The sequence below is a fragment of the Nonomuraea sp. NPDC051941 genome, from assembly GCF_044593615.1.
On sequence record NZ_JBIUCF010000021.1, the window covers coordinates 113,125 to 168,645 of the forward strand.

57 protein-coding genes (2 of these 57 cut by a window edge) are annotated in these 55,521 nt (G+C 71.4%); 37 read left to right on the forward strand and 20 right to left on the reverse strand.

What is annotated here, in order from left to right; all coding sequences use genetic code 11:
• A protein-coding gene (locus ACIHFD_RS32250) for an extracellular solute-binding protein (RefSeq protein ID WP_397370079.1) crosses the window boundary here: on the reverse strand, positions 1-520 show its 5' portion. 848 nt of this gene lie to the left of the window's left edge; 520 of the gene's 1,368 nt are visible here — the first part of the coding sequence; the start codon lies at positions 518-520; its stop codon lies off the left edge, out of view.
• 195 nt (positions 521-715) lie between these two features.
• Here ACIHFD_RS32250 and prcB point away from each other — a divergent pair, with 195 nt between their 5' ends.
• The 9 genes from prcB (at position 716) to ACIHFD_RS32295 (ending at position 8,643) form a co-directional block, all read left to right on the forward strand.
• Positions 716-1,564: a proteasome subunit beta gene (gene prcB, locus ACIHFD_RS32255; protein WP_397370080.1), complete on the forward strand. Its 849-nt coding sequence runs from the start codon at positions 716-718 to the stop codon at positions 1,562-1,564.
• Positions 1,565-1,585: 21 nt separating this feature from the next.
• Entirely contained in the window at positions 1,586-2,380 is a 795-nt protein-coding gene (prcA, locus tag ACIHFD_RS32260; protein WP_397370081.1) for a proteasome subunit alpha, read from the forward strand.
• A gap of 661 nt (positions 2,381-3,041) precedes the next feature.
• Positions 3,042-3,578, forward strand: a complete 537-nt coding sequence (locus ACIHFD_RS32265) for a hypothetical protein (RefSeq protein WP_397370082.1) — start codon at positions 3,042-3,044, stop codon at positions 3,576-3,578.
• Positions 3,579-3,730: 152 nt separating this feature from the next.
• A complete protein-coding gene (gene pafA, locus ACIHFD_RS32270; protein ID WP_185076838.1) occupies positions 3,731-5,089 on the forward strand; it encodes a Pup--protein ligase in 1,359 nt (452 codons plus the stop codon).
• 74 nt (positions 5,090-5,163) lie between these two features.
• A complete protein-coding gene (locus ACIHFD_RS32275; protein WP_397370083.1) occupies positions 5,164-6,105 on the forward strand; it encodes an FKBP-type peptidyl-prolyl cis-trans isomerase in 942 nt (313 codons plus the stop codon).
• A gap of 99 nt (positions 6,106-6,204) precedes the next feature.
• The gene (locus ACIHFD_RS32280) at positions 6,205-7,104 is read left to right on the forward strand and encodes an FKBP-type peptidyl-prolyl cis-trans isomerase (RefSeq protein WP_397370084.1); all 900 of its coding nucleotides are present in this window, start codon (positions 6,205-6,207) and stop codon (positions 7,102-7,104) included.
• A 15-nt stretch (positions 7,105-7,119) separates the two neighbouring features.
• Entirely contained in the window at positions 7,120-7,476 is a 357-nt protein-coding gene (locus ACIHFD_RS32285) for a hypothetical protein (protein ID WP_397370085.1), read from the forward strand.
• 9 nt (positions 7,477-7,485) lie between these two features.
• On the forward strand, positions 7,486-8,130 hold the full coding sequence (locus ACIHFD_RS32290; RefSeq protein WP_363969728.1) for a helix-turn-helix domain-containing protein: 645 nt from the start codon (positions 7,486-7,488) through the stop codon (positions 8,128-8,130).
• Between the two features lie 33 nt (positions 8,131-8,163).
• Complete coding sequence (locus ACIHFD_RS32295) at positions 8,164-8,643, forward strand: DUF3291 domain-containing protein (RefSeq protein WP_397370086.1); 480 nt, start codon at positions 8,164-8,166, stop codon at positions 8,641-8,643.
• Here ACIHFD_RS32295 and ACIHFD_RS32300 read toward each other — a convergent pair.
• A complete protein-coding gene (locus tag ACIHFD_RS32300) occupies positions 8,589-9,656 on the reverse strand; it encodes a DUF3866 family protein (RefSeq protein WP_355200868.1) in 1,068 nt (355 codons plus the stop codon). The genes ACIHFD_RS32295 and ACIHFD_RS32300 overlap by 55 nt on opposite strands.
• A 38-nt stretch (positions 9,657-9,694) precedes the next feature.
• Between ACIHFD_RS32300 and ACIHFD_RS32305 the strand changes: the two genes are divergently transcribed.
• The 7 genes from ACIHFD_RS32305 (at position 9,695) to ACIHFD_RS32335 (ending at position 16,870) form a co-directional block, all read left to right on the forward strand.
• The gene (locus tag ACIHFD_RS32305; protein ID WP_397370087.1) at positions 9,695-10,669 is read left to right on the forward strand and encodes a helix-turn-helix transcriptional regulator; all 975 of its coding nucleotides are present in this window, start codon (positions 9,695-9,697) and stop codon (positions 10,667-10,669) included.
• A gap of 13 nt (positions 10,670-10,682) precedes the next feature.
• Entirely contained in the window at positions 10,683-11,660 is a 978-nt protein-coding gene (locus ACIHFD_RS32310; RefSeq protein WP_363969720.1) for a WYL domain-containing protein, read from the forward strand.
• The gene (locus tag ACIHFD_RS32315; protein WP_350735430.1) at positions 11,657-11,857 is read left to right on the forward strand and encodes a hypothetical protein; all 201 of its coding nucleotides are present in this window, start codon (positions 11,657-11,659) and stop codon (positions 11,855-11,857) included. The genes ACIHFD_RS32310 and ACIHFD_RS32315 overlap by 4 nt, the downstream gene beginning before the upstream one ends.
• A 29-nt stretch (positions 11,858-11,886) precedes the next feature.
• The gene (gene tatA / locus ACIHFD_RS32320; protein WP_397370088.1) at positions 11,887-12,222 is read left to right on the forward strand and encodes a Sec-independent protein translocase subunit TatA; all 336 of its coding nucleotides are present in this window, start codon (positions 11,887-11,889) and stop codon (positions 12,220-12,222) included.
• Between the two features lie 31 nt (positions 12,223-12,253).
• Positions 12,254-13,144 (forward strand): twin-arginine translocase subunit TatC, encoded by an 891-nt coding sequence (gene tatC, locus ACIHFD_RS32325; protein WP_397370089.1) that lies wholly within the window; start codon positions 12,254-12,256, stop codon positions 13,142-13,144.
• 16 nt (positions 13,145-13,160) lie between these two features.
• Positions 13,161-14,048 (forward strand): diacylglycerol/lipid kinase family protein, encoded by an 888-nt coding sequence (locus ACIHFD_RS32330; protein ID WP_397370090.1) that lies wholly within the window; start codon positions 13,161-13,163, stop codon positions 14,046-14,048.
• Between the two features lie 98 nt (positions 14,049-14,146).
• Complete coding sequence (locus tag ACIHFD_RS32335) at positions 14,147-16,870, forward strand: DEAD/DEAH box helicase (protein WP_397370091.1); 2,724 nt, start codon at positions 14,147-14,149, stop codon at positions 16,868-16,870.
• A gap of 57 nt (positions 16,871-16,927) precedes the next feature.
• Here the strand turns inward: ACIHFD_RS32335 and ACIHFD_RS32340 are convergent, their stop codons facing one another.
• Positions 16,928-17,113: a hypothetical protein gene (locus ACIHFD_RS32340; RefSeq protein WP_397370092.1), complete on the reverse strand. Its 186-nt coding sequence runs from the start codon at positions 17,111-17,113 to the stop codon at positions 16,928-16,930.
• A gap of 519 nt (positions 17,114-17,632) precedes the next feature.
• Here ACIHFD_RS32340 and ACIHFD_RS32345 point away from each other — a divergent pair.
• The 3 genes from ACIHFD_RS32345 (at position 17,633) to ACIHFD_RS32355 (ending at position 20,453) form a co-directional block, all read left to right on the forward strand.
• A complete protein-coding gene (locus ACIHFD_RS32345) occupies positions 17,633-19,303 on the forward strand; it encodes an ABC transporter ATP-binding protein (protein ID WP_397370093.1) in 1,671 nt (556 codons plus the stop codon).
• A gap of 216 nt (positions 19,304-19,519) precedes the next feature.
• Entirely contained in the window at positions 19,520-20,089 is a 570-nt protein-coding gene (locus ACIHFD_RS32350; RefSeq protein ID WP_397370094.1) for a TetR/AcrR family transcriptional regulator, read from the forward strand.
• Between the two features lie 193 nt (positions 20,090-20,282).
• A complete protein-coding gene (locus tag ACIHFD_RS32355; RefSeq protein ID WP_350731913.1) occupies positions 20,283-20,453 on the forward strand; it encodes a hypothetical protein in 171 nt (56 codons plus the stop codon).
• 60 nt (positions 20,454-20,513) lie between these two features.
• Here ACIHFD_RS32355 and ACIHFD_RS32360 read toward each other — a convergent pair whose 3' ends face one another.
• The 3 genes from ACIHFD_RS32360 to ACIHFD_RS32370 form a co-directional block, all read right to left on the reverse strand.
• Positions 20,514-21,932: an RNB domain-containing ribonuclease gene (locus ACIHFD_RS32360; protein WP_397370095.1), complete on the reverse strand. Its 1,419-nt coding sequence runs from the start codon at positions 21,930-21,932 to the stop codon at positions 20,514-20,516.
• 27 nt (positions 21,933-21,959) lie between these two features.
• Positions 21,960-22,283 (reverse strand): STAS domain-containing protein, encoded by a 324-nt coding sequence (locus ACIHFD_RS32365; protein ID WP_397370096.1) that lies wholly within the window; start codon positions 22,281-22,283, stop codon positions 21,960-21,962.
• Between the two features lie 214 nt (positions 22,284-22,497).
• The gene (locus tag ACIHFD_RS32370; protein WP_397370097.1) at positions 22,498-23,082 is read right to left on the reverse strand and encodes a TetR family transcriptional regulator; all 585 of its coding nucleotides are present in this window, start codon (positions 23,080-23,082) and stop codon (positions 22,498-22,500) included.
• Between the two features lie 140 nt (positions 23,083-23,222).
• Here ACIHFD_RS32370 and ACIHFD_RS32375 point away from each other — a divergent pair, with 140 nt between their 5' ends.
• The 4 genes from ACIHFD_RS32375 to ACIHFD_RS32390 all read left to right on the forward strand — a co-directional run bounded on the left by ACIHFD_RS32375 (position 23,223) and on the right by ACIHFD_RS32390 (position 28,704).
• Positions 23,223-23,930 carry a hypothetical protein gene (locus ACIHFD_RS32375; protein WP_364256669.1) on the forward strand — a complete coding sequence of 236 codons (708 nt, stop codon included), beginning with the start codon at positions 23,223-23,225 and terminating at the stop codon, positions 23,928-23,930.
• Positions 23,931-24,152: 222 nt separating this feature from the next.
• Positions 24,153-25,595 (forward strand): RICIN domain-containing protein, encoded by a 1,443-nt coding sequence (locus ACIHFD_RS32380; protein WP_397370098.1) that lies wholly within the window; start codon positions 24,153-24,155, stop codon positions 25,593-25,595.
• A 118-nt stretch (positions 25,596-25,713) separates the two neighbouring features.
• A complete protein-coding gene (locus ACIHFD_RS32385) occupies positions 25,714-27,786 on the forward strand; it encodes an alpha-galactosidase (protein WP_397370100.1) in 2,073 nt (690 codons plus the stop codon).
• A 99-nt stretch (positions 27,787-27,885) separates the two neighbouring features.
• Positions 27,886-28,704, forward strand: a complete 819-nt coding sequence (locus tag ACIHFD_RS32390) for an ACT domain-containing protein (RefSeq protein ID WP_397370101.1) — start codon at positions 27,886-27,888, stop codon at positions 28,702-28,704.
• Positions 28,705-28,780: 76 nt separating this feature from the next.
• Here the strand turns inward: ACIHFD_RS32390 and ACIHFD_RS32395 are convergent, their stop codons facing one another.
• The 9 genes from ACIHFD_RS32395 to ACIHFD_RS32435 form a co-directional block, all read right to left on the reverse strand.
• On the reverse strand, positions 28,781-30,106 hold the full coding sequence (locus ACIHFD_RS32395; protein WP_397370102.1) for an aminopeptidase P family protein: 1,326 nt from the start codon (positions 30,104-30,106) through the stop codon (positions 28,781-28,783).
• On the reverse strand, positions 30,099-31,385 hold the full coding sequence (locus ACIHFD_RS32400) for an alpha/beta fold hydrolase (RefSeq protein WP_350731927.1): 1,287 nt from the start codon (positions 31,383-31,385) through the stop codon (positions 30,099-30,101). The genes ACIHFD_RS32395 and ACIHFD_RS32400 overlap by 8 nt, the downstream gene beginning before the upstream one ends.
• Positions 31,382-32,194, reverse strand: coding sequence for an ATP-binding cassette domain-containing protein (locus tag ACIHFD_RS32405; RefSeq protein ID WP_397370103.1), 813 nt, complete (start codon positions 32,192-32,194; stop codon positions 31,382-31,384). The genes ACIHFD_RS32400 and ACIHFD_RS32405 overlap by 4 nt, the downstream gene beginning before the upstream one ends.
• Positions 32,191-33,003: an ABC transporter ATP-binding protein gene (locus tag ACIHFD_RS32410; RefSeq protein ID WP_397370104.1), complete on the reverse strand. Its 813-nt coding sequence runs from the start codon at positions 33,001-33,003 to the stop codon at positions 32,191-32,193. The genes ACIHFD_RS32405 and ACIHFD_RS32410 overlap by 4 nt, the downstream gene beginning before the upstream one ends.
• On the reverse strand, positions 33,000-33,998 hold the full coding sequence (locus ACIHFD_RS32415) for an ABC transporter permease (RefSeq protein ID WP_397370105.1): 999 nt from the start codon (positions 33,996-33,998) through the stop codon (positions 33,000-33,002). The genes ACIHFD_RS32410 and ACIHFD_RS32415 overlap by 4 nt, the downstream gene beginning before the upstream one ends.
• Complete coding sequence (locus tag ACIHFD_RS32420; protein WP_397370106.1) at positions 33,995-34,909, reverse strand: ABC transporter permease; 915 nt, start codon at positions 34,907-34,909, stop codon at positions 33,995-33,997. The genes ACIHFD_RS32415 and ACIHFD_RS32420 overlap by 4 nt, the downstream gene beginning before the upstream one ends.
• Positions 34,910-36,613, reverse strand: a complete 1,704-nt coding sequence (locus ACIHFD_RS32425) for an ABC transporter substrate-binding protein (protein WP_397370107.1) — start codon at positions 36,611-36,613, stop codon at positions 34,910-34,912.
• On the reverse strand, positions 36,610-38,523 hold the full coding sequence (locus tag ACIHFD_RS32430; RefSeq protein WP_397370108.1) for a glycoside hydrolase family 127 protein: 1,914 nt from the start codon (positions 38,521-38,523) through the stop codon (positions 36,610-36,612). Before ACIHFD_RS32430 ends, ACIHFD_RS32425 begins: the two co-directional genes overlap by 4 nt.
• 137 nt (positions 38,524-38,660) lie before the next feature.
• Positions 38,661-39,038, reverse strand: a complete 378-nt coding sequence (locus tag ACIHFD_RS32435; RefSeq protein ID WP_397370109.1) for a hypothetical protein — start codon at positions 39,036-39,038, stop codon at positions 38,661-38,663.
• A 124-nt stretch (positions 39,039-39,162) separates the two neighbouring features.
• On the opposite strand from ACIHFD_RS32435, the gene ACIHFD_RS32440 reads away from it, so the two are divergent.
• The 4 genes from ACIHFD_RS32440 to ACIHFD_RS32455 all read left to right on the forward strand — a co-directional run bounded on the left by ACIHFD_RS32440 (position 39,163) and on the right by ACIHFD_RS32455 (position 42,313).
• Entirely contained in the window at positions 39,163-39,948 is a 786-nt protein-coding gene (locus tag ACIHFD_RS32440) for a hypothetical protein (protein ID WP_397370110.1), read from the forward strand.
• Between the two features lie 96 nt (positions 39,949-40,044).
• Positions 40,045-40,575: a hypothetical protein gene (locus tag ACIHFD_RS32445; RefSeq protein WP_397370111.1), complete on the forward strand. Its 531-nt coding sequence runs from the start codon at positions 40,045-40,047 to the stop codon at positions 40,573-40,575.
• A gap of 31 nt (positions 40,576-40,606) precedes the next feature.
• On the forward strand, positions 40,607-41,596 hold the full coding sequence (locus ACIHFD_RS32450; RefSeq protein ID WP_397370112.1) for an aldo/keto reductase: 990 nt from the start codon (positions 40,607-40,609) through the stop codon (positions 41,594-41,596).
• A 69-nt stretch (positions 41,597-41,665) separates the two neighbouring features.
• The gene (locus ACIHFD_RS32455) at positions 41,666-42,313 is read left to right on the forward strand and encodes a DedA family protein (RefSeq protein ID WP_350731945.1); all 648 of its coding nucleotides are present in this window, start codon (positions 41,666-41,668) and stop codon (positions 42,311-42,313) included.
• Here the strand turns inward: ACIHFD_RS32455 and ACIHFD_RS32460 are convergent.
• Positions 42,257-42,997: a GntR family transcriptional regulator gene (locus tag ACIHFD_RS32460; RefSeq protein ID WP_397370113.1), complete on the reverse strand. Its 741-nt coding sequence runs from the start codon at positions 42,995-42,997 to the stop codon at positions 42,257-42,259. The two genes, ACIHFD_RS32455 and ACIHFD_RS32460, sit on opposite strands and share 57 nt — an antisense overlap.
• Before the next feature lie 103 nt (positions 42,998-43,100).
• On the opposite strand from ACIHFD_RS32460, the gene ACIHFD_RS32465 reads away from it, so the two are divergent.
• Positions 43,101-43,874 (forward strand): inositol monophosphatase family protein, encoded by a 774-nt coding sequence (locus tag ACIHFD_RS32465; RefSeq protein WP_350731948.1) that lies wholly within the window; start codon positions 43,101-43,103, stop codon positions 43,872-43,874.
• A 5-nt stretch (positions 43,875-43,879) separates the two neighbouring features.
• Here ACIHFD_RS32465 and ACIHFD_RS32470 read toward each other — a convergent pair whose 3' ends face one another.
• The 3 genes from ACIHFD_RS32470 to ACIHFD_RS32480 all read right to left on the reverse strand — a co-directional run bounded on the left by ACIHFD_RS32470 (position 43,880) and on the right by ACIHFD_RS32480 (position 46,119).
• The gene (locus ACIHFD_RS32470) at positions 43,880-44,584 is read right to left on the reverse strand and encodes an HAD family hydrolase (RefSeq protein WP_397370114.1); all 705 of its coding nucleotides are present in this window, start codon (positions 44,582-44,584) and stop codon (positions 43,880-43,882) included.
• Positions 44,585-44,615: 31 nt separating this feature from the next.
• The gene (locus ACIHFD_RS32475) at positions 44,616-45,341 is read right to left on the reverse strand and encodes a hypothetical protein (protein ID WP_397370115.1); all 726 of its coding nucleotides are present in this window, start codon (positions 45,339-45,341) and stop codon (positions 44,616-44,618) included.
• Between the two features lie 124 nt (positions 45,342-45,465).
• On the reverse strand, positions 45,466-46,119 hold the full coding sequence (locus ACIHFD_RS32480) for a GntR family transcriptional regulator (RefSeq protein WP_397370116.1): 654 nt from the start codon (positions 46,117-46,119) through the stop codon (positions 45,466-45,468).
• 54 nt (positions 46,120-46,173) lie between these two features.
• Between ACIHFD_RS32480 and ACIHFD_RS32485 the strand changes: the two genes are divergently transcribed.
• Positions 46,174-47,361, forward strand: coding sequence for a CaiB/BaiF CoA transferase family protein (locus ACIHFD_RS32485; protein WP_397370117.1), 1,188 nt, complete (start codon positions 46,174-46,176; stop codon positions 47,359-47,361).
• On the forward strand, positions 47,358-48,182 hold the full coding sequence (locus ACIHFD_RS32490) for an HpcH/HpaI aldolase/citrate lyase family protein (protein WP_397370118.1): 825 nt from the start codon (positions 47,358-47,360) through the stop codon (positions 48,180-48,182). The genes ACIHFD_RS32485 and ACIHFD_RS32490 overlap by 4 nt, the downstream gene beginning before the upstream one ends.
• Here the strand turns inward: ACIHFD_RS32490 and ACIHFD_RS32495 are convergent.
• The gene (locus ACIHFD_RS32495; protein ID WP_397370119.1) at positions 48,179-48,817 is read right to left on the reverse strand and encodes a TetR/AcrR family transcriptional regulator; all 639 of its coding nucleotides are present in this window, start codon (positions 48,815-48,817) and stop codon (positions 48,179-48,181) included. The two genes, ACIHFD_RS32490 and ACIHFD_RS32495, sit on opposite strands and share 4 nt — an antisense overlap.
• Positions 48,818-48,935: 118 nt before the next feature.
• On the opposite strand from ACIHFD_RS32495, the gene ACIHFD_RS32500 reads away from it, so the two are divergent.
• The 7 genes from ACIHFD_RS32500 to ACIHFD_RS32530 all read left to right on the forward strand — a co-directional run.
• Complete coding sequence (locus tag ACIHFD_RS32500) at positions 48,936-49,919, forward strand: sugar ABC transporter substrate-binding protein (RefSeq protein WP_397370120.1); 984 nt, start codon at positions 48,936-48,938, stop codon at positions 49,917-49,919.
• Entirely contained in the window at positions 49,916-50,947 is a 1,032-nt protein-coding gene (locus ACIHFD_RS32505) for an ABC transporter permease (protein ID WP_397370121.1), read from the forward strand. The genes ACIHFD_RS32500 and ACIHFD_RS32505 overlap by 4 nt, the downstream gene beginning before the upstream one ends.
• The gene (locus tag ACIHFD_RS32510; RefSeq protein WP_397370122.1) at positions 50,944-51,699 is read left to right on the forward strand and encodes an ATP-binding cassette domain-containing protein; all 756 of its coding nucleotides are present in this window, start codon (positions 50,944-50,946) and stop codon (positions 51,697-51,699) included. The genes ACIHFD_RS32505 and ACIHFD_RS32510 overlap by 4 nt, the downstream gene beginning before the upstream one ends.
• A 101-nt stretch (positions 51,700-51,800) precedes the next feature.
• On the forward strand, positions 51,801-52,757 hold the full coding sequence (locus tag ACIHFD_RS32515) for an alpha/beta hydrolase (protein WP_397370166.1): 957 nt from the start codon (positions 51,801-51,803) through the stop codon (positions 52,755-52,757).
• Positions 52,758-52,926: 169 nt separating this feature from the next.
• On the forward strand, positions 52,927-54,234 hold the full coding sequence (locus ACIHFD_RS32520) for an MFS transporter (protein ID WP_355200918.1): 1,308 nt from the start codon (positions 52,927-52,929) through the stop codon (positions 54,232-54,234).
• The gene (locus ACIHFD_RS32525) at positions 54,231-55,151 is read left to right on the forward strand and encodes a hypothetical protein (RefSeq protein ID WP_397370123.1); all 921 of its coding nucleotides are present in this window, start codon (positions 54,231-54,233) and stop codon (positions 55,149-55,151) included. The genes ACIHFD_RS32520 and ACIHFD_RS32525 overlap by 4 nt, the downstream gene beginning before the upstream one ends.
• A gap of 32 nt (positions 55,152-55,183) precedes the next feature.
• Positions 55,184-55,521, forward strand: the 5' portion of a protein-coding gene (locus ACIHFD_RS32530; protein ID WP_397370124.1) for a DUF917 domain-containing protein. The gene runs 709 nt beyond the window's last position; 338 of the gene's 1,047 nt are visible here — the first part of the coding sequence; it begins with the start codon at positions 55,184-55,186; its stop codon lies off the right edge, out of view.

The following is a 55,521-nucleotide window of genomic DNA, read 5'->3' on the forward strand; positions in this document are numbered from 1 at the left end:
GCAGGCCGGCCTTGGCGAACAGGGTCTTGTTGTAGAACAGGACGCGGCCGTCGGTGCCCTGCGGCAGGCCGTACTTCTTGCCGTCGAAGATGCCCAGGCTCTGCACGGCCTGCGGGATCTGCGACCAGCCCTCCCACTGTTCGACGGTGGCGCCGCCGACCTCCGGCAGCGGTTTGATGTAGCCGGCCTGGGCGAACTCGCCGACCCAGATGCCGTCGATGTCGATCACGTCGGCGCCGGTCCTGGACTTGAGGTCGAGCGCGATCTTCGTCTTGTACTGCTCGTCGTCGACGCCGCTGGGCTGGAAGAGGACCTTGACGTCGCGGTGCGTCCTCTCGAACTCGGGGATCACCCACCGCTTGATCCAGTCGGCGGACTCGGAGTTCTTGCCGCCGGAGATGGAGTTGGCGGCGATGGTCAGGGAGACGCTGCCTGTGCCGGAGTCCGCGCCGGTGCCGCAGGACGTGAGGGCGAGGGCGGCCAGGGTGGCGATCACCGCAGTTCGGCTGGGGAATCGCATGTCGGCCTCCTGTTCAGGACGTGCAGACATACCGACAGTCGCACGGCCGCCGGGAGCCGTAAAGAAACGATCTGAACACGGAACGGGGCGGCGTGTGATCACGCGGGTTCGCCGTGAGCTGATCGTGGGAAGTGCAGACAACAACCCAACATGAGTAGGGTCGCCCTAGGAACACTGACGTTTGGAGGGAGTCGCGTGGCATCGCACAGGGATCTGCCCGCCGGCTTGGTCAACCAGCTTTTCCGCAACACCGGAAGTTCCTCGTTCACGGAGTTTGTCAGCTCGTATGCGCCTGATTTGCTGCCGCAGCGGAATGAGGTGCTGGCCACCCCGATCGGCGACCAGGTCCCGCACGCGACGACGATCGTGGCCGCCACCTTCGCCGGTGGCGTGATCATGGCGGGCGACCGGCGGGCGACGTCGGGCAACATCATCTCCCAGCGCGATGTGGAGAAGGTCTTCCGCGCCGACGACTACTCGTGCATGGGCATCGCGGGCACGGCCAGCACCGGCATCGAGTTCGCCCGGCTGTTCCGGGTGGAGCTGGAGCACTACGAGAAGCTCGAGGGCCGCACGATGTCGGTGGCGGGCAAGGCCAACCGGCTGGCCACCATGATCAGGGGCAACCTTCCGATGGCGATGCAGGGGCTGGTGGTGGTGCCGCTGTTCGCCGCGTACGACCCCGACAAGGACGAGGGGCGGATCTTCAGCTACGACGTCGCGGGCGGGCCGTATGAGCGGGAGAGGTTCGACGCGATCGGCTCCGGCTCGATCTTCGCGCGCGGGTCGTTGAAGAAGCTCTACCGCGACGGCTCGTCGGCCGACGACATGGTGATGACGCTCATCCAGGCCCTCTACGACGCCGCCGACGACGACTCGGCGACCGGTGGGCCCGACGTCACCAGGAAGATCTGGCCGATCGTGTCGGTGATCGACGGCGACGGCTTCCGCAGGCTGAGCGAGGAGCAGGTCTCCGACTACGTGGAGCAGATGCTCGAAGCCCGCCTGATCTCGCCTGACGGCCCCATCGCCCCGCTGCGCTAGAAAGGACCACCGCACGTGTCCATGCCTTTTGGATATGCGTCCCCTGAGCAGATCATGCGGGACAAGGCCGACTACGCGCGCAAGGGCATCGCGCGGGGCCGCTCCGTCGTCGTTCTGCAGTATGTAGATGGCATCCTGTTCGTCGCGCCCAACCCGTCGCGGGCACTGCACAAGATCAGCGAGATCTACGACCGCATCGGGTTCGCGGCCGTGGGCCGCTACAACGAGTTCGAGGAGCTGCGGCTCGGCGGCATCCGCTATGCCGACATCAACGGCTACACCTACGACCGCTCCGACGTGACCGGGCGCGGCCTGGCCAACCTGTACGCCTCCAACCTGGGCCGCATCTTCACCGAGTCGATCAAGTCGCTGGAGGTGGAGGTCGTGGTCGCCGAGGTCGGCGAGACCAAGGACGGCGACGCGATCTACCGGCTCACCTTCGACGGGTCGGTCTTCGACGAGCACGGCTTCGCGGCCATGGGCGGCCAGGCGGACGCGGTGTCCACCCGGCTCAAGGAGCGTTACCGCGAGTCGATGTCGCTTGCCGACGCGCTGGAGGTGGCGCTGACGGCGCTCACCGAGCCTGGTGGCGAGCGGCCGCCGGTGGCGCAGCTCGAGGTGGCGGTCCTCGACCGCAACCGGGAGCACCGCAAGTTCCTGCGGCTCACGGGCGCCCGCCTGGAGCGCCTCCTGGCCCAGACCACCACCCCGCCCCCGGCCGCCACCCCGCCGCCCGCGGCCAAGCCCTCGTCCGAGGAGACCCCGCCTCCCACGGGGCCTGAGGGCGACGTGGACGACGGCTCGTCGCCGCTGTAGCCGTCCACTCTTCTCACACCCGCCAGGGGCCGCTACGGCAGCCCCTGGCGGGTTTTTCGTTGGCTCGGTACGGGTGTGGCGGTTTCCGGGCCTGGTACGGGTGCCACGGTTTCCCGGGCCCGGTACGGGGCGGCGGCGATTACTCCGGGGCACAGCCGTCATTTCGGCAACTCGCGGCGCGGGCCTGGACGGTGCCTCGGCGGCTCGTCGGACGCCGCGCCCGTCGCCCGAAGGGGTGCGGGCGGTCGCGCGACACGGCAGCGGGCGTGTGGCGGTCGGCGGCGGTGGACGGACGACGGGCCCGGTGAGTGCGAGGGCGCGTTGAGGTGGGTGGCGGGGAGCCTGGCGGGTGGCGTGGCGGGCGGGTGGCGTGAGGGGAAGGCGGCGGGGCGCGGTCAGATGGCCCTGCGGTGGCCATGGTGTGCGCCCATTTGTGGCGGGGCGAGGGTGGTGAGGGTGTGAGCCGGTGTATGGGCAGCGGTCCGTTGGGTTCTGTGTGCGGGGGGAGCTGTGAGTGGTGAGGGTGGTTGAGGGGGTGGAGGGGTCGTTGAGGTGGTGTGGGGTGGTGGGGAAGGCGGTATGGGGGGGTGTGACTTGTATCACTGGGGTTGAGGCGAACTTCGGGGGGTGATATCGGGTCTCAGAATCCGTGAACACTCCCATGCGTGGCCTCCTGGCGGCCGGTGCCGCTGTGGTCGTGGCGCTGAGCTCCGGCGTGGCCGCTCACGCCGCCTCCGCGGTGGCCGGCGCGTCCTCCGGGTACGCCGCCGCGTTCCCCAACTTCAAGGCGCCCAAGCCTTTCGGCACGACCCTCCAGTCCGACCCGAAGCACGACTTCACCAAGGGCATCCACTCCCGTCATGACGGCATCCTGCGCGGCCGGATCACCCTGATCCGCGGTGACGTGGCCGAGTACCAGCCGATCAAGTGGAAGAAGGGCACCGAGACCGAGGGTTACTTCGTGGGCCCGCCCGAGGGCGACGTCATGGCGTACGCCTCGCCCGTCGCCAAGGACGTGGTCTATCTGTCGGCGTTCGGCTGCGGGAAGTCGGAGGGCGGCATGACGATCAACCGGGACACCGGGCTGGGCGACAAGCGCTGCTCCAGGTCGGTGCTGATGAAGCGGGAGGGGAAACCCGCGCTCATCACCGTCTACAAGGGGAAGATCGTCCAGGTTCAGGAGATCTGGACGCCCTGACACGAGAGCCCTGGAAACGCGGGAAAAAGGACCCGCGCCCCGTGGGGGCGGGCGCGGGACAAAGGGTATAAAAGAGGGATCGCAGAGGGCCGGGTGGGAAAACACCTGGAAGATCTCTCCCGCTCGCGGATCCATGGGCATAGTGTGAGGTGATGGATCGTCGCATCTTCGGGCTGGAGAACGAGTACGGTGTGACCTGCACGTTCAGGGGACAGCGCAGGCTGTCGCCCGACGAGGTCGCGCGCTACCTGTTCCGGCGGGTCGTGTCCTGGGGCCGATCGAGCAACGTCTTCCTCCGCAACGGCGCGCGTCTCTACCTCGACGTGGGCAGCCATCCTGAATACGCAACACCCGAGTGTGACAACGTCATCGAGCTCGTCACGCACGACAAGGCGGGTGAGCGCATCCTCGAGGGCCTGCTGGTCGACGCCGAGAAACGGCTTCGCGAAGAGGGCATCGCGGGTGATATCTATCTGTTCAAGAACAACACGGACTCGGCCGGCAACTCCTACGGCTGCCACGAGAACTACCTGGTCGGCAGGCACGGGGAGTTCGGGCGGCTGGCGGACGTGCTGATTCCGTTCCTGGTGACGCGGCAGATCATCTGCGGGGCCGGCAAGGTCCTGCAGACGCCGCGTGGCGCCGTCTATTGCGTCTCGCAGCGGGCCGAGCACATCTGGGAGGGCGTCTCCAGCGCCACGACCCGGTCCCGGCCCATCATCAACACCCGGGACGAGCCGCACGCCGACGCCGAGCGGTTCCGCCGCCTGCACGTCATCGTCGGCGACTCCAACATGAGCGAGACCACGATGCTGCTCAAGGTCGGCGCCACCGACCTGGTGCTGCGCATGATCGAGTCGGGCACGGTGATGCGGGACCTGTCGCTGGAGAACCCGATCAGGGCCATCCGCGAGGTCTCCCACGACATGACCGGCCGCCGCAGGGTGCGCCTGGCCAACGGCCGGGAGGCCTCCAGCCTGGAGATCCAGCAGGAATACCTGTCCAAGGCGAAGGACTTCGTCGACCGCCGCGGCGGCGACGCCATCGCCCACCGGGTGCTGGAGCTGTGGGAGCGCACGCTGAACGCGGTCGACACCGGCAACCTCGACCTGGTCTCCCGGGAGATCGACTGGGTGACGAAATACCAGCTCATCGAGCGTTACCGGAAGAAGTACGACCTGCCGCTGTCCTCGCCCAGGGTGGCCCAGCTCGACCTGGCCTACCACGACGTGCACCGCAAGCGCGGCCTGTTCTACCTGCTGCAGAAGCGTGGCTCGGTGGAGCGGGTGGCGTCCGACCTGAAGATCTTCGAGGCCAAGTCGGTGCCGCCGCAGACGACCAGGGCGCGGCTGCGCGGCGAGTTCATCCGCAAGGCGCAGGAGAAGCGGCGCGACTTCACCGTCGACTGGGTGCATCTCAAGCTCAACGACCAGGCGCAGCGCACGGTGCTGTGCAAGGACCCGTTCCGGAGCGTGGACGAGAGGGTGGACAAGCTCATAGCCGGGATGTAGCGCGTGGTTTACCTCGGGCCTACCAGGATGTCGGGTAGGGTGACGCGAATCTGCCGTCTTCCCGAGGGAAACCCATGCGCCGCGCTATGGCCGTACTGGCCGCCGTGCCACTGATCCTGTTCGCCGCCGCCTGCGGATCCGACGACGGTGCGAGCACCGGCGCCACCGCCACCGGCGCCGGCGCCGGGGCGGGGGTCAAGGTCACCGGTGACGTGGGCGGCAAGCCCACGGTGACCTTCCCCGCCGGCACGCCCGCCAGCAAGTCGTCGTACGAGGTGATCCAGCCGGGCACCGGCGACGGGATCAAGGCCGGCGACCGCGTGATCGTCAACCTGACCGTCTACAACTGGGACGGCAAGGGCAACGCGGTCCAGGGCTCCTCCTACGACACCAAGAAGCCCGAGACGATCGCGGTCGACCAGCAGATCCCGCAGGTGCTGCAGGAGGGCTTCACCAAGGTCAAGCACGGCGGGCGGCTGCTGGCTGTGCTCGCCAACGACAGCATGGCCCAGCAGCAGGCCACGCAGCCGGCCGAGCCGACCAAGGTGTTCGTGTTCGACATCGTCGGCACCCAGCCGCCGCCGCTGAAGGCCGCCACCGGCAAGGAGACCGGCGACAGCCTCAAGGGTGTCAAGGTCGTCAGCCCGGGCGGCGACAAGGCGCCGACGCTGACCACGAAGACCGACGAGAAGCCGTCGGACAAGCTCGTCGTCAAGACGCTCATCGAGGGCACCGGGCCGAAGGTCGAGGCGAGCCAGACGCTCACCGTCCACTACACGGGCAAGCTGTGGGGCAGCGACAAGCAGTTCGACTCCAGCTGGGAGCGGGGCCAGCCGGCCGAGTTCCCGCTGTCGGGGGTCATCAAGGGCTGGCAGCAGGGCCTGGCCGGGGTGCCGGTCGGCAGCCGGGTCGTGATGAGCATCCCGCCGGACCTCGGCTACGGGGACCAGGCGCAGCAGGGCATCCCCGCCAAGAGCACCCTCGTGTTCGTGGTGGACATCCTCGGCGCCTCCTGAGCCGACCTCCCGTCCGGCCCGCGGGCGGGCCGGACGGGGCCGGACGAGGGCCGGACACGGTAGCATCGCCACGCCCAGCCCCGCCGCGTGGGAGGACCGATGCCGCACCGCCGTACCGCCGTGTTGCTGCCGGTCCTCGTCCTGCTGGCCGGCTGCTCGGGCGGTGCCGCGCGCGATCTTGGCATGACGGTGGACGGCCCGTTCGGGGCCAGGCCGACGATCACTTTCGCGGGCGGCGGACCGGCCGCCGGGCTCCGGGTGGAGGAGCTGGCGGCCGGCGGCGGCCCCCGGCTCGGCGCGGACGACACGGCGATCGTCCAGTACACCGCGCACGTCTGGGACGGCGGGGACAACCGCCTGGTCGACTCCACCTTCGACCGCGGCACCCCGGCCGTGTTCCCGCTGGGGGAGCTGCCGCCGGGGCTGGACGGGGCGCTGCGGGGCCGCAGGGTCGGCAGCAGGGTCCTGGCCGCGCTCCCGCCCGATCAACGCCGTGGCGTGCGCCTGCCGCCCGGCGTCGGGCCCGATGACGAGCTGGTCTACGTGGTCGACATCCTCGGCGCCCACCCCAAGGGCGCCTCGGTCGAGGCGGGCGGCGGCTCGCTGGCGGGCGTGCGCGTCACCGCCGGTGCCCCGCCCGGGCTGGAGGTGCCCGCCACCGCCCCGCCGGCCGCGTTCGAGGTCAAGGTGCTGGCCAGGGGCGAGGGGCGCGGCACGCGGGCGGGGCAGCTTGTGGTCGCCCAGTACGAGGGCGCGATCTGGAGCCGCCGCCGCGTCTTCGAGGCCACCTGGACGAGCGGCCGGCCGAAGGCGTTCAGGATCGGCGACGGCGGCGTGCCCAAGGGGTGGGAGGCGGCCCTGGTCGGGGTGCCCGCGGGCAGCCGGGTCCTGATGGTCGTCCCGCCCTCGTACGGGTACGGTCCCGCCGGCGACCCCGCCCGCGGCATCACGGGCACCGACACGCTCGTCTACGTCGTGGACGTCATCGCCGCCTATTGAGGCAGGATGAACCTCATGATCCGCACTTTCCTGGTCATCGCATCCGCCTTAGCCGTCCTCCTCGGCGGCGCCACGGCGGCGTCCGCCGCCGAGGACCCGCCCTTCTGCAAGGGCGTCAAGAAGCCCTGCGTCGTCGGCGGCGACGCCGGCACGACGTGGGTGAACACCTCCGCCGCCAACAAGGCCCAGGCCAAGGCCGTGGCCGCCCGCGTGCTGAAGAACGCCACGGCCGCCCACCGCCGTTACCACGCGCCCGAGTGGGTCGACATCTGGGTGATCAAGAAGGGGGCGTGCTGGCGCAGGTACGGCAACGTCCCGTCCGACGCCAGCCGCGCGTGCACGTACAAGCACGTGAAGCGGAAGCTTTCATAGACTCCCGTTGTGAGTAGCGACGACCTCGACGCGCTGGCCCTCCTGCACGACCCCGTACGCCGCAGCCTGTACGCGGCCGTCGCGGGCCGCGGCGGCGACGTGGGCCGAGGGGAGGCGGCCGAGGCCGCGGGCGTCTCCAGGACCCTCGCCGGCCACCACCTCGACAAACTCGTCGAGGCGGGGCTGCTCGAGAGCGGTTTCCGGCAGCAGGAGAAGAAGGGGCCGGGCAGCGGCCGGCCCGCCAAGGTCTACCGCCGGGCCAGGGGCGAGCGGTCGGTGAGCCTGCCGCCGCGCGACTACGGCGCGCTCGCCTCCGTCCTGGCCGAGGTCGTCGACGCGCTCGGCGCCGAGGAGCGGGCCGAGCGGGCGGCGCGGGAGGCCGGCGCCCGGCTGGCCAAGCGGCACGCCGGTGAGCCCGTCGAGCAGGTGCTCAGGGAGCGCGGCTACGAGCCGTACGAGGAGGGCGGTGCGCTGCGGCTGCGCAACTGCCCCTTCCACGTGCTGGCCGAGGAGCAGCCGCTGCTGGTGTGCTCCATGAACCTGGCGCTGTGCCAGGGGCTGCTCGAAGGGCTCGGCGACGAGCCGGGCCGGGCCAGGCTCGACCCGCGGCCGGGGGACTGCTGCGTCTCCCTCTCTAAAACAAATGAGGATTGACATAGAAGGCGGACGGGTGGTGTGCTGAGCGTCATGCATCTCGCTGAGCTGAACATCGCCCATCTGCGCGCGCCCATCGACAGTCAGGAGCTCGCCGAGTTCGTCGCCCTCCTCGAGCCCGTCAACACCATCGCCGACGAGGCCCCCGGGTTCGTGTGGCGGCTGAAGGAGAGCGAGAGCGACCCCACCGCCACCGTCATCCACGACTACGGCGACCACCTGCTGATGAACTTCTCGGTGTGGGAGTCGCTCGACACCCTGTGGAACTACACCTACCGCAGCGCCCACCTGGGCGTGCTGCGCAGGCGCAGGGAGTGGTTCCTGCGCCTGGCGGAGCCGTACATGGTGATGTGGTGGATCCCCGAGGGTCACATCCCGACGCTGGCCGAGGGCATGGCCCGGCTGGAGCGCCTCAGGGCCGAGGGGCCGAGCCCCGAGGCGTTCACGTTCAAGGACTCCTACGACAGCAGCGAGGCCGCCAGCCTGCCCGCCGCCGCCGAGGCCAGGAAGTAGGGCAGGTCCTCCTCCAGGCCCCTGCCCATCGTCGACAGGCGCACCGGGGACTCCCGCAGCGCCTCGTGCAGGCCCTCCACCGGCACCGGCACCAGGCGGTGCCGGACGGCCAGCAGCTCGGACTGGTCCCTGACCCGCTCGCCGAACTCCCCGGGCAGTTCCGGCACCGGCACGTCGGCGGGCGTCAGGGCGACCCGGCCGTAGGCGGTCAGCGAGTGGTGCGAGACCCCGTAGTGGCGCTCGCGCAGGTCGCCCTCGCTGACCCGCAGCGCCGCCACCGGGCGGCCGCGCAGCACTCCCGCCGCGTTCACCGCCTCGCCCGCCGACACCCCGGAGAAGCCCCACCTGGTGCCCGTGCCCAGATTGCCGGGGCCCTGCGCGACGATCGCCACGTCGGCCTCCAGCACGTGGCGGGCCGCCAGCAGCCCGGTGTGGACGGTGACCGCCTCCACGTCGCCGCCGAACGACTGCCCGACCGTGACCACGCCCGCCAGCCAGCCGATCTCCCGCAGCCGGGCCGCCGCCATCGAGAACCACACCGGCAGCGCGCCGCCGTCCTGCATCACGTACGCCACCCGCGTGCCGGGCCGGTCGGCGTACAGTCCGCACAGGATCGGCGCCAGCGCCGAGTGCAGGTCGGCCACCACCACCGGCATCCCGTCGAGGGAGTCGGCCTCGCGCAATCTGTCATGATGCGGGGAGTCCTGCTCGTCGGCGCCCAGCACCGTGGCCTGCAGCGGCGTGTAACGGGCCTTCACCAGGTGGCCCGGACCGGCAGGATCTTGCGGCAAACGGTTAGGGACGGCCACCACCATGGCGTAACCTCCCGTACCGAGACCCATCGCGAGTGCCGTCGTGTTGAGCAGCACCTCGTCGCCGGGTTCCGGGCGGCCGACCAACGGCGGATAGGCCAGCGCCCGGCACTCCCCTTCGGGGACGGCGACGTCCAGCTCCACCGCTCCCGGCCACTCGCGTCGGATCCGTACAACCTCGCCCTTGCGCCATCTGATCACGGGGGCAGGGTAGCGTCGATGGAGGAGGAGTGAGGCAGATGTCGCGCCGGAAGACCGAACGGTTGCTCAATCTCGTGATCTGCCTGCTCGCCACCCGGAGGCCACTGTCGGCCGAGCAGATCCGCCAGGCCGTCCCCGGCTACGACCGCGATGGCGACGAGGCGTTCCAGCGCATGTTCGAGCGTGACAAGAACGAGCTGCGCGAGATCGGCATCCCCATCGACGTGGTGCGCGACCCCTGGGAGGACGAGCCGGGCTACCGGATCGAGCGCGAGTCGTACGAGCTGCCGGAGATCACCCTGGAGCCCGACGAGGCCGCCGTGCTCGGCCTGGCCGCGCAGGTGTGGCAGCGGGCCAGCCTGGCCGAGGCCGCCTCGGGGGCGCTGCTGAAGCTGCGCGCCGGCGGCGTGGCCACCGACCGGCCCGTCGGCGCGTCCATGGGCGGGTCCATGGGCGGCGGCGCGCTGGAGCTGCGCGTGGACACCCGCGACCCGGCCTTCCCCGCGCTGTGGGACGCCGTACGCGACCGGCGCGTGGTGCGCTTCGACTACCGCAGCGCCGGCAGCGAGAGCGTGCGCGCCCGCACCGTCGAGCCGTGGGGCGTGGTCAGCCGCAACGGCCGCTGGTACGTGGCCGGGTTCGACCGCGACCGGCAGGCGCCGCGCGTCTTCCGGCTCAGCCGCGTCACCGGCCAGGTCACCGTCATGGGCAGGCCCGGCGCCGTCGAGGTGCCCGAAGGGGTCGATCTCCGGGGTATGGTCGGCTTTCCCGACGACTCGACGGACGAGCGGGTGGCCGTCGTCCGCGTACGCCAGGGGACGTGCGAAGGGCTGCGGCAGCTCGCGGCGGCCGTGCGCACGGGGGAGCACGGGTGGGACGAGGCCGAGCTGCCCTTCACCGACCCCGAACGCCTGGCCGGCTGGATGGCCAGCCTCGGCGCCGACGTGGAGGTCGTCGGGCCGCCGGACGCCCGCGAGGCCGTCATCCGCCGACTCAAGGGGGCAATGGCATGACAGAGGAGCTGCGATGAGCGGGTCGGCCGACCGGCTGCCCAGGCTGCTGGCCCTGGTGCCGTACCTGATGTCCCACCCGGGGGCGCAGGTCGACGAGGTGGCCGCGGTGTTCGGGCTGAGCGAGAAGCAGCTCATCGACGACCTGCAGCTCGTGTGGATGTGCGGCCTGCCCGGCCACACCCCCGGCGACCTCATCGACGTCTCCTGGGACGGCGGCGAGATCATCATCGACAACGCCGAGACCATCGCCAGGCCGCTGCGGCTGGGCATCGACGAGGCCAGCGCGCTGCTGGTCGCCCTGCGCATGCTCGCCGCGACCCCCGAGCTCGCCCTGCCTGCCAACGAGGTGCCGGGCGACGCGCTGCCCCGCGTGACGGCCAAGCTGGAGCGGGCCGCCGGCGAGGGCGCCGCCACCCTCAGCAGCCAGCTCGCGGTCGACGTGGACGCCGCCCCCGACGCGCTGCCGCGCGTGCGCGAAGGGCTCACCAGGGGCCGCCGGCTGTCGCTGCGCTACTACGTGCCCGGGCGCGACGAGGTGACGCCGCGCGAGGTCGACCCCACGCGGGTCGTGGTCGTCGACGGCCGCACCTACCTGGAGGGCTGGTGCTACCGGGCCGAGGCGATGCGGCTGTTCAGGCTCGACCGGATGCTCGGCGTCGAGGTGCTCGACGTGCCCGCCGACCCGCCGGCCGAGGCCGAGCCCATCGACGTCACCCGGGGCGTCTTCCGGCCCTCGCCCACCGACGAGCTGGTCGAGCTGGAGCTCAGCGCCGCCGGGCGGTGGGTGGCCGAGTACTACCCGTGCGAGCAGGTCACCGAGCTGGGCGAGGGGCGGCTGCGGGTGGCGCTGCGGGCCCGCGACGAGGACTGGATCCTCAAGCTGGCGCTGCGCCTGGGCGACACCGGCCGGGTCGTCTCACCCCCTGAGATGGCCGAGACCGTGCGCCAGGAGGCCGAGCGGGCCCTGGCCCTGTACGCTCACCAGTCATGATGTGGATCTACGTGGCCGGCGGGCTGTGCGTCGCGGGGCTCGGCGTGGTCGGGGTCGCGGGTGCCCGCGTCGTCGTGGCGGCACGTACCCTGAAAAGGGAAATCGCCGAGGCGACGGCCCAGCTGGAGCCGCGGCGGGCCAGATTGGCGGGCCAGGGGGGTGAGACCACGCCCCAGGCAGCGTACGATCGTGGCTGAAACAGGCACTCGCTAGAAAAGGGCGTTTCATGTCGCAACTCGGAGTCCCCGAACTTCTGATCATCGCGCTGGTGCTCGTCCTGCTTTTCGGTGCGAAGAAGCTGCCCGAGATGGCCCGCGGCGTCGGCCGTTCTCTGCGCATCTTCAAGTCCGAGACGGCCAAGCTCCGTGAGGACGACGACGACAACCACACCGTCCAGGCCCAGGCGCAGGCCCCGGCTCAGCCGCAGCCCCCGGCGGCGCAGCCCCCGCAGATCCAGGCCACGCCCGCCCCCGCGCTCTCCGCGGAGGAGCAGGCCAGGCAGCTCGAGGAGCAGGCCGCGCGGCTGCGCGCCAGCGCCGCCCAGGCTGACAAGCGCGTCTGACCCCATCCCTCCTCCTCACCTGGACTGCTAGATGGCGCTGCTCAAACGGTCGAGCCAGCCGGCACCCGACCACGACGCCGAGGGCCGCATGCCCCTCATGGAGCACCTGCGCGAGCTGCGTAACAGGTTGCTCATCGCGGCCGCCGCCGTCGTCGTGGGCATCATCATCGGCTGGATCTTCTTCGATCCGGTCTGGGCGTTCATCAAGGAGCCCTTCTGCGAGACGCCGCAGGCCCAGCAGTTGCGTGTCGGCGAGTGCACGCTGACCTACGGCGGCATCTTCCAGTCGTTCTTCCTGACGTTGAAGGTCTCGGCGATGGTGGGCGTCGTCGTGTCCTCGCCCGTCTGGCTCTACCAGGTCTGGGCTTTCGTCACCCCAGCTCTCTACCGCAACGAGAAGCGCTACTCGATCGCCTTCCTCGGGCTGGCGATCCCGCTGTTCCTGATCGGCGCCTTCCTGGCGTACGTGATCATGGACACCAGCCTGGCCATCCTGCTCGGGTTCGCGCCGAGCGACACCGTGGCCATCATCCAGATCGACGAGTACGTCAGCTACGTGCTGATCATGCTCGTGATCTTCGGCATCTCGTTCGAGCTGCCGCTCCTGCTCGTGTTCCTCAACATCATCGGTGTGCTGCCGCACGCCACGGTGAAGAAGTACCGCCGCTGGGTGATCTTCTCCATGTTCGTCTTCGGCGCGGTCATCACCCCCGGCGGCGACCCGCTGACGATGATGGCGCTGGCCATGCCGATGATCGTGCTCTACTTCCTGGCCGAGTTCTTCATGTTCATGCGTGAGAAGCGCAGGCCCGCCACCGAGGACTTCTCCCACCTGTCCGACGACGAGGCCTCCCCGCTGGTGGAGGACTCCACTCCGGTCGACGACGATCGTCCCGGGGAGGATTCCGGTTCCACGCGATAGGCGATAAGTTCCGGGCGTGTCCCCTCAAATCGCCCTGCTCGTCAACCCCGCCGCACGCGGCGGCCGTACGCTGCGCCTGATCGAGCCCGTGGCGCGCCGGCTGCGCGCCGGCGGGGCCGAGCTGTCGGTGATCGTCGGCGCCGACGCCGCCGACGCCCTCGCGCGTGCCTGCACCGCCGTGGCCGAGCGCCCCGACGCGCTCGTGGCCTTCGGCGGCGACGGGCTGGTCCACCTGGCCGTGCAGGCCGTGGCCGGCACCGACGTGCCGCTCGGCATCATCCCCGCGGGCACCGGCAACGACATCGCGGCCGCGCTCGGGGTGCCCTGCGCCGACCCCATGGCCGCGGCCCGCGTCGTGCTGCGCATGAAGTCGCGCCTGGTGGACGTCGCCCGGATCCGGGCCGGGCAGGCCGACGAGCTGTTCGCGGGGGTGATGTGCTGCGGGTTCGACTCGCGGGTCAACGAGCGGGCCAACCGGAAGACGTGGCCGCCGGGGATGGCGCGCTATCTGGTGGCGACGGTGGAGGAGCTGCGCTCGTTCCGGCCGATCCCGTTCCGGATGACCCTCGACGACGGTGAGGTCGTCGAACGCGAGGCCATGCTGGTGGCGGTGGCCAACACGTGCTCGTACGGGGCGGGGATGCGGGTGTGCCCCGACGCGCGGCCCGACGACGGGCTGCTGGACGTGATGATGCTGGACGCGGTGTCCAAGGCCGAGTTCCTGCGGGTCTTCCCGAGCGTCTACCGGGGGACGCATGTGGGGCATCCGGCGGTGTCGGTACGGCGGGTGCGGAGCGTGCGGCTGGAGGCCGCGGACGTCATCGCCTACGCCGACGGTGAACGGGTGGGCCCGGCGCCGGTCCACTGCGAGGTGCGCCCGGGGGCGTTACGGGTCATCGTTTGAAATCTACAATGTAAAGGCGCCCGGCTCGGACGCCGGCTGAGGATCGGCCGGACCACTGGGGGACCGACCGGAAAGGCGATTTCGGTAGGCTGACGGGTATGACAACGCCAGCGGAACGCTATGCGGCCTTCCGTCACAAGTATGGGGACGACGGGGCCGCGGTGAGATCGTTCCGAGGTCTCTACGACTTCGAGCTGGACGACTTCCAGCTAGACGCCTGCCGCGCCCTGGAGGCCGGAGACGGCGTGCTGGTGGCGGCGCCCACGGGGTCGGGCAAGACGGTGGTCGGCGAGTTCGCCGTCCACCTGGCCTTGGAGCAGGGCCAGAAATGCTTCTACACCACCCCCATCAAGGCGCTGTCCAACCAGAAGTACAACGACCTGGTCAAGCGCTACGGCACCGCCAAGGTCGGCCTGCTGACCGGCGACAACAGCGTCAACGGCGAGGCCCCCATCGTCGTCATGACCACCGAGGTGCTGCGCAACATGCTCTACGCGGGGTCGGCGACCCTGGCGGGGCTCGGGTTCGTGGTCATGGACGAGGTCCACTACCTCGCCGACCGCTTCCGCGGCGCGGTGTGGGAAGAGGTGATCATCCACCTGCAGGAGTCGGTGCGGCTGGTGGCGCTGTCGGCGACGGTGAGCAACGCCGAGGAGTTCGGCGAGTGGCTGGGCGAGGTGCGCGGCGACACCACGGTGATCGTGGACGAGCACCGTCCGGTGCCGTTGTGGCAGCACATGATGGTCGGCAACCGCCTCTACGACATGTTCGTGAACGACGACCTGACCCCGCGCGTCAACCCCACGCTGATGCGGGTGACGCGTGACGCCGAGCGGCTGACGGAGGGGCGGGGCAGGCGCGGCTACGGCCGGCCGCAGCGTTCGCGCCCGCCGGACCGGGTGCAGGTGATCGAGAAGCTCGACGCCGAGGGGCTGCTGCCGGCGATCACGTTCATCTTCTCCCGCGCCGGGTGCGACGCCGCCGTTCAGAAGTGCCTGTACGCCGGGATCCGGCTCACGACCGACCGCGAGCGGCACGAGATCAGGCAGCTCGTGGACGAGCGCACCGCGCACCTTCCGGACGAGGACCTGGCCGTCCTGGGCTACCTGGAGTGGCGCGACTGCCTGGAGCGCGGGCTGGCCTCGCACCACGCGGGCATGTTGCCGGCGTTCAAGGAGGTCGTGGAGGAGCTGTTCACGCGCGGGCTGGTCAAGGCCGTGTTCGCGACGGAGACGCTCGCGCTGGGCATCAACATGCCGGCGCGCAGCGTGGTGATCGAGAAGCTCGACAAGTGGAACGGTGAGACCCACGCCGACCTCACGCCCGGCGAGTACACCCAGCTGACCGGGCGGGCGGGGCGGCGCGGCATCGACGTCGAGGGCCATGCGGTGGTGCTGTGGCAGCAGGGCATGGATCCGCTGTCGGTGGCGGGGCTGGCCGGCACGCGTACGTATCCGCTGCGGTCGAGCTTCCAGCCGTCGTACAACATGGCGGTCAACCTTGTCGGGCAGTTCGGCCGGGAGCGGGCCAGGACGCTGCTGGAGGAGTCGTTCGCGCAGTTCCAGGCCGACCGGGCGGTCGTCGGGCTGGCCAAGCAGCTGCGCAAGCACGAGGAGGCGCTGGAGGGCTACCAGGAGGCCATGACGTGCCACCTGGGAGACTTCCCCGAATACGCGGCGCTACGCCGCAGGCTCTCCGATCGTGAGGCCGAGCTGTCCAGGCAGCGCGGCGCCGCGCGCCGGGCGGCGGCCGCGCGGTCGCTGGAGGCGCTGCAGCCGGGTGACGTCATCCGGGTGCCGGGCGGGCGCCGGGCGGGGCTGGCGATCGTGCTCGACCCGGGCCGCAACCCGCGCGGTCAGGGGCCGAGCCCGCTGGTGCTGACGATCGGCAAGCAGATCAAGAAGCTCGACCCGGCGGACTTCCCCGTCCCGGTCGAGCCGCTGGAGAAGCTGCGCATCCCGAAGAACTTCAACGGCCGCTCGCCCAAGGAGCGCGCCAACCTCGTCTCCACGCTGCTGGCCAAGCTCGGCGACCGCGACCTGGGCAAGCCGGCCAGGGCGCGCGACCACACGGAGGAGGACGACGAGGTCAACGAGCTGCGCCGGCTCATCCGCCAGCACCCGTGCCACGGCTGTGACGAGCGTGAGGACCACGCCCGCTGGGCCGAGCGCTACTACAAGCTGCTGCGCGAGACCGAGGGGCTGCGCCGCCGGGTGGAGGGGCGCTCGCACGTCATCTCGCGGACGTTCGACCGCATCTGCTCGGTGCTGGAGCAGCTCGGCTACCTCGAGGGTGAGGCCGTCACCGACGAGGGCCGCCGGCTGGGCCGCATCTACACCGAGCTCGACCTGCTGACCGCCGAGTCGCTGCGCCAGGGGCTGTGGGAGGAGCTCGACCCGGCCGAGCTGGCGGCGTGCGTGTCGGCGCTGGTGTTCGAGTCGCGGGCCGCCGATGACGCGCGCCGCCCGAAGGTGCCCGCCGGGCGGACGCAGGAGGCGCTGACGTCGATGATCCGGCTGTGGGGGGAGCTGGAGGGCATCGAGTCCGACCATGGGCTGTCCACGATCAGGGAGCCGGATCTGGCGTTCGCGTGGGCGGCGTTCCGGTGGACGAAGGGGCACGCGCTGGACGCCGTCCTGCGGGACGGGGTGAACGGCAACGAGCTGGCGGCCGGTGACTTCGTACGGTGGGTCAAGCAGCTGATGGATCTGCTCGGTCAGCTCGGGAACGCGGCCCCGCCCGGCAGCAAGATCAAGCAGACGGCGGGCAAGGCGGTCGACGCGATGCGGCGCGGCGTGGTGGCCTACTCCTCGCTCACCTGACCTTCTCGGAAAGGTCCTACCCGCCCTCTTCGGAGGGCGGGTCCGGGGGTGTGGCCGTCAGGAGTCCTTGCTGATCGCGCCGATCGTCAGGAGCAGGCCCGCGACGCCCACCACGGCGCTCACGACGGTCAGGGCGGTGCCGTCGAGCACCAGGTGCAGCAGGCCGAAGTTCTTGCCGAAAAAGTGATCGGCGATGAGGCCGCCGAAGCCCTGGATCATGAGGATGACGCCGATGAATGCCATGCGCCCATGATCCCCGGCGCAGACGTCCGATCCATCGGACCAAAGTATCGGGTGACCTACACCTTGGAACCAGTTCTGAGCAGCATCCTTTGGGATTACCGTTACCCGAATTAGCGGTTCTTTTTATTTACGGTCGATTTAACGGCGGCGGGCAACAGCCTTTGTCGGGCGGTTTCACTGGTCAAGTTCCTTTTAAAAAGGCGATATCTCGTGCTTTGTCGCTTTTCGGGTGCTAACGTGCGATTTGTGCAAGTCAGCAAACGGGGGAGGAATCATGGCTGGCTCTCAGCTCACCAGGATCGACTTCCAGCAGGGTTGCTGCCGTCGCCGTAGGCGCTGGCGTTGCGGTTGGCGCGGTTGGCGCTGCCGCTCCCGGCGCTGGTGGTGGGGGTGGTAAATCGCTCCCGTGAGAGCCGGTGGCCTGGCCGCCGGCTCTCATTGACTGTCTCCGGCCGCGAACTCGCCCCGGCGATTTCCATTCGCCGCACTTTTCGCGAGTTCTGGCCGGACACCCGCGGGTTGCGCCGCCTATTCGCGGCCGGCGTCGTGTTCGCCGTCGTGGCCGCGCTCTGCGAGGTCGCCGCGATCCGCCTGTTCGGCCACATCACCGACGAGGTGCTGACCACCCGGCGGCTGAACGAGTTCTGGGTCCCGGCGTTCGCCTGGCTCGGGCTCGCCGCGATCGCCGGGGTGACGTCCTTCGCGGCGACGTACGCCACCGCGCTGGGCGCCGAACGGTTCCTGCTGGCCCTGCGCGACCGCGTCTACGCGCACCTGCAGACGCTCGCGCCGGACTTCTCGGAGCACCGGCGCCTCGGCGACCTGATGGCTCGGCTGACCGACGACATCGAGGCCATCGAGGAGCTCGTGGGGTCCGGGCTGGTCAAGGCGCTCACCACGGCGGCCAGCGTGGTGTTCTTCGCCGGGGCGGCCTTCTTCATCCGCTGGGACCTCGCCCTTGTCACGATGGCGCTGATCCCGCTGTTCCTGGTGGTGTCCAAGGTGTTCGCGGGCAGGTTCAGAACGGCCGCGGCCCGGGAGCGCTACAGCAACGGCGCCATGAACAGCGTCCTGGAGGAGGGGCTGGCCAACCAGCCGCTCGTGCAGGCGTACAACCGGCAGGAGGCCGAGTCGGGCCGCCTGCACCGGGAGGGCGGCATGTGGCTGCGCGCCAACATGTCGCAGGCCTGGCTGTCCGGCCTGTACGGGCCCACCGTCCAGGTCATCGAGACCGTCTGCCTGATCGTCGTCCTGGGGTTCGGCGCGTGGGAGATCGCGGCGGGCCGGCTGACCCTGGGCGGCCTGCTGGCCTTCGCCGCGTACCTGGCACTGCTGTACCCGGCGGTCCAGGCGCTGGGGGAGCTGGCGCTGACGGTGTCGGAGGCGGCGGCCGGGTCCGACCGGGTCATCGAGATCCTCAAGGTCAGGCCGGCCGTCACCGACGCGCAGGACGCCGTGCCCGCCGGGCGGAGCCGGGGCCTGGTCGAGTTCGACCGGGTCGCCTTCACGTACCCGAGGCGCGGGCGGCAGGTGCTGCGGGACGTGACGTTCACCGCCTCGCCCGGCAAGGTCGTCGTCCTCACCGGGCCCAGCGGGGTGGGCAAGTCCACGCTGGCCAAGCTGATGGTGCGCTTCTACGACCCGGAAGCGGGCCGCATCCTGCTGGACGGGGTCGACATCCGGCGCCTGACGCGGCAGTCGCTGCGCGAGAACATCGCGATCGTGCACCAGGAGACGCTGCTGTTCTCGGCGTCCGTACGCGACAACATCGCCTACGGCCGCCCCGACGCCTCGCTGGAGGAGATCGTGCAGGCGGCGGAGGCGGCGGGGGTGCACGAGTTCGCCGAACTCCTGCCGCAGGGCTACGACACGCCGGTGGGGCAGCGGGGGCGGCTCCTGTCCGGCGGTCAGCGGCAGCGGATCGCCATCGCCAGGGCCGTCCTGCGGGACGCGCCGGTGCTGGTGCTCGACGAGCCCATGACGGGGCTGGACGAGGCCACGGCCGCGCAGGTCATGAAGCCGCTCCTGCGGCTCATGGCCGGGCGGACGACGCTCCTCATCACGCACGACCTGCGGTTCGTGCCGGAGGGGGCGCGCATCGTGGAGCTGTCGCCCGTGCACCGGGAGGAGCGCATCCGCCTCAAGCGCTTCGCCCGCGCCCACCCGCGCCCGCTGACCACCCCTCCCTGACCGACCGCCGCACCACACCCCCGAGCCCGACACCCGCCTCTTTTCGGGGGCGGGTGTTCCGGTGCCCGGGGTCGGTGGCTGCCCGTCCTTCGAGCGGGAGTACACACGGCGGCGGCAGGCCGGTCGGGGGAAAGCATGATCGGGATGGGTGCGGGGGCGAGGGGGCCGTCGATAGAATCGGAGAGATCCCTCCGGTTGTTGAAGGCAGGTTCGTTCATGGGCGACGACCACAGCTCGGCCCGGCCGTTGCGGGCCGACGCCCGGCGGAACCGGGAGCGGGTGCTGCAGATCGCGCAGGAGGCCCTGGCCAGTGACGGCCTGACGATCTCCTTCGACGAGATCGCGCGGCGGGCCGGGTTCGGGGTGGGCACCGTCTACCGGCACTTCCCCACCAAGGAGGCGCTGTTCGAGGCGGTGCTGCTGGGGCGGATCGAGCGGTTCGTGGCCGACGCCCGCGCGCTGGCCACGGCGGAGGATCCCGGGAAGGCGTTCTTCGCCTGGTTCGCCAAGGTGGCCGAGCAGGCGTCGGGGAACCAGGCGCTGTGCGACATGCTCGACAGCGGGGCCGGGATGAAGGTCTCGCTGCAGGACGATCTCGGCAGGGCCGTCGCCCGATTACTGGTCCGGGCGCAGCGGGCCGGGGCCGCGCGCGGGGATCTGGCGGGGGAGGACGTGCTGGATCTGCTGCGCGGGTGCCTGGTGGCCGAGCGCCGGGCGCGGGCCAGAGGGGCCTCGGTACGGATGGCGGACGTGATCTGCGACGGGATGCGGGTGAAAGGGGCTTGAGTCTCATGGCGGGAGACTGACCGGCCGGTCAAAGCGGTGTCGTCATTCGTTCACGGAACGTCACCTTCGGGGCAGTTTTTCGGCCGATCGTGCTGGAAATCCCCATGTCAGAGACATCCTCGGACGCACTCGCCGAGGGCCGCCCCCTCGGCTGCGTGGCGTCCGGCCGGCCCCGTTCGGAGGTAGCCACCACATGTTCGCCCTTGTCGCCGCACTGCTGTTCGTGCTCGCCCTCGTCTTCGAGATCGCCGGCCTCGCGGTCGGCAGCGTAGTCACGGTCGCCACGCTCGGCACCGCCGGGCTGCTCTGCGTCGCGCTCCACCTCATGGGTGTGGGCGCGGGGTGGAGCCTGCTGAAGAAGTGACGCCCGATGCGGGGCCGCGCGCGGAACATGCCGTGCGCGGCCCCGCGGGACGCCCGAGGTTCACGTCGCCAGGGTGAAGCGGACCTCGCGGGTCGCCGGGTCCGCCTGCGTGAGGCGTACCGTGACCTGCTCGCCGAGGGGGAGCGGGCCGTCGCAGCGGGCGATCACGGCCGGGTCGGCGAGCTGCACCTGCCCGCCCCCGCGGCGCTCGTCCACGTCGATCACGACCGCGTCGAACGCCTGCCCGATCCGTTCCCGCAGCAGGAACGCCTCCACCAGGTCCACGCACGCCCGCTCCACCGCCCCGGCGCGCCGCCCGGTCGAGCCCATGACGGCGGGCAGGGCCGCCAGGCCCGCCCGGACGTCGAACGGCACCGGCACGCCCGCCGCGACCGCCAGGCACACCTCGGTCGCGTACCGGTCGACCAGGCGCCGCAGAGGAGCCGTGACGTGCGCGTACGGCGCCGCCACCGCGGCGTGCTCGGCCAGCGCGGGCGGCGCGCCGTCGAAGGCCACGTAGCCCGCGCCGCGCAGCAGCACCTTCGACTCGTGCAGGAACGCCGCCTGCTGCGGGTTCTTGGGGTCCAGGTCGTGCACCACGGCGCCGTAGGCGGCCCCGTCGGGCCAGGGGACGTCCAGCGCCTGGGCGACCCTGCGGACCTTCGCCAGGTCGTCGGCGTGCGGCCGGGGCAGTACGCGCAGGATGCCGATCTCGGCGTCGAGCATCATCGAGGCCGCGGCCATGCCGGTCAGCAGGGAGATCTGCGCGTTCCACGCCTCGGCGGGCAGCGGCAGCCGGAACTCCAGCCGGTAGGCGCCGTCGCCGTCGGAGACCACCTCCTGCTCGGGGGTGGGCAGGGTGACGCCGCCGCGCTCGCGTTCGAGGGCCAGCCGCAGGCGGCCGATCTCGGCCAGCAGCCCCAGGACGCCGTCGGCGGTGCCGGTGTCGACGGCCGCCTGCACGTAGGCGTAGTCGAGGCGCTCGCGGCTGCGGACGAGCGCGCGCTGCACGTCGGCGCCGACCATGCGGCCGTCGGCGTCGAGGTCGATGCGCCAGACCGCGGCCGGCCGCAGCGCGCCGGGCAGCAGGCTGGCCGCGTCCTCCGACAGGACCTTGGGGTGCAGCGGCACCTTGCCCGCGGGAAGGTAGACGGTCTCGCCCCTGGTGCGGGCCTCGGCGTCGATGAGGCCGCCCGGCCGGACGAACGCGCCGACGTCGGCGATCGCGTACCAGACGCGGTAGCCGACGCGCAGCCGCTCCAGGTGCACGGCCTGGTCGAGATCCATCGAGCCGGGCGGGTCGATGGTGACGAACGGAACGTCGGACAGGTCTTCGGCGTCGAGCCGCGGCACCCGCGCCACCCACGCGGCCTCGTCGAGCACGGTGCGGGGGAAGTCGTCCGGCAGGTCGAGCTCCCGCCTGACGCGTCCGAACCCGTCCTCCAGCTTCAGGGGTATCTGATCGGGAACCTGAATCACGCCTGACAACCTACAGGTGGCGGGTGTTCAGGTGAGGCGCGCCTCCAGGCCGGTGAGGCGCAGCAGCCGCCGGACGGCGGGCGGGACGCCCGTGAGGCGCAGCGGGGTCTGCTGGGCCCGGGCGTGGTTGCAGGCGCAGACGAGGATGCTGAGCCCGGCGGCGTCGATGAAGGTCAGCCGGCTCATCTCGATGACCAGCGCGACCTGCTTGTGCGGGGCGCGTCCGGCCTCCTGCAGCAGGCCGAGCAGGTGGGCGCGGAGTTGTTCGGTGGTGGCGATGTCGAGCTCGCCGGACACGCTGACGGTCAGGCTCCCGTTGCGGCGGGTGGTGGTCAGCTGTAGTGGCTCCATGAATCGGCTCCGCGCTCTGTCAGGGCCGGGAACCTCCTGCCGGTTGCGCGGGCCAGCCCTTGCGTTGGGCACTTGTTGCCATGAAGGCATCACTGAGAGCGACAGTATTGTCTCTGAGTGTACATGTCTGTTCAGGGCTGAACGAAGATGCGGGGGACAGGACTAATCCCCCAGGACAACAATTCCGGTTACCAGATGTAAAAACATCACACCATCAGCGGACTTCCAGCCCGAGAAGGATGAGATCACACAAAGCGGTGAAGTCATCCTCAATACCCGGCCGGCTCCATTCGGCGGCGTGCGCCGGGTTGTGGAAGCGTACCGCCGCGTCGAAGACGGCGCGGGCCGTGGCGGCGGGGTCGGGGGCGGCGAACTCGCCCCGCTCGAGCCCGGCGTCCACGATCTGCCGGATCTGGCCGACCAGGTCGGCGACGTGCCCCTCGACGACCTGGCTGGACTCGGTCACCAGCGCCACGTACGTGGCGAACAGCTCGGGGTCGTCGAGCGCCCGCTTGCGCTTGGAGCGGAACAACGCGCCCAGCCATTCACGCAGCCGCACGCCGGCCCGGGCGTCGGAGGCCAGCACGGTGGCCAGCTCGGCGTGCGCCTGGTCGAGCCAGCGCTGGGTCACGGCCTCGCGCAGGGCCGTCTTGCTGGGGAAGTGCCGGTAGACGCTGCCGTGGCTGACGCCGAGCGCCCGCGCGACGTCGACGACCGTGGCCTTGGCCGGACCGTAGCGGCGCAGGACGTCCTGGGCCGCGGCGAGGATCTGGTCCGGTGTCAGGATGCCATCTGTCACCTTTCCAATTCTGTCAGTCGCCCGGGTATACACGACCCACGGGTGCGGCCAGCCATATTTGCAGAAATTTGTGCATTCATCCGGTCGGAGCACACTACGCTGCTACCGCTGGCAGGTACGAGGGGAAAGCAAACAACATCGTGTGGATCGCAGTCGTGGCGCTGGCCGCCATTGTCGTGGGGGCGATGGTCTGGTGGTTCCGCCGTGACCCGGCTGGCAGTGCCGCCGGTGCCGCCTCCACCACGGTCGAGGCGGACATGGACCTCGGGATCCCGGCGGAGGTCGAGCCCGCGTTCATGGAGGGCCTGCGGGCCTACCCGCTGCGGGTGAGTGGCCGGCGGGGGGTGCTCACGACGTACGAGCCGCCCCGGCTGATCTCGCTGCACCTGCTCGCCGACGCCTTCGCGGCCAGGGGGGACGCCGCGCTGCACGATCCGCAGGGCACGGTCGTGGCCCTGATCGCGCACCTCGGGGCGGTGGAGCGGCCGGGCGTGCTGCACCTGCGCGAGGACTGGCTGGACGGCGAGGTGGACGGCATGGACCGGGCCGCCTTCGCCGAGGCGGTGCGCGAGGCCGTGTCTGGCGAGTGCCCCTGGTCGGCCGAGCCGGCCATTGGAGCGTTGCAGGTCACCGTGCGTGAGACCAACACGATGATGCTCGACCTGGCCAGGGTGCTCGAGTTGTACCGGGAGGCCAGGGAGAAGCAGCCCGAGGCCGCGGCGGGGGAGCTGCTGCGCGAGGTCGCGCCGCGCCTCATCGCCGCCGGCGGGCCGGGGCTCACCTGGACGAAGCCGCCCACGCAGGCGGACCTGCGGGTCGTGCTCGGCAGCACGCCCGAGCCCGCCTGACGTCCTGCTCCACGGCGGATATCCGCAGCTCGGTACGGGTCCGCACAGCGTGGAATCCCGGCTGTGATGAAAGTTTCAGCTCTGATTGACAGTGGGAAAGCGCTTACCTATGTTGTGGCGTGTTCGGTCACACGTATGGCAGCCACATATGTGAACGGATTCTCGCTGGGGGGACACGTCGCAGGCCGTGAGCGGCCTGCCGGGCCAGCAAGGAGCTGAATCGTGCGACAGAGAATCAACGGCAGAACAGCGGCGGTCATCGCGGGCGTCATCGGCCTGACGGGCACGGCAGTCGTCGCGGTGGCCGCTGCGACGACCACTGCGGCCGCCGCGGCCCCCGCGCCGGGGGCGTACACGGTGGTGAACAACGGCAGCGGCCTGTGCCTCACCGTGCCGGGATCCAGCACCTCGGACGGGGTCCAGCTCACCCAGAGCGGCTGCGGCAGCGCCGCTCAGACCTGGAACCTGGCCGCGAGCGGCAGCGGCTACACCCTCAAGGCCGCCCACAGCGGCAAGTGCGCGGGCGTGCAGGACGCCAGCACCTCCGCGGGCAAGGCCGTGCAGCAGGAGAGCTGCTCCGGCGCCTCGTCGCAGACGTGGACGCTGCCCGAGTCGGGCGCCACCGTCAGGATCGTCAACACCAACGGCGGCAAGTGCCTCAACACCAAGGACAACGCGACCTCCTCCGGCGCCCTGGTGCAGCAGAACTCCTGTGACTCCGTGGCCACCAAGCAGTGGCGGCTCGTCCCCGTCGGCAGCAACCCGACCAACCCGCCCACCGATCCACCGCCGACCACGCCTCCGGGCAACGCGAACGGGCTGGTCGGCTGGGCCACGCAGGGCGGCGGCACGACGGGCGGCGGCAACGCCTCGCCGGTCACCGTCAGCAGCGCCTCGGCCCTGACCAGCGCGCTGTCGGCGAGCGGCGCCTCGGTGATCCGGGTGTCGGGCACGATCTCCTGCTCGGGCATGCTGAAGGTGGCCTCCAACAAGACCGTGCTCGGCAACTCGGGCGCGACGATCGCGGGCTGCGGGTTCAACATCTCCCAGGCCTCGAACGTGATCGTCCGCAACCTCACCTTCCGCGACTGGGGCGACGACGCGATCAACGTCCAGTACTCGACCAGGGTCTGGCTCGACCACAACTCGTTGAGCCACGGCTACGACGGCGCCATCGACATCAAGCGGGCCAGCGACTACGTCACCGTCTCGTGGAACAAGTTCTCCAACCACGACAAGACCATGCTGCTCGGCCACAGCGACGACAACGGCGGCGAGGACCGCGGTCACCTGCGCGTGACGTACCACCACAACTGGTTCGACGGCACCAACCAGCGCCACCCGCGCGTGCGGTTCGGCAACCCGGTGCACGTCTACAACAACTACTACGGCAGCGTCGGCAGCTACGGCGTGGCCTCCACCGAGGGCGCGGGCGTGCTCGTCGAGGGCAACTACTTCGAGAACACCCAGGACCCGTTCCACCTGGGCGAGGGTGACTCCGGCCCCGGCACGCTGGTCGCGCGCAACAACCACTTCGTCAACTCCGGCAGCGGCCAGAGTGGCGGCAGTGTCGGCTCGATCCCCTACTCCTACTCGCTCGACACCGCCTCCAACGTCAAGTCAGTCGTCACCGCGGGCGCCGGCGCCGGGCGGATCTCCGTCTGACGCTCACCCCCTCGCGGCCCCTCCGGCTCCCGCCCCGGAGGGGCCGCCCCATGATCGGGGCAAGTGTGCTGTTCATGTAGGTTCGCGTCGTAACGCCGAGCTGAACGAGGAGCCTGACTTGTCACCCCTCATCCTCTCCGCCGCGGGGGCCGCCCTGGTGCTGGACGCCTCGGGCCCCGGCCTGCCGCGCGTGCGCCACTTCGGCGCCGACCTCGGGTCCGCGACCGGCGCCGACCTGACGCCCGCGCTGGCCTCCCTCACCGCCGCGCCGCCGCTGCTGCCCGCCCAGGGAGACAGCTGGTACGGCAGGCCGGGCCTGTCGGGCGGCCGGGACGGCGAACACTGGCCGGTGCGCTGGACGCTGGACCGGATCGACGCGGACGCGACGCCCGGTCAGGGCGGCACGGTCACCGTCGCGGCCTCCGACGCCCGCGCGGGCCTGGAGCTGGTCAGCGAGCTGACCATGGACGGCGGCGGCCTGGTGACGATGCGGCACACGCTGACGAACACCGCCGCCGCCCCGTACCGGCTGGAGGGGCTGGCCTGCGCGCTGCCGGTGCCGGCGCGCGCCGGCGAGCTGCTGGACTTCACCGGGCGGTGGGCGCTGGAGAAGGTGCCGCAGCGCACGGCGTTCGGGTACGGCGTGTGGTCGCGGGAGAACCGGCGCGGCCGGACCGGGCACGACGGCACGGGGCTGCTGGTGGCCGGGACCGCGGGGTTCGGGTTCCGGGGCGGCGAGGTGTGGGGGGTGCACGCGGGCTGGAGCGGCAACCACATCCACTACGCCGAGCGGCTGGCCGAGGGCCCGGCGCTGGTGGCGGCGGGCGAGCTGCTGGAGCCCGGCGAGATCGTGCTGGCCGAGGGGGAGAGCTACCGCACGCCGCTGGTGTACTTCACCTGGTCGGGCGGCGGGCTGGACGCGGCGAGCACGCGGCTGCACGACCACCTGCGTGCCGCCCGCCCGCTGGGGGTCCGCCCGGTCACGCTGAACAACTGGGAGGCCACCTACTTCGACCACGGCCTCGACCGGCTGCTGGAGCTGGCCGACAAGGCCGCGGCGGCGGGGATCGAGCGGTTCGTGCTCGACGACGGCTGGTTCCGCCACCGCCGTCACGACCGGGCCGGGCTCGGCGACTGGTACGTCGACGAGGGCGTCTGGCCGGACGGCCTGAACCCCCTCGCCGAGCACGTGCGCAAGCTCGGCATGCAGTTCGGGCTGTGGTTCGAGCCGGAGATGGTCAACCCGGACTCCGACCTGCTGCGCGAGCACCCCGACTGGATCCTCGGGCAGGCCGAGCGCGTGCCGCCGCCGCAGCGCAACCAGCAGGTGCTCGACCTGGCCAGGCCCGAGGCGTACGACTACCTGCTGGAGCGGCTGGACAGCCTGGTGAGCGAGTACGCGCTCGACTACATCAAGTGGGACCACAACCGCGACATCGCCGAGCCGGTGCACGACGGGGTGCCAGGGGTGCACGCGCAGACGCTGGCGGCGTACCGGCTGCTGGACGAGCTGCGGGCCCGCCATCCGGAGCTGGAGATCGAGTCGTGCTCGTCGGGCGGCGCCCGCGTCGACTTCGGCGTCCTGGCCCGCACCGACCGGGTGTGGACGTCCGACTGCAACGACGCGCTCGACCGGCAGGCGATCCAGCGCTGGACCGGGCTGCTCGTGCCGCCGGAGCGGATGGGCAGCCACGTCGGCGCGCCGCAGGACCACAGCACGGGCCGGTCGCTGCCGCTGGCCTTCCGGGCCGCGACCGCGCTGTTCGGGCACATGGGCGTGGAGTGGGACCTGACCTCGGCGAGCCAGGCGGAGCTGGAGGAGCTGGCCGAGTGGATCGCCCTGCACAAGCGGCTGCGGCCGACGCTGCACGCCGGGCGGGTGGTGCGGGCCGACCACCCGGACCCGTCGGCGCTGCTGCACGGGGCGGTGCTGCCGGAGCGCGGGGTGTTCGCGTTCGTCCAGCTCACCTCCAGGGTCGCGATCGGGCCCGCGCCGCTGCGGCTGCCCGGGCTCGACCCGGCGGCGACGTACGAGGTGCGGGTCGCGGGCCCCAAGCCCCGCGCGGCCGGGCTGCCGGAGTGGGCCTCGGGTCCGGTGCGGCTGAGCGGCGCGGTCCTGGGCGAGCTGGGGCTGCCCGCTCCCGTGCTGCGGGCCGAGTCGGCGCTGGTCTTCGAGGTCGAGCGGGTGTAAGGGGCCTGTCATGAACGGGCCATGCGGTTAGGGCGGTTTAATGCCGCCGCAACCGCGCCGTTCGTGATCACGAAACACGTCCCGCAGACACTGGGGTGCATGAGCGATGCACCGAAGGTGATGAACGGTAATCGGCGCTCCTGGCGGCGAGAGATCGTCGAGCTGGCCGCGCTGTTCCTCGCGGTCGGCCTGGCGCACCTGCTCGCGACCCTGCTCGGCCACCGCGAACCGGGTCCGGTGGTGATGGTCGGGCTGGGGGCGGCGTTGATCGTGGGGGCGGCGGTCCACAAGCGGATGGGCCACCGCCCTGTACGCAAGGTCCCCGCGCTGCCCGTGGGGGAGGGCGCGGGGGCGGCCATGGTGCTGTGGCGCATCCGCATGCGGGTGGTGGAGCGGCCGGGGCGGCTCGCCGCGGTCGCGGGGGCGTTCGGGCGGCTGGGCTGCAACATCCTGGCGCTGCACATCGCGCCGACCGGGAGCAGCGCGATCACGCCCGCGGGGTGTGACGCGCTGGACGAGTTCGTCATCGAGGCGCCGCCGGGGCTGGCGCTGGAGGCGCTTTCCGGGGTGCTGACGGAGGCGGGCGGGCATGACGTCGTGATCGTGCCCGCGCAGGTCAAGGACCTCACCGATCCCGGTGTCCAGGCGCTGGTGCTGGCTCAGCGGGTGAGCGCGGACCCGGACCGGCTGCCCGAGGCGATGGCGGAGCTGCTGCGGGTGCCGGAGGTGGAGTGGCGGCGGCCGGGGGACACGGTGGACGAGGGGGCCGAGCTCAACACCACGATGGTGATCTCGGTCAATCCGGACCGGGCGCTGCTGATCCGGCGTCCCGAGCTGCCGTTCACGCCTACGGAGGCGGCCCGTGCCGCGGCCCTCACCGCCACCGCCCGCCAGGCCCGCTACAGCAGCTCACCCTGACCCGGCGGCCCGTCCCCGGGGCGGGGGCGGGTTCTCCCGGCGCCGTGTGGGGTGGTGCCGGAAGAACCCGCGGGGGTCAGACCGTGGACTCCTTGGCCCAGCGCTCCAGGCCGGAGGCGTCGATGGGCAGGGCGTCCGACAGGATGTCCACGCCGGACGGCGTCACCAGCAGGTCGTCCTCGATCCGCACCCCCACCCCGCGCAGCTCCGGCGGGACCGTGAGGTCGTGGGCGTGGAAGTACAGGCCGGGCTCGACGGTGAGCACCATGCCCGGCGCCATGGCGGCCCCGTGGTAGGCCTCCGGGCGGGACTGGGCGCAGTCGTGCACGTCCAGGCCCAGGTGGTGGCCGATGCCGCAGATCAGGTAGCGGCGGTGGTGCTGGCCGGTGTCCGACAGGGCCTCGTCCACCGAGACCGGCAGCAGCCCCCAGTCGTCCAGCCCGCGCGCGATGACCTCCATCGCCGCGTGGTGGAAGTCGGTGAAGCGCCGGCCGGGGCCGACCGCGGCCAGGCCCGCCCGGTGCGCCTTCTCCACCAGGTCGTGCACCTGCCGCTGGGCGGGGGAGAAGGCGCCGGAGGCGGGGAAGGTGCGGGTGACGTCGGCGGTGTAGTGGCTGCGGACCTCCACGCCCATGTCGAGCAGCAGCAGCTGGTCCGGCAGGACGGGCCCGTCGCAGCGCACCCAGTGCAGGGTGGGGGCGTGCGGGCCGCTGCCGACGATGGTGGCGTAGCCGGGGCCGTTGCCGTACGCCCTGGCGTAGCGGTCGAACGTGCCCTGCAGCCACCGCTCACCCGCTCCCTCGATCGCCGCCGGGACCTCGGCCAGCACGGCCGCGAAGCCCTCGACCGTGCGGTCCACGGACTCGCGCAGCTGGCCGATCTCCCACTCGTCCTTGATCATGCGCAGCTCGGCCAGCACCCGGGGGAGCTCCTCCACCGGTTCAGACGTGTCCGTGAACTCCGACAGCGGCCGCACCGCGACCCCGAGCGCCGCCGACCACTCGGCGAGGGACGGGGACGGGCCCACCCACAGCTCCCCGTACGCCGCGTCGGCGAAGAAGCCGATGTCGCCGGGGCGGGCGGGCGGCGGCAGGTAGAGGGTGGCGGCGCCGTCCGCGATCACGGCGACGGCGTTCTCCACGGCGCAGCCGGTGAGCCAGTAGAAGTCGCTGTCGACGCGGAAGTCGTAGGCGGTGTCGTTGCTGCGTACCGGAGCCCGGCCCGCCTTCACCACCACGGTCCTGCCGGGCAGCGCGGCGGCCAGGCGCGCGCGGTGCGCGGCGGCCGCCTCGGCCGCCCCGGGCACGAGGTCGGGGGTACGGGCGGGGGCGTCCCAGCCCTGGGCGATGAACTCGCGAAACGCGGGGACCTCTGTCAGCTTGGGGGGTTTGCCGTCACTCACTGGTGATTCCTCCTCCTATGTCGCGCACCAGTCCGGTCAGGCGGGCGAAGACGCGCTCCTCGCCGATGCCGTCGTGCTCGTACTCGTTGGTGACCCAGGCCTGCGTGTTGCCCACCCTGGAGGCGGTGTCCAGTTGCAGCCCCGAGTCGACGTACATGTCGTCGAAGTAGACGGCCGCCGCCACCGGCACGTCGTTGGCCGCCAGGCGGTCCAGGTCATACAGCGCCGGCCACTCGGCCCGTTCGGCGAGCAGGTCGACGGCGGCGCGGAAGGGGCGCAGCGCGCGGATCTCCGCGAACATCCACGGGTAGATCATCTCGCCGGTGAACAGCAGCGGCCGGGCGTCCTCGGCGAAGGCGGGATGGTTGGCGCGCTCGCGCTGCGCCGCCCAGGCGGTCGCGCCGGGACCGGAGCCGTAGATGCTCTCCTGCAGCGCGGCGAACAGCGGGTTGTCGGCGTAGGACGAGCGGGCCAGCACCTGGTGCAGGAACGTCTCCGGCAGTTCCCCTCCTTCCAGCAAGGCTTCGTCGAGCAGCCAGTGCATGCGCTCGTACCCCGGCTTCATGCCGAAGTCGATCCCCAGCGACTGCAGCCGCCGCACGGTGAGCGTGTCGCCGTCGGGCAGCAGCACGTCGCCGTAGGCCAGCCGGTCGGCCAGCCGGGCCACCGTCTCGGCGTGGTGCGGGTAGCGGCGGTAGAACTCGGCGTTCTTGGCCGCGACCCGGGGATAGGTGCGCCGGTAGACCTCCGACGCGTCGGGGTCCACGGAGGGCAGCCCGCCCGCCACGTAGCAGGCGCTCAGCCCCTCGGGCGCCTGCGACAGGTACGTCAGCGTCAGGAAGCCGCCGTAGCTCTGCCCGAGCGTCGACCAGCGCCGCCCGCCGAAGACGGTCTTGCGCAGGTGCTCGGCGTCGGCCACGATCGAGTCCGCGCGGAAGCGGGCCAGGTAGTCGGCGCCCTCCTGCGGGTCGAGCGCGCTCATCACCCGCCCGTCGATCCGCGAGCTGCGGCCGGTGCCCCGCTGGTCGAGCAGGATCACCCGGTACTTCTCCAGCGCCTGGCCGAGCCAGCCCGACGTGCCGACGGGACGCGGCCCCTTGCCGCCCGGCCCGCCCTGCAGGTAGAGCAGGCACGGCAGGTCGTGGCCGTCCCGGGTGGGGTCCACGAGCTCCCTGGCGAAGACCCTGATCGTGGCCTCCGGGTCCGACCAGTCGAGCGGCACCTCCACGACGTGGTCGCGTACCCGCATCCCCGGGATCGTGTAGGTCGCGGTGATCACGGCTTCTCCCTCCTGCGGCGGTCCCACTCCGGGTTGATGCGCGGGATGGCCGCCAGCAGCGTACGCGTGTAATCATGCCGGGGCTCGCCGAAGACCTGCTCGGCGTCCCCCAGTTCGACGATCTGCCCCTTGCTCATCACCGCGACCCGCTGCGCGATCTGCCGGACGACGGCCAGGTCGTGGGCGATGAACACGTAGCTGAAGCCGCTCTCGCGCTGCAGCCGCCGCAGCAGCTCGATCACCTGCGCCTGCACCGACACGTCCAGCGCCGAGACGGCCTCGTCGCAGATCACGAGCTTGGGGTTGACGGCCAGCGCGCGGGCGATGCCGATGCGCTGCGCCTGCCCGCCGGAGAACTGCGCGGGGTAGCGCAGCGAGTGGTCGGGGTTCAGGCCGACCCGCTCCATCAGCTCCTTGGCGTGCGCCCGCCGCCCGCCGTCGGGCGCGATGCCCTGGTAGTCCAGCGGCGCCATCAGGATCCGCTCCACCGTGTGGCGGGGGTTGAGCGAGGAGAACGGGTCCTGGAAGACGACCTGGACGTTGGCGCGGAAGCGGGCCAGCGCGGCCCCCTTGGCGTGGGTGACGTCCTCGCCGTCGAACTCCAGCGTGCCCTCGCTCGGGTCCATCAGCTTGGCGATCATGCGGGCGGTCGTCGACTTGCCGCTGCCGGACTCGCCGACCACGGCCAGCGTCTCGCCGAGCCGCACCTCGAAGCTGACCTGGTCGACCGCCGTGAACTCGGCCTTGGCGCCCAGTGGGCCGCGCGAGACGAACCGCTTGGTCAGGTCCTTGGCCCGCAGCAGCGTCATGCCTTCACCTCGCCGTCTACTGGATCGTCGATGCGCGGGATGCTCTCCAGCAGCATCTTGGTGTAGTCGTGGCGCGGCTCGGCGAAGACCTGCTCGGCCGTGCCGTACTCGACCTGCTCGCCCTGCCGCATCACCAGCACGCGGGTGGCGATCGAGCTGATCACGGCCAGGTCGTGCGTGATGAACACCATGCCCATGCCGCGCTCCTGCCGCAGGCCGGCCAGCAGCTTCAGGATCTGCGCCTGCACGGTCACGTCCAGGGCCGTGGTCGGCTCGTCGGCGATCAGCAGCGCCGGCGAGCACACCAGGGCCATCGCGATCATGACGCGCTGCCGCTGCCCGCCGGAGAACTGGTGCGGGTAGTAGTCCACCCGCCGCTCCGGTTCCGGCAGGTCCACCTGCCGCAGCGCCTCGATCGCGACCTTCCGCGCCGCCGCGCGCGAGCCGCCGCGGTGGGCGCGGTACATCTCCTCGATCTGCAGGCCGACCGTGTAGTACGGGTTCAGGGACGACAGCGGATCCTGGAAGATCATCGACATCTGGTCGCCGCGCAGCCGCCGCAGCTCCCGGTCCGGGCGCCCGAGCAGCTCCGTGCCGTCCAGCCGGATGCTCCCGCTGGTCCTGGCGCCCTTGGGCAGCAGTCCCATGACGGCCAGGCTGGTCATGGACTTGCCGGAGCCGGACTCGCCGACGATGCCGACGGTCTCGTCCCGTCCGACGGTGAAGGACACGCCCTTGACCACGTCCACCGGGCCGCGCGTGGTGGGGAAGGTGACGGTGAGGTCCTCCACGACAAGCAGGTCGCTCATTTCGCCGTGATCCTCACTCTCGGGTCCAGCCTCGTGTAGACGAGGTCGATCACCACGTTCCCGATCACCACGAAGAACGCCGCCAGCAGCGTCACGGCCATGATCACCGGCTGGTCGTTCTTGGTGATGGAGTCGGCGGCCATCTTGCCGACCCCGTTCAGCCCGAACACCGTCTCGGTGATCAGCGCGCCGCCCAGCAGCGCGGCGAAGTCCATGCCGAAGATCGTGGCGATGGGCGTCAGCGCCGGGCGCAGGGCGTGCCTGCGCATGGTCAGCGCCGGGCTCAGGCCCTTGGACCGGGCCGTGCGCATGAAGTTCTCGGCGAGGGTGTCGATCACGTTCGCTCGGGTGAGCCTGCTGTAGAGGCAGGCGTAACCGGTGGCCAGCACGATCCACGGCATCAGGTACGACTGGAACCACACCACCGGGTCGTCGGCGAAGGCCACGGCCCGCGGGAACGGCAGCACCTGCAGCTGCACGACCAGCACGTACTGCAGCGCCAGCGCCAGCACGTAGTTGGGGACGCTGGAGCCGCCCAGCGCCAGCCCCATCGCCGTGCGGTCCCACCAGGTGCCCTCCTTGACCGCGCTGAGCAGGCCCGCCGCGATCCCGATGAGCAGCCACAGCACCGCGGCCCCGATCGCGACGGTGGCGCTGACCGGCAGCCGCTCGACCACCATGTCCCACACGGACTGGCCGGTCTGGAAGCTGTAGCCCAGGCACGGGGCGCCGCAGTGCACCAGGTTCGCGCCCTGGCCGTAGTCGCGCCCGGCGAAGATGCCGACGAGGAAGCCGAAGAACTGCTTCAGCAGCGGCTCGTCCAGCCCCAGCACGGCGTGGATCTGGTCGATGCGCCCCTGCGTGCACGTCTTGCCGCAGATCATCACCGCCGGGTCGGGCTGGAGCGTGAAGAAGATGATGAACGTGAACAGGCACACCAGGAAGAGGATCAGCAGCACCCAGGCGAGCCGCCCGACGATGTAGCGCGCCATCATGAGGCCTCCCCGGCGTCGAAAGCGGCCCGCAGCCGGTCCCCGAGCACCGTCAGCGACAGCACGGTGAGGAACAGGAACCCGCCGGGGATCGCGAAGTACATGGGATCGACGGAGTACCAGGCGACCGAGCTCGAGATCATCTGCCCCCACGACGGCGTCGGCGGCGTGACGCCGACACCCAGGAACGACAGCCCCGCCTCGGTGCCGACGTAGCCGGGCACGGCGAGGGTGGTCATCACGATCAGCGAGCTGCGCAGGTTCGGCAGGATCTCCTTGAACACCAGCGCGCCCGTGGAGGCGCCCGACGCCCGGGCGGCCTCCACGAACTCCCTGTTCACCAGCGTCATCGTCTGCCCGCGCACCACCCGCGCCAGATACGGCCAGCCGAACACGCTGATCACCAGGACCAGCAGCACCGGCCGGTTCCCCTGCGGCAGCGACGACAGGATCGCGATCATGAAGATGAGCGCCGGGAAGGCCATGAGGAAGTCCATGACCCGGCAGATCACCTGGTCCACCCAGCCCTGGTAGAACCCGGCCAGCATGCCCAGCACCACGCCCAGCAGGGTCGTCAGCGCCGTGGCGGAGACCGCGATCAGCAGCGAGACGCGCGCGCCGTAGGCGATGCGGGCCAGGATGTCGCGGCCGTTCTGCGGCTCGACGCCGAGCAGGTGCTCGGCGCTGATGCCGCCGAGCGACCCGCGCGGCACCCCGCCCAGGTCGGTGTTGACGGCGGCGGTGTCGAAGTCGTTCGGGCCGTGGCCGGTGATCGCGCTGATCAGCGGCGCGCCGATCGCCATCAGCACGATCAGCGACAGGAACGCGGTGCTCAGCACCGCGCCCCTGTCGCGCAGCAGCGCGCTCGTGACCCGTGCCCTCGACGTGCTCGGGGAGTAAGCGACGACGGCCATTTACTTCGTCGGCTTCGCCAGGCCGACGGAGATCAGGTCGATGCCGCCGGAGAAGGAGTTGGACTGGTAGGCGCCCGCGATGTTCGAGCCGACGAGGAGGATGAGCTTCTCGTAGGCCAGCGGGACGATCGGCGCCTCCTTCATGATCTGCTTGTCGAGCTCGCCGTAGGCCGCGTTGGCCGCCTGCACGTCCGTCATCGCGGCGATCTCGTCGATCCGCTGGTTGATGCCCTTGTCGTTGATCTGCGCGAGGTTGGCGTTGCCCTTGTCGGTGATGTTGCGGCCGTCGAACAGCGGGGGCAGGAACGTCGCGCCGGAGGCCCAGTCGGGGCACCAGCCGGTGACGGCGGCGTCGTGCTGCTGCGCCGGCGTGCCGATGACCTCGTAGTACGTCGAGGTGTCGATGTTGTTGATCTTGACGTCGATCTTCACCTGCTTGAGCGCGTCCTGGATCGCCACCGCCACCGCGGCCATCTTCGGGTCCGGCCGGGTGTCGAGCGTCAGCGTGAACCCGTTCGCCTGGCCGGCCTCGGCCAGCAGCTTCTTGGCCTCCTCGGGGTTGTACGGGTACGGGTCGTAGTCGACCCGGCCTGCGACCGTGGGCGGCTGGATCGAGGTGCCCTTGGCGGCCAGGGCGCCGCCGCCCATGCCCGCGACCACGGTGTCCTTGTTGATCGCCAGGTTGATCGCCTGGCGCACGCGCACGTCGTTCAGGGGCTTCTTGGTGGTGTTCAGGCCCATGTACGTGGTGCAGCCGTTGAGCCCGGCCAGCGTGCGCTGCTTGATCTGAGGCGCCTGCACCCGCGCCACGGTCGCCGCCTGGATCGACGGGCCGATGGCGTCGGTGTCGGTGCCCTGCTCGGCCAGCATGCGCTCGTCGATGGTGGCCGCATCGAGGCCGAACGTCCACTCGAACGCGTCCGGCTTGGCCGCCCGGACGGTGTCGGTCTCACGCTTCCACTGCGGGTTGCGCTCCAGCTTCAGCGACACGCCGCGCTGGTAGCTCGCCACCTTGTACGGCCCGCTCGCGATCGGCTTGGTGTCGAAGGCCGCGCCCGCCCCCGTGCCCTTGGGGAAGGGGGTGAAGTTGGCCAGCGCCAGCGCGCTCGGGAAGTCGGCGTAGGGCTTCTTGAGGTGGAAGACGACCGTCTTGTCGTCGGGCGTCTCGATCGTCTTCAGGTCGCCGTCCAGGTACGGGCCCTTGTAGTCCTTGGGTGCGTCCAGCAGCAGCTTCCCGTACGGGGAGCCGATCCCGGCCTCCGGGTCGAACGTGCGCGAGAAGCCGAACTTCACGGACTCGCTGTTGATCGGCGAGCCGTCCTCGAAGAACAGGTTGTCCTTGAGCTTGAACGTCCACGTCTTGCCGCCGTCCGACGGTGTGCCGGTGTCGGTGGCCAGGTCGGGCACGATCTTCGTGCCCTCGGCGCCCGGACCCGCGCCGAACATCGTCAGCCCCCGGTAGATGAGCCGGTAGAAGTTGTTCACTCCACCGTCGAAGCCGCGCACCGGGTCCAGATGGGAGAAGTCCGCCTTGTTCAGGATGTGCACGGTGCCGCCCGTCGCGGCCGGCCCACCCGGCCCGCCCGAGGCGCCCGTGCCGGTGCCCGCGCCGGGGGCCGCCGCGCCGCCGCCCCCGCCACAGGCGCTGAGCGCCAGCACGGTGGTCATGGTGACGCTCGCGAGCGCCGCCGATCTCCTCATCATGATGCCTTCTTTCCGTTGGTCCAGGGGGTCCTGACCCAGACCCGCATGGCTTGGGGGCCGCGGTTGCCCCACAGGAAGTAGGGGACGAAGGTCGCCGCGACCCTCGTCTCCGGGAGCGCCTCGTGCAGAGGGAGCTCGGGGTAGAGCTCGGCGGTGGGCGGGGGAGCCGTGTCCGCCTCCACGCGCAGCACGACGGCCGCGTCGCGGCGCTCGGTGCGCGCGTTGACAACGTCGTGGGCGCCGACGAGCAGGTCGTCGACGGGGGCCTGCGGGCTGTCGTGCTGTTCGACGCAGTACACGAGCGGCCCCCGGGCCAGGCTGACCGCGCCCCGGGTGGCGTCCAGGTAGGGGTGCGAGCCGTGCGCCCGGACCGGCATGGGCAGGGTGAGGCGCACCTCGTCGCCCGGCGACCACGTGCGGTGCAGGGTGACCCAGCCGCCGGACTCCGGCGCGTCGCAGGGCTCGCCGTTGACGGTGACGGTCACGTTCCGGGCCCAGCCGGGGACGCGCAGCACCAGCCCGTACGGCCCGGCCGGCGCCCGCTCGACGGTGATGCGCACGTCGCCGTCCCACGGGTAGGCCGTCTCCATCGCCAGCTCCAGCTCGGCCGTCCGGATCGTGGCCTGGGTGTAGGCGGTGATCAGCACGGCGTCGTCCCGCTCGGCCGCCACGTAGTCGGCGAGCTGGGCCATCCACCGCACGATGTTGGGCGGGCAGCACGGGCAGGTGAACCAGGCGCGGCGCAGCGCCTCGCCGCCCGCCTCCGCGCCGCTGCGCTGCGCGTGGTCGGGGCGGCGCTGCAGCGGGTTGTCGTAGAAGAACGCCGTGCCGTCGGCCGACAGGCCCACGGCGTAGGCGTTGTAGAGCACGCGCTCGAACACGTCGAGGTACTTCGCGTCGCCGCCGGCCAGGAACATCCGCCACGCCCACTGCATGACGCCGATGGCCGCGCAGGTCTCGCTGTAGGCGCGCTCGGACGGCAGCTCGTACCGGTCGCCGATCGCCTCGTCGGAGTGGCGGCTGCCCAGGCCGCCGGTGACGTACAGCTTGGTCGCCACCATGTCGTCCCAGAGCCGCTCCAGCGCCTCGAACAGCGACCGGTCGCCGGTCTCCAGGAAGACGTCGGCCGCGCCCGCCGCCAGGTAGGCCATGCGCACCGCGTGGCCGGTCACCGACGGGAGCTCGCGGAAGGGCACGTGGTCCTGGAAGTACTCGCCGGGGAAGATGCGGTGCTCCATCTGCCCGGTGCCGCGGCGGTCGACGAACGCCGCCGCCAGCGTCAGGTAGCGGCGCTCGCCCGTCTCCCTGTACAGCTCGACCAGCGCCATCTCCACCTCGGGGTGGCCGCAGACGCCCGTCTCGTTGAATCGCTCCACCGCCAGGTCGGCGAAGCGCGTGGCCACGCGCAGGAGCCGGTCGTCGCCCATCCGCCGGTTCGCGGCGACGGCCGCCTGGATGAGGTGGCCCAGGTTGTACAGCTCGTGTCCCCAGGCCAGGTCCTCCCACGGCTTCTTGTCCGCCGCGGGGTCCTGGAAGAAGGAGTTGAGGTAGCCGTCGCCGGCCTGGACCTGCTCCAGCAGGCCGACCACCTCGTCGAAGAACTCCCCGGCCGAAGGGTCTCCGTCGCCGAGCTCGTACGCCAGACCTTCGAGGGTCTTGTACAGGTCGGTGTCGAGGAACGGGTACCGGCCCCGGTAGGGGGCGGGGTCGTCCTCCAGGAGGCGGCTCAGGTTGGCGACGTTGCCCGCCGCGCGGAGCTGCTCGATGGTGTGGGGGATTGTGGCCCTGCGGTTGCGGCGCTGCCAGTCATGCAGCAGTCCGCCAGTGATACGTGCTCCGGACAGCGGCCGAACTGCTCCTGCGATGGTGCTTACGGCGCCGGCCAGGGGCCTGACCTGCTTGGACGTCATGAACCTTCCCAGTAATGTGTGGCATTGCACTGAACCTTAGGTGTCTGGGAGGTAAGTTGCCAAGGGTTAGGACCGGATGGAAAAAAGAACGTAACCCGTCCGGAAACTACCGGACGGGTCGGTCTGACGCTGGGCTCCTATGCGCCGTACGGGGCGGGGCGCCAGGACGCCCAGTCGATGCGCACCCGGTCACGCCGCTGCGGATCCACCTTGACCGGCACCACCGCGCCGGGCACGACCATCCCCATGGGCAGGCGCGGCAGCGACTGCCGGTGCGTGACCCGGTGCACCTGCCCGTCCTGCGTCCGCACGCCCAGGACGAAGCTGACGAGCGGCTGCCCGTTGATCGTCACGCCGGTGTCGGCCATCGACTCGATCACCGCCTGCGCGGCGATGCCGGTGGCCAGGAGCTGCCGGCCGGTCCAGGAGGCGATCAGGAACGGCAGCCCGACGCACGCCAGGACCAGCATCGTCGCCCCCGTGATCGCCATTGCCATCCCCAGTCCCGTGCCCATCGCTCTCCCCGCCCTCTCCTCGCCCGCCGCAGGCGTCTCCCGAGTTGTACGCGGGACGGATTGCACGCCACTTGAGCGCCGATTACACGGGGGCGATTGAGTAGCCCGTACTCAGGCGTTCATCGTGCCGCCGGGGCTGTACTGGGTGCCCAGCGGAAAACCGGAGGCGACCATGCACGCGCACCACGACCAGGGCCATGACCGGTCCCAGCCCGAGACGTTCGACGTCCACGGAATGCTGCTCTTCGGCGACGACCCGCTCTATTTCTCGCACCTGCCGATGTTCCACGTCCCGGCGCACCGCTTCCAGGTGCTCATGGAGGTCGGCTTCCGCGACGACGTGCGCGAGGCGGTGCGCAAGGTCGACGACCTGCGCACGTTCGTGCCGGACCCGTTCGACATCCTGGAGCTCGACCCCGACGGCGGGCCGGTGCGGACCTCGGTGCGGGGCACCGTCTTCCGGGGGCACTTCGAGCGCGGCGGCACCCCGATCGCCGAGGACGTCACGGCGCGCATCAAGCGCGTCTTCTTCTTCCGGCGGCTCGACCCGGCGGCCCGTCACGACGACCAGGCGCCGCTGAGCTACCTGTGCTTCGGCCGGGCGGGCGGGCTGCACCTCGCGCACGAGATCACCGCCCGCCCCGACTTCGACCAGGTCCTCGCCGTCCGCCTGGTCCCGGGGACCGTGCGCCACGAGCCCGGCGTCACCGGAGAGCCGCCCGCGGACTTCGAGCGTCCGGTGCCGGTGACGTTCGGCCGGGCGGACACGCCCCGGCGGCGGCTCGTGGTGGGCGACACGGCGGAGGGGGACTTCGACCTGGGCGTCTCCCGTACCGGGGAGCACGGTTTCCACGCCCAGGTGGAGGTGGTCGACGAGATCTACATGGAGACGGGGGACCTCAGCATGTGACGCGCCCGTCGAAGCGCTGCGGCCACTCCCACGTGAACTCGCTGTACGTGGAGCGCGGCTCCTTTTGCCGGCCCGCCCGGCAGTAGATTGTGCCGGGTGAGACGCGTGTCCGTGGTGGGGAACTCCGGGTCGGGGAAGTCGACGCTGGCGGCCGCGCTGGCCGGGCGGCTGGGGGTGCCGTGGCTGGAGCTCGACTCCGTCTTCCACATGGCGGGGTGGACGCCGCGCCCGCCGGAGGAGTTCCGGGCCGAGGTCGACGTGTTCACGGCGGCGGACGGGTGGGTGGTCGACGGCAACTACTCCGCCGTACGCGACCTGGTGTGGTCGCGGGCCGACACCGTGGTCTGGATCGACCTGCCCAGGCCGGCGGTCATGCGCCAGCTCCTGGTCAGGACGCTGCGCCGGATGGCCACCGGCGCCGAGCTGTGGAACGGCAACAGGGAATCCTTCCGCTTCCTCCTCGACAAGGACGAGTCGATCATCCGGTTCGCCTGGAAGCAGCACGCCGTCTACCGGGAGCGCTACCGGCGGGCGGCCGAAGATCCCGCCAACGCGCATCTCACCTTCGTCCGCGTCGCCTCCCGGGCCGATGCCGAGCGGATCGGACGACGGGCTGACAAAAATTGAAATCTGTCAGTCCAATGGGCATACTTGCCGTATGAGAACTCTGGGAACCGACGGACCTGTCGTGTCCGACCTCGGGCTGGGCTGCATGGGAATGTCCGACTTCTACGGGCCGGCCGACACGTCCGAGTCCATCGCCACCATCCACGCCGCCCTCGACGCCGGCATCACGCTGCTCGACACCGGCGACTTCTACGGCATGGGCCACAACGAGCTGCTCATCCGCCAGGCGCTCGACGGCCGCTCGCGCGACGACGTGCGGATCAGCGTGAAGTTCGGGGCGCAGCGCGACTACGACGGCAACTGGCTCGGCTACGACGGCCGGCCCGCGGCCGTCAAGAGCTCGCTCGCCTACACCCTGCGCCGCCTCGGCACCGACCACGTGGACGTCTACCGGATCGCGCGGGTCGACCCGGCCGTGCCGATCGAGGAGACCGTCGGCGCCATCGCCGAGGAGGTCGCCAAGGGGCGCGTGCGGCACGTCGGGCTGTCGGAGGCCGGGGCCGAGACCATCCGGCGGGCCCACGCCGTCCACCCGATCGCCGACGTGCAGCTCGAATACTCGCTGCTGTCCAGGGGCATCGAGCGGGACATCCTGCCGGCCTGCCGCGAGCTGGGCGTCGGCGTGACCGCGTACGGGGTGCTGTCCAGGGGGCTGCTCAGCGGCCACTGGTCCAAGGACCGCGAGGTGGTCGCCGGCGACTTCCGCGCCGCCAGCCCGCGCTTCTCCGGCGACAACCTGGCGCACAACCTCACGCTGGTGGAGGCGTTGCGGAGCCTCGCCGAGGCCAAGGGGGCCACGGTCGCGCAGCTGGCCATCGCCTGGGTGCTGGCCCAGGGCCAGGAGATCGTCCCGCTCGTCGGGGCGCGGCGGCGCGAGCGGCTGGCCGAGGCCCTGGGCGCCCTGGACGTGAGCCTGACCGCCGAGGACCTGGCGGCCGTCGAGGCGGCCGTCCCCGAGGGCGCCGCCGCCGGCTCGCGGTACGCCGAGGCGCAGATGTCCATGCTGGACAGCGAACGCTGACCGTCCGGTGCGGAAGGAAGGTCTCGATCGCGGGTCTTGTGGTGATGTGACGGCGCTAGGGTTGCGCGCGTGCATATCGACGAATGGTTGCAGGCGATCCCGGCCGGCTGGCTTTACGCCATGGTCGCGCTGGTGATCGGGTTCGAGAGCCTCGGCATCCCGCTGCCCGGCGAGATCGTCCTGGTCAGCGCCTCGATCCTGGCCTCCAAGGGCGTGGTGCACCCCTTCTGGGTCGGTGCGTGCGCGAGCGCCGGGGCCATCCTGGGGGATTCCGCGGGCTACGCGATCGGGCGCAGGGGCGGCGCGCCCCTGTTCGAGCGGCTCGGGCGGCGCTTCCCGAAGCACTTCGGGCCCCGGCACATCGCCAAGGCCGAAGGGTATTTCCAGCGGTTCGGGGTGTGGGCGGTCTTCGTCGGGCGCTTCATCGCGCTGCTGCGCATCCTGGCCGGGCCGCTGGCGGGGGCGCTGCGCATGCCGTACTGGAAGTTCGCCGTCGCCAACGTGCTCGGCGGGATCGTGTGGGCGGGCGGCACCACCACGGTGATCTTCTATCTCGGGCTCGTCGCCGAGAAGTGGCTGAAGGGCTTTTCGTGGGTGGGGCTCGTGGTGGCCGTGGTGTTCGGGATCTGCACCACGCTCTACCTGAAGCGGCGGGCCGCCTCAGCGCTCGATGAGAGTGACCTCGAGGGAGTAGTGCGAGGCCCGGTAGACGTGTGAGCCGTGCTCGACGGCCCGGCCCTGGTCGTCGTACGTGGTGCGGACCATGGTCAGCAGCGGCGCGCCGCGGCGCTCGTCCAGCAGCCTGGCCTCGGCCTGGGTGGCGGCCCGCGCGCCGATCCGCTGGTTGGCGACCCGCATCCGCACGCCCGCGGCGCGCAGCAGCTCGTACAGGCCGCGGCTCTCCAGGTCGGCGGCGGTGAGCTGGGCCAGGCCGAGCGGCAGCCAGTTGTGCAGCACCGCCAGGGGCTCCCCGGCCGCGAACCTCAGGCGCTCGAGATAGAGGATCTCCGCGCCGACCTCCACGCCCAGGATCTGGGCGACCTCCTCCTCGACCGGGCGCGGCTCCAGCGCCAGCACCTGCGTGGCCGGCTCCTGGCCCGCCCTGCGCAGGTCGTCGTAGAGGCTCGTCAGCTCCACCGAGCGCTTGACCTGCCCGTGGACGACCTGGGTGCCGACGCCGCGCTTGCGCACCAGCAGGCCCTTGTCCACGAGATACTGGATGGCCTGGCGGATCGTGGGCCGCGACAGGCCCAGCTTGTCGGCCAGCAGGATCTCGTTGTCCAGCCGGGAGCCGGGCGCCAGGTCCCCTCGCCGGATGGCCTCGGCGATCTGCTCGGCCACCTGGAAGTAGAGCGGCACGGGACTGGATCGGTCCAGGTCGATGGCGAGATTCGCGGTCATGCTGATCAGCTTAACGCAGGTCAGAATGTCCTGACAAACAACGGGGCCGGGCGAAGTGGGCATAGAGGGTCATGATGCCCTTTCCCCTGCTTCGGGAGTGAAGATGGACGTGACGTACCTGCTGGACATCGCCACCGAGGCGGCCAGAGCCGTCGGGCCCCGGCTGCGCAAGGCCTTCAGATCCCGGCCCGAGGTGTCCACCAAACGCGACTTCCACGACCCGGTGACCGAGCACGACCGCGCCGCCGAGGAGACGATCCGCGCGGTCATCGCCGCCCGCGTGCCCGAGAGCGTGATCGTCGGCGAGGAGGGCGGCACGACCGGCTCCGGCGACCTCGTCTGGTACATCGACCCCATCGACGGCACCGCCAACTTCGCCGCCGGGCTGCCGTTCTTCTGCGTGTCGATCGCGGTGGCCGCGCGCGGCGAGCTGGTCGCCGGCGTGGTGTACGACCCCGTACGCGAGGACGAGTTCGGCGCCTCCACCGAGGGGGCCTGGTGCAACGGCACCCCGTTGAGGAGCGCCGGAGCCACGAGAGACCGGGAGGCGATGCTGCTGTCGAGCTATCCGACGCCCGCGGACCTGGAGGCGGACGGAGAGGAGGCGCTGCGCCGCTACGGCCGGTTCCTGGAGTCCTTCTCGGCCGTGCGCAAGCCGGGCAGCGCCGCGCTCAAGCTCGCGCACGTCGCCGCCGGCTGGTCGGACGCCGCCTACGGCACCCGCGCCCACCCCTGGGACGTGGCCGCGGGGGCGCTGCTGGTGCGCCAGGCGGGCGGCGTCTACCTCGGCGACCCGCTGGCACAGGGGTCCTACCTGGCGCATGTGGGCGGCTTCGACCTGGACGGCTCGGTGCTGGCCGAGCTGGCGCCCCGGTGACGCCGCTAGCGAAGCAGCCGCGGGAGCTCGGTCAGTGAGGTGATGCGCGGGAAGCCGGCGGGTGGCGGCTCGACCCCGAGCCGGTCGAGCCAGACCGAGCGCATCCCGGTCGCCGCCGGCCCCGTCACGTCCTTGTCGACGTCGTCGCCCACCAGCAGCACCTGCTCCGGCGCCAGCCCCAGTGCCGCCGCGGCGCCGGTGTAGGAGGCGGGTGACGGCTTGAAGTGGCCGCCCAGCACCTCGCCCGTCAGCACCGGCCCGATCAGGTCGGCCAGCCCGATCGCGCGGACCTTCGCCTCCTGCATCTGCTGCGCCCCGTTCGTCAGCACCCCGAGCGCGAACCCGCCCAGCTCCGCCACCGCCCCCGCCGCGTCCGGGTAGGCGCTCCAGCCCTGCCGGTAGCGATCGCCGAAGTCGGCGTAGGCCGCGTCGAGGTCACCGGGCACCGGCACGGCCAGCTCCCGGCAGAGCGAGGTCAGGCGGCGGTGCCGCTGCTCCTGATGGGTGCACTCGCCCGCGTGCCACATCGTCAGGTACCGCATCTCCAGGACCTCCCAGAGCGCGGCCGCCTCGTCCAGGCGCGGGTGGCCGGGGAAGCGCGCCGTCATCCATGCCGTGATCGCGGCGTCGGCGGCGCTGCGGTGGTCGAGCAGGGTGCCGTCCAGGTCGAACAGGACACCTTTCACGCCCGGCATGGGTCTCGCGGTCACGGCGTGGCTCCGGCTCCGGTGGTGGGTGCGGTCACGAGAGGGCCGCGGCGGCGATGCGGGCGGCCGTCTCCCGTGGAGGGTATCCGAGGGTGAGGCCGCGGACCGACAGCGGCGCCCGGGCGAAGCGGGCTTCGCCGTTCTCGCTGAGGATGTAGTGCAGCGCGGGGGAGTGGCCGCCGTGCGCCTCCAGCGCCGCCACCTCCGGCTCGGCCAGGTCGGACGGCAGCGCGCCGCGGTAGTCGGCGATCAGCGCGTCCAGGTCGAACAGCTGCGCATAGCGCTCGGTCGTGCCCGCCACGACCCTGATCAGCCCGCCGACCGGCTCGGCGTGGTAGACGAGGCCGGTGCCGCCGCTCTTGGCGAACCAGCGCAGCGCCTCGGCCGCGGGCAGCGTGAACGCCCCGTACGGCTTGCGCCCGTACAGCAGGGCGTCGGCGATCCACCGGTCGCACCACAGTTCGTCGTGGTACGGCGAAGGGGAGCCCGGGTCGACGGCCAGCCCCTGGGCCAGCACCGGGTTCCAGGCCGAGACCAGCGGGCTGCTGAACCGCGGCATGCGCGGCCCGCTCCAGTGGCTGAGCGCATAGCCGTACCAGATGGTGACGACCTCGACCTGCCGGTCGGGAAGGGGCCGTTCGTAGGTGCCGTTCATGATCTGGCCGCCGTCGGGGTGCCGCCAGGGGCCTGGGACGATGCCTGCGGCTGCGGGGACCGGAGGGGTCCGGTAGTCGGGATGCAGTATCCACGCGTCCGCCACAGTCCCTGCCCCCTCGGGTGCCAGACCACTTGAGTGGCCATCGTGCAACAGGTGTAATCGAGTTGCAATAGAGCAGGGCCGAACGCTGATTTTTGTCATCGGCGGCCGTGACGTACGTATTCGGTCAGTGCTGTTGCCGGTAATCCCCGGCCCGGCGCACGTGGTCGATCATGATGCGTTCCGCGGCCTCGGCGTCGCCGGCCGCCAGCGCGGCCAGGATGCCCTCGTGCGCGTCGAGCTGGGCCCGCACCTGGGCCTCGTCCAGCCACAGCGACGCGTCGGCGGGCACCGGGACGCTGTTGCGCACCGATCTGGCGTGCGCGCCCAGGAAGGCCGGGCCGCCGATGTCCACGATGCGCAGGTGGAATCGAACGCTCTGCTCCCCGAGCCGGTCGTGCCTGCCGTGCGCGGCGTCCTCGGCCATCGAGGCGTGCAGCTCGCGCAGCCCGGCCAGCTCCTCCGGGGTGATCCGGCCCGCCGCCAGGCGCGCGCCCAGACCCTCGACCACCGCGCGCAGGCCGTAGTACTCGGCCAGGGCATCGTCGCCCAGGTCCACGACGGTCGCGCCGTGATGCGCCTCGTAGCTGATCAGCCGGTCCTTCTCCAGCCTGCGCAGCGCCTCGCGCACGGGGGTGACCGACACGCCCAGCCGGCGGGCCACCTCCCCGGCCCGCAGCGCCGTGCCGCCCGGGATCCGCGCGGTGCGGATCTCGTCGAGCAGCACGCTGTAGACGTACTCGGCCTTGCTCATCGGCGGCCGCGGCTCAGTAGGCGACATGTCCCCATTTTCCATAGATTGACCTATGACATATTTCTTATAAGTTACATACCTATGACGAGCCTCGCAGACCTTCGGGTCATCGACGCGGCGACCCTGTTCGCCGGTCCCTCCGCCGCGATGATGCTGGGCGACTTCGGCGCCGACGTGATCAAGATCGAGCACCCCCGGCGCGGCGACCCGTCGCGCGGGCACGGCGCGTCCGTGGACGGCGTGGGCCTGTGGTGGAAGACGCTCGCGCGCAACAAGCGCACGGCGGCCGTGGACCTGTCGCACCCCGACGGCCAGGGGATCCTGCGCCGCCTGGCCGAGCGGTCCGACGTGCTGATCGAGAACTTCCGCCCCGGCACCCTCGAACGCTGGAACCTCGCCCCCGAAGACCTGCTCGAGCTCAACCCGCGGCTGATCGTGGCGCGGATGACCGGGTTCGGGCAGTTCGGGCCGATGGCCAGGCAGCCGGGGTTCGGGACGCTGGCCGAGGCGATGAGCGGGTTCGCGGCCATGACCGGGCAGCCCGACGGGCCGCCCACGCTGCCGCCGCTGGCGCTCGCCGACGGCATCGCGGGCCTGGCCATGTCGTACGCGATCATGGTGGCCCTGCGCGCCAGGGAGCAGAGCGGTCGGGGGCAGGTCATCGACCTGGCGATCATCGAGCCGATCCTGGGCATCCTGGGGCCGCAGATGAGCGCGTACAAGGCGCTGGGCGTCGTGCCGCGCCGCACCGGCAACCGGTCCAGCAGCAACGCGCCGCGCAACACGTACCGGACCCGTGACGGGCGGTGGCTGGCCATCTCCACCAGCGCCCAGCCCGTCGCCGAGCGGGTGGTCGCCCTGGTGGGGCGGCCCGACCTGGTGGAGCAGCCGTGGTTCGCCAGCGGCAGCGGGCGCGTGCAGCACGTGGACGAGCTGGACGAGGCCGTCGCGTCGTGGATCGCCGAGCGGGACGCCGACGAGGTCATCGCCCGCTTCGAGGAGGCGCAGGCCGCGATCGCGCCCATCTACGACGTCTCCGACATCGCCGAGGACCCGCAGTACGCGGCGCTGGAGACGTTCGTGGAGGTGCCGGACGAGGAGCTCGGCAAGGTCACCCTGCAGAACGTGCTGTTCCGCCTGTCGGACACGCCCGGAGAGATCCGCTGGCCGGGGCGGCGGCTCGGGCGCGACACCGACGAGGTGCTCGCGGAGCTCGACTACACCGGCGAGGCGATCGCCGCCCTGCGCGAAGAGGGCGTGATCGCGTGATCGTCACCTGGCTGTACGTGCCCGGCGACCGGCCCGAGCGCTTCGACAAGGCCGTCGCCTCCGGGGCGGACGTCGTCATCATCGACCTCGAGGACGCGGTCGTGCCCGCCCGCAAGGACGAGGCCCGCGCCAACGCCGTCGCCTACCTGCGCGCCCGCGGGCACGCCGAGGGGGAGGCGCGGGTGCACGTGCGGGTCAACGACCTGGCCACCGGGCGGGGGCTGGCCGACCTCGAGGCCGTCGGGGAGCTCGCCGACGCCGTGCGGCTGCCCAAGGTCGAGTCCGTGGCCGTGCTCGACGCGGTCACCGGCGCTCCGGCGTACGCGCTGCTGGAGTCGGCGGCCGGGATCGTCGCGGCACGCGAGATCGCGGCGCACCCGAAGGTCGCCGGCGTGGCGCTCGGCGAGCAGGACCTGTCCGCCGAGCTGGCCATCACCGACGAGCAGGCCATGCACCACCTGCGGCTCCAGGTGGTGCTCGCCGCGGCGGCGGCCGGCCTGCCGCCGGTGCCCATGGCCGTCTACCCGAACGTCAAGGACGAGGCCGGCCTGCTGGCCTCCTGCCTGGCGGGCCGCGGGCTCGGCATGTTCGGCAGGACCGCCATCCACCCCCGCCAGATCCCCGTGATCAGGCGGGCGTTCCGCCCCTCGGAGGAGGAGACGGCCAGGGCCGCGGAGATCGTCGAGGCGGCCGAGCAGGCCGAGCGGGCGGGCCTCGGCGCGGTCGCGCTACCCGACGGCCGCTTCGTGGACGCCCCCATCGTCGCCCGGGCCCGCCGTACCGTGGCGCTGGCCCGCCGCCTGGCCGACCCGGAGGGCTAGGAGGACGGGTACCAGCGCGTCGACAGCTCCTCGTCCACGGGGGGAGGGCCCGGCAGCTCCCGGTGCGCCGGCGGCATCCGCAGCGAGTCCATCACGAGCGCCAGGTAGCGGTGGCGCAGCTGCGCGGTGCGCTCCTCGTCGCCGAGCTTGATCGAGGCCAGCTGCTCGAACAGCAGCGCGATGTCCGCCGTGGTCACGTCCGGCCGCAGCACGCCGGCCTCCACCGCGCGGCGGTGCGCCTCGGTGGCCAGCGACGAGGCCTGGATCGCGTCGCGGCCCAGCTCCTCGGTCGGTGTGAACGTGCCCGCCAGCTTGATCGTCAGGGAGTTGGTGTCGGCGTCCACGATGCCGCGCATGTACGCGGCGAACGCCTCCCACGGGTCGCCTTCCTGGGCCAGCGACCGGTCGGTGATCTCGATGTAGAGCTTGAGGCCGTCGCCGCACAGCTTCTGCAGCAGCGCCTCCTTGCTGGGGTAGCGGCGGTAGAGCGCGCTGATCCCGACGCCCGCCTTCTCGGCCACGGCCGCGATGGGGGCGCCGGGGTCGGCGGTGAAGACCGCCCGGGCCGCCTGCAGGATCAACTCGTCGTTGCGGGCGGCCTGTGCTTTGCGGCCGCTCATGGGTGCGCTCGTCATACCTGACAGTATATTGGAACGTAAGGTTCCGTTCTACTGTGAACAAGTCCGCATGTCTATACATAGAAATGATATTGAGGTAGAACCAGGGCGAGCCCGTTGGTCTTGGAGGTGTCCTATGAGACGTACCCCGATCGTGCTGGCCCTGCTGGGCGCGCTGGCCGTGAGCGGCTGCTCCTCTTCCGGAGGGCAGAGCGCGCAGAGCGCTCCCGCCGCGAGCTCCGCCGCCGCCCCGGCTGCCGCGAGCGCCAGCTTCGCCGTCATCACCCATGGAGCCGCCGGCGACTCCTTCTGGGACGTGGTCAAGAACGGCGCCGAGGCCGCGGGAAAACAGTACGGAGTGAAGGTCACCTACCAGGGTGACGGCGACCCCGCCAAACAGTCGCAGCTCATCGACCAGGCCGTCTCCGAGAAGGTGGACGGCATCGTGGTCTCCATGGCCAACCCCGACGCGCTCAAGGAGGCCATCGGCAAGGCCGTCGCGGCGAAGATCCCGGTGGTCACCATCAACTCGGGCGCCGACTCCTCCAAGGCGTTCGGCGCGATCACGCACGTCGGACAGTCGGAGGACGTGGCCGGGCGCGGCGCGGGCGAGCAGCTCAAGGCCGCCGGCGTCACCAAGCTGCTGTGCGTCATCCACGAGGCCGGCAACGTCGGCCTCGACCAGCGCTGCAAGGGCGCCGAGCAGACACTGGGCGGCACGGTCGAGCGGCTGCAGGTCGACGTGAGCAACCTGGCCGACGTCACCTCCAAGGTCACCGCCAAGCTCCAGTCGGACAAGCAGGTCAACGGCGTGCTCGCGCTCAACCCGGCCGTCGCGATCGCCGCCAGGGACGCCATCAAGGACTCGGGCTCGCCGGCCAAGCTGGCCACGTTCGACCTGTCGGGCGACGTGGTGAGCGCGATCAAGGACGGGGAGATCCTGTTCGCCGTGGACCAGCAGCAGTACCTGCAGGGCTACCTGCCGATCACGTTCCTCAACCTGTACAAGAACAACCTCAACACCGTCGGCGGCGGCCTGCCCGTCAACACCGGGCCGGGCTTCGTGACCAAGGACAACGCCGAGCAGGTGGCCAAGCTGGCCGAGGCGGGCACGCGATGACCCTGGCGGCCGACGAGCGGGTCGCCGACGTCGGTCTGGCCCGCCGGCTGCTGATCCGGCCCGAGCTGGGCGCGGTGGTCGGGCTGGTCGTGGTGTTCGTGTTCTTCGCCTCCCAGTCGCCGGTGTTCCGGTCCCCGGACGGCATCGCGAACTGGCTCGACCCGGCCGCCACGCTCGGCATCATGGCCGTCGCGGTCGCGCTGCTCATGATCGGCGGCGAGTTCGACCTGTCGGCCGGCGTGCTGACCGGCACGAGCGGGCTGATCCTGGTCACGCTGGCCACCCGCTACGGGTTCAGCGTGTGGGCGGCGATGCTCGTCGGGCTGGTCGTGGCGCTGGCCATCGGGCTGGCCAACGGCCTGGTCGTCACCAGGACCAGGCTGCCCAGCTTCATCGTCACGCTGGGCACGTTCCTCATGCTGCAGGGCCTCAACCTCGGCGTCACCAAGGCCATCACCGGGACGGTGCAGGTCAGCGGCCTGCGCCGGGCCCCCGGCTTCGAGGCCGCGAACGCGATCCTCGCCGGGACGATCCAGATCGGCGGGACCTCGTTCCGGGTGGCGATCCTGTGGTGGATCCTGGTGACCGCCGTGGCCACCTGGGTGCTCATGCGTTCCAAGATCGGAAACTGGATCTTCGCGGTGGGCGGCAACGAGCAGGCCGCCCGCGCGGTCGGCGTGGCCGCCGCCCGTACGAAGATCGCCCTGTTCATGACGACGGCGTTCGCCGCCTGGCTGGTCGGCACGATCCTCGCGCTGCGCTACACCTCCGTGCAGGCCAACATCGGCATCGGGCAGGAGTTCATCTACATCATCGCCGCCGTCATCGGCGGCTGCCTGCTCACCGGCGGGTACGGCTCCGCGATCGGGGCCGCCATCGGCGCGGTCATCTTCGGCATGGCCGACAAGGGCATCGTGTTCCTGGGCTGGAACGCCGACTGGTTCAAGTTCTTCCTGGGAGCGATGCTGCTGCTGGCGACGCTGGCCAACCGCCTGGTCAGGCGGTACGCCGAGGAGGTGAAGCATTGATTCTGGAGACCCGGGGCATCGGCAAGACGTTCGGGTCGGTGCTGGCGCTGCGCGAGGTGTCGATGGGCGTGCGGGCCGGCGAGGTGACCTGCGTGCTCGGCGACAACGGCGCCGGCAAGTCCACGCTCATCAAGATCCTCGCCGGGGTGCACCAGCACGACGCCGGCTCGCTGCTGGTGGACGGCCAGGAGGTGCGCTTCGCCAGCCCCCGCGACGCGCTCGACCGCGGCATCGCGACCGTCTACCAGGACCTGGCGATGATCCCGCTCATGTCGGTCTGGCGGAACTTCTTCCTCGGCTCGGAGCCGAAGAAGGGCCTGGCCTTCGACGTGGCCAAGGCCAGGAAGGTCGCCCGCGAGGAGCTGCGGGCCATGGGCATCGACATCCGCGACGTGGACCAGCCGGTCGGCACGCTGTCCGGCGGCGAGCGGCAGTCGGTGGCCATCGCCAGGGCCGTCTACTTCGGCGCCCGCGTCCTCATCCTCGACGAGCCCACCTCCGCGCTGGGGGTCAAGCAGGCCGGGGTGGTGCTGCGGTACATCGCCAGGGCCCGCGACCGGGGGCTCGGCGTGGTCTTCATCACCCACAACCCCCACCACGCCTACCCGGTCGGCGACCGGTTCCTGCTGCTCAACCGGGGCGCCGGCGTGGGCGAGTACGGCAAGGCCGACATCACCACGCAGGAGCTGACCACGCTCATGGCGGGCGGGGCGGAGCTGGAGGAGCTGGCGCACGAGCTGCAACGGGAGTAACCATTTTGGGGGGAATTTGACGATTTTGGGCGGTGGTCTGGAGGTGCGAATAGGCACAAATCCCTCGGCGTGACATTCACCTGGGGGTCATCGTGACCACAATGATCAAGCGGGTCGTCCTGGAGCCCGCGGCGCAGGAGTTCGCGGACGCCACCGCCCGGCGCCCGTTCATCTACGAGCTGCCGCCCGAGGACGGTCGCGAGGCGCTGGAGCGGCTCCAGTCTGACCCGAACGTGCCCAGGCCGGAGATCGACGAGGAGTGGATCCAGGTCCAGGGCGGCCCGACCGGCCTGGTGCCGGTCCGGATCGTCAGGCCCAAGGGCGCCACGGGGACCATGCCGGTCATCTTCTACATCCACGGCGCGGGCTGGGTGTTCGGCTCCGCCCACACCCACGACCGGCTGGTGCGGGAGTTGTCCGTGCGCTGCGGCGCCGCCGTCGTCTTCCCGGAGTACGACCGCGCTCCCGAGGCGAAGTACCCCACGCAGATCCAGCAGAACTACGTCGCGGCCCGCTGGGTGTCGGAGCACGGCAAGGAGAAGAACCTGGACCCGGCGCGGATGGCGGTGTGCGGGGACTCGGTCGGCGGCAACATGGCGACCGTGCTGGCCATGATGGCCAGGAAGCTCAACTTCGTGCAGCTGCGCGGGCAGTGCCTGTTCTACCCGGTCACGGACGCGAGCTTCGACACCGAGTCCTACCGGCAGTTCGCCTCCGGCTACTACCTCAACCGCGACGGCATGAAGTGGTTCTGGGACCAGTACACCCCCGAGTCCTCCCAGCGGGGCGAGAGTCACGCCTCGCCGCTGCGGGCCCGGTCGGAGGAGCTGCGCGCCCTGCCGCCCGCGCTGATCATCACGGGCGAGGCGGACGTGCTGCGCGACGAGGGCGAGCTGTACGCGGCGCGGCTGCGCGAGCTGGGCAACGACGTGACGGCGGTGCGGATGGCCGGCATCGTGCACGACTTCGTCATGCTCGACAAGCTGCGCGACACGAACGCCTGCAAGACGGCCATGACCCTGGCCACGACCATGCTGCGGCGGTGGATCGAGTCTTGATCTACGCGCCCGCGGCGGTTCCCCCGGGGCCCTTATTACGCCGCCCGCCCCCTGACGCAGGGCGGGCCGCACAGATCGTGCGGCCCGCCAGTGCGGCATGCACAGGGCCGCCGGACGAGGGCGGCTTTATGGTGCGGCCATATTCAGCGCCCCCCTCCGAGGAGCTTCCATGACCGCCGTCGACTCCCGAACGATCCCCATCGGCGCGGCATTCGATCGGATGCCGTTCACCCGCAGGCACGTGCTCATCGCGCTCGCGCTGTTCATCGCGTTCGTCATCGAGTCGTGGGAGCAGCTCGCCCTCGTCTACGTCTCCGGCGACCTCGGCACCGCCTTCGGGATTGACGAGGCCGGGGTCGGCGTCGTGCTGTCGGCGGTCGCCTTCGGCATGATCCCCGGCGTGCTGGTGTGGGGGCCGGTGGCCGACCGCGTCGGTCGCAAGCCGGTCGCGTTCTGGTCGCTGCTGGCGTACGGGGTGATCGCGCTCGCCTCGGCGTTCGCGCCGAACATGACGGTGCTGGTGACGCTCCGGGTGGCCTCCGGGCTCGCGCTGGCCGGCGTCTACACGATCACCTTCCCCTACTTCCTGGAGCTGCTGCCGACCCGCTCGCGCGGGCGGGCGGCGGTCTACCTGTCGATCGGGTGGCCGATCGGCATGCTGGCCGCGATCGGGGCGTCGATGACGCTGGGCGGCCTGGGCTGGCACGTCGTGGTGATCGCCAGCGCGGCGGCGGGGCTGTGGGCGTTCGCGATCCGGGCATGGGTGCCGGAGTCGCCGTACTGGCTGGCCGCCCGGGGCCGCCAGGAGGAGGCGCGCGCCGTGCTGCGCGCGCTGAACAGCCCCGACTCCGAAGCCACGTTCACCGTGGCGAGCGAACGGGTGGGACGGCCGCTCGACCTGTTCCGGGGCGGGCTCGCTCGTATCACCGTGGTCATGCTGCTGCTGAACTTCGTCTTCAACTGGGGCTACTGGGGCCTGCAGACGTGGCTGCCGACGCTGCTGCAGCAGAAGGGCCTGACGCTGTCGGCCTCGCTCGGCTTCGCGGCGCTGAGCGCGCTGATGATGATCCCCGGGTACGTGAGCGCCTCCCTGCTGACCGGCCGGTTCGGCCGCAAGAAGGTGTTCCTCGTCTACGTCGTGGCGGCGCTGCTGGGCGGCCTCTGGTTCGCCACCGCCTCCTCGACCACCGGCCTGTACCTCGGCAACTTCGTGCTGTCGTTCTTCAGCCTCGGCGCCTGGGGCGTCTGGAACACCTGGAACGGCGAGTTCTACCCGACCGCCCTGCGCGGCACCGGCTACTCGTGGGCCACGGCCGCGCAGCTCGTGGCCACCACGGTCGCGCCGTCGGCGGTGGGGGCGCTGCTGGCCCACGCCACCGGGTTCACCGCTACCATGCTGATCATCAACGCGTTCATGGTGGCCACGGCGCTGCTGGCCGTGCCGCTGCCGGAGACCGAAGGACGCGAGCTGGAGTGATCCTCGGCGTCGCCCTCGTACGGCCCTCGCCGGTGCTGGTGGCCGTCAGGGACGGCGCGCCCGAGTGGCCGGTGAGCCGCGCCGCCGCCCGCGCGGCGGCGCGGGCGTGCGTGGCCGTGGACCTGGGCGACGTGCCCACCGCGGCGGTGGCGGCGATCCGGGTGGGCGGGCCGTGCCCCGAGGCGCTGCGGCCGCGCGTCGGCTCCGGGACGGCCACGATCGTGCGCGGCGGCCACAGCCTCACCGGGCGCGTGCTGGCGCCGCTGGACACCGAGGCGGTCCGGCGCTTCACCGCCACGTGCGGGCTGACCGACTTCGCGGTGACCGCGACCGGCTCCCCCATGCTGGCCGACCACGAGCTGGCCGTGGCCGCGATCATCGCGGCCGAGGTGCCGCAGGCGCGGATCACGCTGTCGTACGAGTTCGGCCATCCGGGGCTGCGCGAGCGCGAGCAGGCCACGATCCGCAACGCGGCGCTCGGCCCCGAGGCGGGGCGGATCGCCGACGAGGCGGCCCGGGAGCTGCCCGGGGTGCCGGTGTTTTTCGCCAGGTCGGGCGGCGGGCTGGTGTCGGCCCACTACTTCCGGCGCTACCCGCTGGCCTGCGACCTGGGCGGGACGGCGAGCCTGGCGCGCGGGCGGGTGGTGCTCCCCGGCGTCCCCGGCGAGGTGGCGGCGGCGTACGGGGCGGCGATCGGGCGGCCGGAGGCGCAGGTGGAGCGGATCGTGCAGGCGCGGGGGCGGGCGGAGCTGGACCGGGTGCTCCAGGACGCCAGGGACGAGGCGCTCACCCGCGTGGTCAGCGCGGGCGCCCTGCCCGGCTCGGCCAGGATCGCGGAGACGACCGTGAACCCGCTGTCGTACCTGCCGGACGGGCTCTACCGGGTGCGGGTGACGGCCGAGGGGACGATGCCATGAACCCGCCCATGAACCCGCCCATGAATCCGCCCATGAATCCGCGCGGGGCCGTGATGATCGACGAGGACGGGCTCGCGCGGCTCTCGGCGGGGGCGAGGATGTTCGCGACAGGGGCGGCGGAGTCGGCGCACACCCTCACCCTCGACTGGGCGGGCTCGCTGATCGGGCCGGGCGTCGAACTGGTGGCGGCCGAGAAACTGGCGCCGGACACGTTGTGCGTGGCGGTCAGCCTGGTCGGGTCCACGACCGCGCTGGGGGAGCAGCTGCCGACGGGTGACGAGCCCGCCCGTGCCGTGCGGGCGCTGGAGCGCAGGCTGGGGGAGCGGGCCGGGGCCGTGGTCGCGCTCAACCTGGCCGCCGAGAACGCCCT

Excerpts from the sequence above, each read along its gene's own strand:
- ACIHFD_RS32425 (WP_397370107.1), bottom strand. The coding sequence starts at position 36,613 with ATGATGAGGAGATCGGCGGCGCTCGCGAGCGTCACCATGACCACCGTG.
- ACIHFD_RS32430 (WP_397370108.1), bottom strand. The coding sequence starts at position 38,523 with ATGACGTCCAAGCAGGTCAGGCCCCTGGCCGGCGCCGTAAGCACCATC.
- ACIHFD_RS32355 (WP_350731913.1), top strand. The coding sequence starts at position 20,283 with ATGTTCGCCCTTGTCGCCGCACTGCTGTTCGTGCTCGCCCTCGTCTTC.
- ACIHFD_RS32285 (WP_397370085.1), top strand. The coding sequence starts at position 7,120 with ATGATCCGCACTTTCCTGGTCATCGCATCCGCCTTAGCCGTCCTCCTC.
- ACIHFD_RS32465 (WP_350731948.1), top strand. The coding sequence starts at position 43,101 with ATGGACGTGACGTACCTGCTGGACATCGCCACCGAGGCGGCCAGAGCC.
- prcA (WP_397370081.1), top strand. The coding sequence starts at position 1,586 with ATGCCTTTTGGATATGCGTCCCCTGAGCAGATCATGCGGGACAAGGCC.
- ACIHFD_RS32280 (WP_397370084.1), top strand. The coding sequence starts at position 6,205 with ATGCCGCACCGCCGTACCGCCGTGTTGCTGCCGGTCCTCGTCCTGCTG.
- ACIHFD_RS32500 (WP_397370120.1), top strand. The coding sequence starts at position 48,936 with ATGAGACGTACCCCGATCGTGCTGGCCCTGCTGGGCGCGCTGGCCGTG.
- ACIHFD_RS32365 (WP_397370096.1), bottom strand. The coding sequence starts at position 22,283 with ATGGAGCCACTACAGCTGACCACCACCCGCCGCAACGGGAGCCTGACC.
- ACIHFD_RS32295 (WP_397370086.1), top strand. The coding sequence starts at position 8,164 with ATGCATCTCGCTGAGCTGAACATCGCCCATCTGCGCGCGCCCATCGAC.
- ACIHFD_RS32405 (WP_397370103.1), bottom strand. The coding sequence starts at position 32,194 with ATGACGCTGCTGCGGGCCAAGGACCTGACCAAGCGGTTCGTCTCGCGC.
- pafA (WP_185076838.1), top strand. The coding sequence starts at position 3,731 with ATGGATCGTCGCATCTTCGGGCTGGAGAACGAGTACGGTGTGACCTGC.
- ACIHFD_RS32415 (WP_397370105.1), bottom strand. The coding sequence starts at position 33,998 with ATGATGGCGCGCTACATCGTCGGGCGGCTCGCCTGGGTGCTGCTGATC.
- ACIHFD_RS32410 (WP_397370104.1), bottom strand. The coding sequence starts at position 33,003 with ATGAGCGACCTGCTTGTCGTGGAGGACCTCACCGTCACCTTCCCCACC.
- ACIHFD_RS32335 (WP_397370091.1), top strand. The coding sequence starts at position 14,147 with ATGACAACGCCAGCGGAACGCTATGCGGCCTTCCGTCACAAGTATGGG.
- ACIHFD_RS32390 (WP_397370101.1), top strand. The coding sequence starts at position 27,886 with ATGAGCGATGCACCGAAGGTGATGAACGGTAATCGGCGCTCCTGGCGG.
- ACIHFD_RS32435 (WP_397370109.1), bottom strand. The coding sequence starts at position 39,038 with ATGGGCACGGGACTGGGGATGGCAATGGCGATCACGGGGGCGACGATG.
- tatA (WP_397370088.1), top strand. The coding sequence starts at position 11,887 with ATGTCGCAACTCGGAGTCCCCGAACTTCTGATCATCGCGCTGGTGCTC.
- ACIHFD_RS32265 (WP_397370082.1), top strand. The coding sequence starts at position 3,042 with ATGCGTGGCCTCCTGGCGGCCGGTGCCGCTGTGGTCGTGGCGCTGAGC.
- ACIHFD_RS32340 (WP_397370092.1), bottom strand. The coding sequence starts at position 17,113 with ATGGCATTCATCGGCGTCATCCTCATGATCCAGGGCTTCGGCGGCCTC.
- ACIHFD_RS32350 (WP_397370094.1), top strand. The coding sequence starts at position 19,520 with ATGGGCGACGACCACAGCTCGGCCCGGCCGTTGCGGGCCGACGCCCGG.
- ACIHFD_RS32495 (WP_397370119.1), bottom strand. The coding sequence starts at position 48,817 with ATGACGAGCGCACCCATGAGCGGCCGCAAAGCACAGGCCGCCCGCAAC.
- ACIHFD_RS32520 (WP_355200918.1), top strand. The coding sequence starts at position 52,927 with ATGACCGCCGTCGACTCCCGAACGATCCCCATCGGCGCGGCATTCGAT.
- tatC (WP_397370089.1), top strand. The coding sequence starts at position 12,254 with ATGGCGCTGCTCAAACGGTCGAGCCAGCCGGCACCCGACCACGACGCC.
- ACIHFD_RS32480 (WP_397370116.1), bottom strand. The coding sequence starts at position 46,119 with ATGTCGCCTACTGAGCCGCGGCCGCCGATGAGCAAGGCCGAGTACGTC.
- ACIHFD_RS32275 (WP_397370083.1), top strand. The coding sequence starts at position 5,164 with ATGCGCCGCGCTATGGCCGTACTGGCCGCCGTGCCACTGATCCTGTTC.
- ACIHFD_RS32315 (WP_350735430.1), top strand. The coding sequence starts at position 11,657 with ATGATGTGGATCTACGTGGCCGGCGGGCTGTGCGTCGCGGGGCTCGGC.
- ACIHFD_RS32450 (WP_397370112.1), top strand. The coding sequence starts at position 40,607 with ATGAGAACTCTGGGAACCGACGGACCTGTCGTGTCCGACCTCGGGCTG.
- ACIHFD_RS32305 (WP_397370087.1), top strand. The coding sequence starts at position 9,695 with ATGTCGCGCCGGAAGACCGAACGGTTGCTCAATCTCGTGATCTGCCTG.
- ACIHFD_RS32460 (WP_397370113.1), bottom strand. The coding sequence starts at position 42,997 with ATGACCGCGAATCTCGCCATCGACCTGGACCGATCCAGTCCCGTGCCG.
- ACIHFD_RS32310 (WP_363969720.1), top strand. The coding sequence starts at position 10,683 with ATGAGCGGGTCGGCCGACCGGCTGCCCAGGCTGCTGGCCCTGGTGCCG.
- ACIHFD_RS32515 (WP_397370166.1), top strand. The coding sequence starts at position 51,801 with ATGATCAAGCGGGTCGTCCTGGAGCCCGCGGCGCAGGAGTTCGCGGAC.
- ACIHFD_RS32485 (WP_397370117.1), top strand. The coding sequence starts at position 46,174 with ATGACGAGCCTCGCAGACCTTCGGGTCATCGACGCGGCGACCCTGTTC.
- ACIHFD_RS32505 (WP_397370121.1), top strand. The coding sequence starts at position 49,916 with ATGACCCTGGCGGCCGACGAGCGGGTCGCCGACGTCGGTCTGGCCCGC.
- ACIHFD_RS32420 (WP_397370106.1), bottom strand. The coding sequence starts at position 34,909 with ATGGCCGTCGTCGCTTACTCCCCGAGCACGTCGAGGGCACGGGTCACG.